Here is a 57,671-nt window from a genome sequence, read left to right as displayed (position 1 = left end):
GAAAGGATTGCGCCTAACGAAGTAAATGCTTGCTCTCTAGTTTCACCTTTTAATGTTGGTAAAAAGTTACCATCATTCATTAAGGCATTTAATGATTGTTGAACAATTGAACCAGTTTGACTTGCCATTTCTTTATCACCCTCCATATACCATTTATACCATTAATTGTAACACATCGTAAAATCTTACACATTTGATAAGACATCAAACAGTTTTGCAGTATAAAAAATTAAAATATAACGTATTTGAATAAGTTGGTTAAAGTCGAATGTAATTTGGAAATAATATTTTCTCTTATTAATTTGCCTTGTTATACCATGCAAGGAACGTAATAATCAACAGATAAATTACACCTTTAATCTTTAAAGCTTGTATACTATAAAAAGACATTACTTTATTAGGGGGATATGAAATGGATAAGCTTCTTTATTTATCACAAATTAACTTATTTGAAGAAATGCCTATGGATGAGTTAGAAGCAATCGATCATATAAGTGAAATGCAGCCGATGAAAAAAGGAAATTTAATTTTAGGACCAACTAAGCCAAATCGAGCGCTTTATCTACTAAAAAAAGGCAATGTTCGGTTGTATAGATCTAGTGAGGATGGCAAACAACTGACAGTGGATTTGCTAGGTGATGGTAATGTTTTCGGAGAGACATCTACTTTTTCACTTAATGATGATCAGACATATGCTGAAGCGCTTACTGATGTATACTTATGTGTTATTGGAAAAGATGAATTCACGGTACTAATGGAACAATATCCAAAGCTTGCAATAAAATTTATTGAAATTCTTTCTGCTAGATTAAAAGAAACATATGAAATGAGTGAATCACTAGCACTTAGAAATGTTCGTTATCGCATCTTATCTTTACTATTAAAATTAAGTGAAAAGTTTGGGCGCAGATCAAAAGAATGGCAAACGATTGATGTCAAAGTTACTCATCATGATATTGCTTCAATGATAGGTTCAACAAGAGAAACAGTAAGTGCAACGATGGCTCAACTTAAAAAAGATGGTTTTATTAAAAAATCACCTCTTACATTTAAAATAAATGCAGATAAAACGACAGAATTCTTGCAGCAGTACTAATACATTAGGAGGGCTTAATAAGTCCTCCTTTAGCAATTGTGTGGAATAAAAATTAGTTTACTAGGATTGTAACTCATTACAATCTCTTTATTTATTTCAAATGAATAATCTACATTGGCTTGAAAAGTAACTTCCATTGTTGCTTTCCCTACTAGAACTGCTGCGTAATAAAAGCCTTGGCGGAAAACTACCTCTTTTAAAAGCCCTCTCAGCAAAGCCTTATCTTTTGATTTTTCGTCAATAAAAGGTGTAAAGATTTCTGGTCGTATAATAAGCCAACCTGTAGTGTCGTCTATTATATTTTCAACCTTAAATGGGAAGTCCTCGCAATAGAAATAGCCATTATCTATTCTTCCATAATGAACATTTTTGGCACCTAAAAATATCGCAACTTCTGGAGAAACGGGACGTTCATAAAGCTGTTTTCCAGTTCCTACTTGTAGCAATTCTCCACTTTGCATAATACCTATTCGATCTGAAAGTTGAAATGCCTCGTCTTGGTCATGTGTTACAAATAAGCAAGTCACATTGAGTTTATGGTGTAAACCTCTCAACAATTCTCGCATTTCATCTCTTAAGTTTGGGTCTAAAGCACTAAATGGTTCATCTAGTAATAATAGTTTTGGTTCTACAACTAGGGCCCTCGCTATCGAAACACGTTGTTGCTCTCCACCACTTAACTGGGTTGCATATCTTTTTTCATACCCTTTTAATCCTACGGCGTGAAGCATTTGCTTTGCTTTGTCAATTCTCAGTTTCTTTGGAACCCCTTTTACCTTTAACCCAAATGCAACATTATCTTCAATTGTCATATGTGGGAATAATAAAGGCTCTTGAAAAACCATGCTAAAGGATCTTTTTTCGGCTGGAATAGTAGTAATATCCTTAAAATTAAAGTGACATTCACCACTTGTAGGAATGATTAATCCAGCAATTAATTTAAGAAGCGTCGTTTTCCCACAACCTGAAGGGCCTAATAAAGAAAAGAATTCGCCCGTTTTAATTGTTAAATGAATATCTTTCACTGAAAACTCATCTTTACAGCTATATTTTTTACTAATATTAAGAAGATTCAATCCCTCGATATTAAACACTTCCTCTTCGCACAAAACTAATTGGTACCGACTTTCCATAAAATTTCTTTAAGAAAAGATCCATCAAGAATAAAACGCCTATAGCTAATATGGAAAATAGTATCGTATAGACTGAAGCAATCGCTTGATCTCCACCATTAATGAACGGAAATAATAATAAAGGCAACGTAATAACCTGACCACCCGAGACTAAGAAGGTTATTAAATATTGACTTAGAGAAATTAAGATTGATAGACTTGCTCCTGTTATTACTCCAGGCAAGATCATTGGGAAAATAATATATCGCACCCTCATACTTCTGGTTGCACCTAACATTGTTGCTTGTTCTTCATATTTATTTCCTAATGTACTAAAACTAATGACTAGTGCCCTAACCATATACGGCAAGGTAGGAATTATGTGCGCAATAATTACTCCTATAATCGTCTCTGTTAAGCCTAATGAGATAAAGGTTGTGTGCATCCCCATAATTGATATAAATGGAGGTATTATAATCGGTGCATATATAAATCCTTGAAAAAGCACTTTTCCTTTCACTTTCATTCTTGCTAGTGCGTGTGCACAGGGTAAAGCTAAGGCAATGTTTATCACCGTTACAAAAATTGCAATAATAAAACTATTCCAGACAGCTACCCACGTATCGGGATTATTAAAAAAAACATATGTCCATGAACGCAAGGTTATATCCTCTGGAAAGATTTGTGGCCACTTTAACAGGGGTGTTATGCTCGCTAATACTAATGGAATAAATGGTGTTAGTATCAGTAATACGATAAAGCATAGTAATAATACTTGTAAACTACCTTTTCGTTTGAAATTTACCATCTCTCTCGTTCTCCAATATTCCATCTTTTACTAAGCTTATATGCAAGGAGCCCTAATAAAGCAGTAACAAGGACTAGGATGACATTTACTGCTAGAGCTTCGGGTCTACCTTCCAAGCCGCCGCTAGTAAAGACAGTAAATGCATAAACTGGTAACGTAACAGGGTAGGTTACTCCAAGTAAATACGGAATTTCAAAAGAAGAAAATGTAAAAGCAAATACAATAAATGTAGCTGCAATCCAAGTAGGTAACAAAAGCGGGATAACGATTTCCTTTAAATAGATATATGTAGTTGCTCCAAAAACCTTGGACACATCTCTCCATGATTGATGTAATCTAGCTAGGATAGGTACAAGCATTAACGATACAAATGGAGCCTCTTTCCATGCATACGTAATAATTATCCCCCAACCAAAAGTTTCATTAATTAAGATAGGGAATTCAGCTGCCTGGTCTATGATCCCTATTGCTGCAGCAATACTGGAAATCCAACCACTTTGCATGAATAATAAAACCATTAAGTAAGCTGCGACTATATGTGGAATTAATAATGGAAGCTTAAAAATACTTTCACTTAATGAGAGCAACTTTCCCTTTTTATTATTTTCCATTAATAAAAACAGACAAAGAGATATAAATAAACCTATGACTCCAGCAAGCAATGAAGATAAAAAAGCTATTTTAAATGTTAAAACAATAGATTGCCAAAAATCCGACGATTTAAATAAAGATTGGTACGTCTGTATGGATAACGTTTTCTGACCTAAAACCGGTAGATAACCAAAACTTTGTACCAACCCTTGCAAAAAACCTCCATAAAATAGGAGCGACAAAACTCCAATCGTTGGGGCTAAATAAAGATAAGCCTTACTCTTTTGCCACATTTTCTAACCAACCTTTTTCAATAACGGAAATATATTCTGCGGGAATCTCAGGTACTCGATGCTTCACTAATTGATCCATTGTTAAGGTAGCAATACCAGTATCCATCTTTTCTATTACCACTCTATCTTCTTTTGATAGTTTGTTAGGGTCAATCGCTAATAAGTCACCCCAGTTCATTGGATCAAGTTTTGCTATTTGCGCTTCAGGTGATAATAAATAATTGATTGCGACTAATGCACCTGCTTTATTAGGAGCATTAAATGGAATAGAAAGATAATGTGTATTAGATAATGTTCCGTTGTTTAAAACAAATGTTTTTGATGATTGTGGGAAAATTCCTTTTTGAATTTGTGCACTTGCTCGACCTGGATCATAGCCCATAGTCATCCAAACTTCTCCATTTGCGTATAACAAGTCTAATTTCGCACTACTCTCTGGATAAGTAGCGCCTTCTCGCCATAGATAAGGTTCTATTTCATTTAAGTAACTCCACATCGGTTCTAATGTCTGCTCTAAATTTTCCTGCTCACTTAATCGTTTTAAATATTGTTGATGTCCTCCTGTTGTTTCATAAAGAACGTGACGAACAAATGCGCTACCAGTAAAATCAGGAGGGGCCGGGTAAGTAAATTTACCTGGGTTATTAATTACCCATTGCTTCAATTCTTCCATAGATTTAGGAGGGTTTTTCACTTTGTTTTCATCATATACAAAGACAAATTGCGCTGTCCCCCAAGGTGCTTCTAGACCAGCGATATCTTCGCCGAAATCAAAACGGATATTGTCTGCATCTTTTTCTACAAATCTATTAAAATTAGGTAATTGTTCGTTAATGCTTCCCCATAAAAGGTTCTGTTCTTTTGCATCTTTGAAGTTTTCTCCATTAATCCAAATAATATCAATGCTTCCCTCTTTCTTTCCAAGCTGCTTTTCTGTTAATAGTTTTTGAATAATATCTTTCGTGTCATTTACCGGAATCCGTTTTAAGACAACACCAGTTTGCTTTTTGAGTCTTGGAGCTACCCAGTCATCAATGTACTTATTAATGGTGTCACTACCGCCCCACATATAGATATTAACTTCTTGTCCTTTAGCAATTGCTGTAACCTCATCCCAAGAAGCGGTTAACAATGAAGCATCGATTGCCTGATTGTTCTTTGTTGTACAACCAGTCAGAAAGAGTGAGATAAATAATATCATTGTTATCGTAGTTAACATATTCTTCTTCACTAATAATTTCCCTCCTTTAAGGGCCTATCTAAACCATTTAATATATTTCTTTGTTATCGTTGGAATAGAACCATTAAATAATTTCTCTCGCCAATAAAGGTCAGCGGTTTGTTGGACGATAGCCGCATGGGTCGGATATGGGTGGATGACATTTGAGATGCTACCAATTTTTAATCCGTTTGTTTTTGCCATTACAATTTCTTGCATCCAATCACTAGCATTCTTTCCAACAGCGTGCGCCCCTAGTATATGTCCATTTTTCTTTGTAATAACTTTTAAGAGTCCGACATTATTTCTATCAGCAATAAATCGATCAACGTCATTCATTGCAACTTTATATGTCCGGAATTCCTCTCCATATTTATCTTTTGCGTCTTGTTCTGTTAATCCTAAATGATAAACTTCAGGGTCAGTGTAAGTAACCCAAGGAGTATGATCGTAATTTACTTTTCCTTTTATCCCAAAGACTGCATTTCTAACGACGACTTTCCCTTCCATCCCAGCAGCATGTGTAAACGGAAAATTGCCATTTATATCACCAATTGCATATATGTTAGATATAGATGTTTGCAGGTAGTCATTAACTACAATTGCACCTTTATCTACATCAACGCCGATGTTTTCCAACCCTAATTTTTCAATATTGTTCTTTCTACCTGCTGAGACGATGATCTCGTCAAACGTGTATGTTTTTAACTCATTATTTTGCTTAATAGTTACAACTTTCTCACCTTTGGCATTTGCTTCTACTTTTTTAGTCATTGCATTGTATAAAATAGATATTTCTTTTTCTAATTCTTTCTTAATGATTGGTATCATATCTTCATCTTCTCTGCCAAATATCGTTGGACCCGCTTCTGCTACAGTAACTTCTGAGCCAAATCTTGCAAATGATTGGGCCATTTCTAGTCCTATAGGACCACCGCCGATAACAAGTAATCTATCTGGCTTGTTTTTCAGGTCAAAAATAGACTCATTTGTTAGAAATTTTACTTCTTTTAATCCTTCAATTGGTGGTACATTTGGTCTAGATCCCGTAGCGATTACAATCTTTTTTCCTTTAATGATCTCTCTATTATTAATCACTACATGGTGTTTATCCTTAAATGTTCCTTCTCCGTGATAAATAGAAACACCTAATTTTGTAAATCTTTCTTTGCTATCATGAACTTGAATATGCGCTATTGCATCTTTCACTCTTTTCATAGCTGTAGAAAAGTCTGGTTTACCATTCAACTCGAAACCGAATTGTTCAGCTGCCCTTTGAGCCTGGTGAACTTCTTTTGCTGCAGCAATAAATGCCTTTGAAGGGACACAGCCATAATGAAGACAATCGCCACCTAATTCTGAGTTCTTTTCTATTAATGCTACTGTTGCTCCCAAGCTAGCAGCACCTGAAGCTACAGTTAACCCACCAGCACCGCCACCTATTACTATTAAATCGTATGTTTTAATAATATATGTCCCCTTTCACCTTTTAATCTATCTCGTCTTTTTACTTCACTTTTTCAATCCGCTTCTTAATGAAAATAGGAATAATCATGATTAATATGAAAACTATACTAGCTGTTAAAATAACCTTTGGACTACCACTAATAAAGCTGTTGCCTAAAAAATTATAGGCAAAAGTTCCTGGGATAATACCAAGTAATGTTCCAAAGAAAAATGCTGAAAGCCTAACAGAAGAAACACCTGCTATATAGCTAATTAAATCAAAATTTAACACTGGGATGAACCGGAGAAATAGAACATAATAAAACCCATTCTTTTCGAGTTGGGTCTGGATTTTTTGGAAATTTCCCTTCCACTCTTTATTCGTAACATTTTTACCAAGTTTTCTAGCAATTATAAATGATAAAACTGCACCTAAAGTTGCTCCTATTATTGTATAAAGAGTCCCCATTAAAGCACCGAAAGCGAGCCCACCTGCAATGGAAAGAATAGAAGCTGGGAAGAAAAGCAAAGGTCTTATCGTATAGATAACTATATAAATCAATGGAGCAAAGAATCCAAATGATAGTATCCAAGTTCTTATTTCCTTTGGATCGAATTGTAAAGAGGTTCTACTTAACGAGATTATACTTATTACGATGATTGCCACAATAAAAGAATAAAGTATCGTTCGCTTTTTATTCATGCTTGTTTGATCACACCCCATTTTTAACTCTATATACATCAAAGTATATAGATTGATTAAAGTTATCGCTGTAATGTAGCTTACAAAAAATCATTTTAATCTAACTAGGTTGTAAGGATAATTACATTGTTTACTTCTTGAATATGATAAGATTAGAAATACTTATAAAAAAAAGATAAAGGTGATCCATGTATGTTAGACACTCACGCTAGAAAATATGTACAAAAGCCAATTGAAGTAACAGCTAATGCTCTATTGAAAGTAGGGTTTACAGCTAATGCTGTTACGAAACTAGCATTTATCATTGGAATCTCTTCTGGTATTCTTATTTATTTCAATGAGCCATATTGGGCAGTTTTTGTTCTTTGGTTGTCAGGTTTTCTTGATGCGGTGGATGGAACAATGGCAAGGAATACAAAAACTTCCTCATGGGGTACGCTACTTGATATTAGTTTTGATCGACTTGTTGAAATAAGTGTCATTCTTGGCTTAGCATTTAGATATCCAAATGCGATGTGGGCATTATTATTACTTAGTGTTTCCATTATTTATGCAATGACTATATTTTTAACTGTAGGTGCACTTTCTGATAAAAAGGGTGTAAAGTCATTTTATTATCAGGCAGGCGTAGCTGAGAGGACGGAAGGATTTATATTGTTTACTCTAATGATTATGTTGCCAAAGTACTTAGTAGTCATTACACTGTTATTTCTATTTTTAGAAGTATTTACAACAATGCAACGATTGTTAGAAGCTCGAAAATTATTAAAATAAAATTGGCAAGGATGATAGTTTACCTTGCCAATTTTAATGTAAGTATGAATTTTAAAATAAGAGAATAGTTTCTTAATATCTACCACTTGCCACTTGTTAATTCTATTAAAGTTGTAGTGTTGTCCAGTGGATAAATATAAATCAGTGCTGAATAAGTTTTTTCCTCGGTAAAAACGTCTTGTTTAATTCTTTCATAGTGATTATTCAAACCTTCACCTAAATAGCCTTCTAAAATATCTAATTGCTTAAGTTGTTCTTTAGTCACTTTGTAAAGTTCTCCATAAACTTTTCTCATACCATCTATACAAATGCAAGGATAACCATTGCCTGTATCGAAAAGCCTACCATTAGTCCAACAGTTCACTTCAAGACAAGTAGCACCTTCTAGGAGATAATGATTGCGTTCACCATTTTTTAAAGTTCCATATACAAACACAGTATACGTCTCAGACATTTATTATCCCCCGCCTTTTAATCTTTTTTATATCTATTTATAAAATCTCTATCTATTTTATTTTTTAAGACCCATGTCGCTTTTCCTTTTAATGCAAAATTTTTATACAAAAGAAAGCCAGTTTTATTACCAATCGATAAGATAGATAAATAATTTTTTTGAGGTATATACCTCTCTCCATCTGTGGCATATAAAAATGCTTTTAAGTTACGATAAAGTGTTTTTCCTTGTTTTACAGCGTATACACCAGCCTTATCAATGTCTGGAAAATCTCTTAATGAAATACAGTCTCCAGCTCCAAAGATGAACGGATATTTTTTTACTTGTAAAGTATCTTCAACTAATAAGTAGCCTAGTTTATCTATAGGTAAATTCGAAGACTTGAAAATCCCAGGAGCTTTAGGACCTGTTAACCAAATCATGTGATCATAAGTTTCTTTTCTACCTGTCGATGTTATGTAGGAGTTAAGACTTACTGATGTAACACCTTCGTTTTTTAATAAATGTATTCCATTTGAAATGACAACTTCTTCAATTTTTTCAGATACAGAATCATTTTTTTGCTGAAGAAGTCTAGTTTTACTTATTAATGTCACCGGTGTTTCTATCTTATGATTTCTTCGCCAAGCTGTTAGCGACAAACTAATCTCTATTCCAGCTGAGCCGCCACCAACGACAACAATTTTTTCGGACTTACGAACATGATCAATTACATCAACAAAATGATAATTTGGTTTTATACGCATTGCATTTTCTGTAACACCTTGCGTCTCCATTCCTGCTGTTAAAGATCCAATATCAAACGAAATCACATCGAAACGTATGACTTCTCCTGAAGCTGTTAGTACCATTTTCTGCTCTGCATCAATTGCGGTTATTATACCTTCAAACCATTTCACATTCGCTTTTGTTGATAGTTCTTCTAAATTTATTCTAATGTCTTCTTTCGAGTACAGACCTTCTGTATAGCCAGAAAACATTCCTGAATAATATTGATATTTTGAAGCGGATATTAATGTGACCTCAACATCTTTATATGGATGTAGTTGCAATTGTTTTACGACATGTAGATGAGCGTGTCCCCCACCTATTAGTAATAGTTTTCTCATAAAAATCCTTTCTTGAGATCTTTATTTTTTATAGAAAAAGCTGCTAGAAATTATCTTAGCAGCCTTCATATTTATTATTAAATTATAATTAATTACTAGTTAATACAGGGAATATATATGGTTCTTCAGGCTCAGTTATTTCCTTCCATGAATCAACGACAATTGCAGGTAACTTCATATCATTATATTTAGTTAATTTTATTACTCCCTCAATCTCTAGCCAAGTATCTTGTTCAAGTTTCGCTGCATCATCTAATAATGCTAGGAAACCAACAATACTTGCATCGGCTACACAGTGAGAAATCATAAAACGAGCAACTACTAATTCATTTTCGGAAAAACCTTCTTCTTTATATACAAACCCGATAACCTTAATCCTTTTTCCTTCATACAATTCAGGAGCCATGTGCATTGTTTCGTAATAGACAGAATAAACATCATCTTTCATATGGATAAATTCGAGGCCTTTTAATTCCTCCATTTTCCTATTGTACTCGTCAGAAGACATAAAGTTGTTATTTTCAAGAGCTTGTTCTTGGTTTGAGGTATCCTCTTCCTCATTTGAATAAGGGTCTATTTCTTCATTTGACAAATCATCTTCATTTTGACTTTCTGGATTATCGGTAGTATTTGGTATTTCATTGTCCAAATCATCTAATGGTTCATTTTTTTGTTCATCAACATTCTTTTTTGTAAACATCGTCCCTTTTTTGGCAGCAATTGATGAATCTAAAATTACAGGTGAGAAAAAGAAAGCTGTAATCAATGGGAAAATAATAATTGAATAATTGATTAATTTTTTATTGAATGAAGTATGTTCGTGATCATGTGTACAATCACAATTCTCATGTTCATGAGTATGGTCATGCCTTTCAAATGATCGTACTAATTGAATGATAGTTAAAAACAAAAATATTACTGCAGCTATTTGACTTAACATACTATATTTTGGATTAATAAACTTCGTAATATCACCAGAAACATGCAGTTTTACAATAACTAAGGCAAAAGCAGCAAGAATAATTGCTTTAAATAACTGTTGAAAGTTTACTTTCATAGAATAACCACCTATCTAAAATAGATTGCTTGATAGTAGTGAAAAAATAAATACGACGACACTTATCACGATAAACAGTGCTAAGACAAATCTTGCTTTAAAAGCACTTAAAAGCATAATTGTATTTTTTAAATCAATCATTGGTCCGTAAATTAAAAATGATAGGATTGCAGGTTTTGGTACTAGGTTACGGAACGAAGCACCGATAAATGCATCTGCTTCAGAACAAAGTGACAAGAAGTAGGCTAGTCCCATCATGATGATAGTTGTACTTATTAAACCTTCTCCAAAAATGAAGAGAGATTTCATCGTTACAAATGTTTGTAATGCTGCTGCAATAAATGCCCCAATAATTAAGTATTTACTCATATCGAAAAACTCATCGATCGAGTGTTTAATCATATTGTGTATTTTTTTCATTAAAGAATTGTCTTGCTTAGTAATTTCAATTGTACTTGCTTGTTGCGCTAGAGCAGTTTTTAATTGGTTTGATTTAAAAAGAAAACTGATGCTAAAAGCAATAACTAAAGCTGCAAAAAATCCAATACCCATACGGAGACTGGCTATTTTTATATCGTTACCAAAAGCCATATACGTAGATAATATAACGATAGGATTAATTAACGGTCCTGTTAAAAGAAAACCAACGGCGGCATAAAGTGGAACACCTTTAGAAACTAATCTGCGGACGATTGGTACAATTCCACATTCACAAGCTGGAAATAAAGCACCCACAACACAACTCATAACAATAGCTAGATACTTGTTCTTCGGAATCCAGCGCTTTATATGTTCTTCAGTAATGAATATTTGAATAAATCCAGCGATAATAACCCCTATTAGAATAAAGGGTATTGCTTCGATCAGAATACTAATAAAGATTGTATTAAGCTGAAGGAAAGATTTAGGGATTGTTAATGACCACGTATCTTGTAGAAGTTGACCAAAAAATAGAATATAGATAATTAAGCCAACTGCTATGATGCCAGTAATGTTAATGAAGTATGAATTAATTGAGCGCAACATTGTATGTTTCCTCCACTATAAATTATGATTGCTTTTTTTCGTAGTGATTACGATTTAATTTTATACCATTGATATTATTGCGACAAGCCATAGTCCTTTAAATTTTCAATAAAGAACAAAAAAAGTCCTTATTGGACTTTTTAGTTTAACTAATATTTACTATTAAAATATATCTGCGCGTCAGATATCTAGATTAGTAGTAATCTCTAAGACTTATTTATGCTTTCTTTTTAAAGAGACTTCTTCACAAACTTTATTGTACATCATTTCTAAACCTTCATTAGATGCTTCAAAATGATAAGCATTATTTGCATCTATACCTATACTTCCTGCTTCTTTAACTACGTCAATGTTAGCACCAAGAAAAATGAATTCCCATTTATTCACTTCCTGCTTTTCCTTAATTAATTTTTCGACTTTTTTATAGGTGAATTCTCGGCTAGCATTTTCTTCTCCATCTGTTGTGATTACAAAAATAACTTTATCTGGCTTCGTATTTTCATCTAATGTAGCAATTCTTTGATTAACATCTAATATTGTCTTACCTATAGCATCAAGTAGAGCTGTGGATCCTCTGACGTAGTAGTCATCTTTTGTTAATTTCACCTCTTTTGCATCTACACCATTCCATAAAACTTCATACTCATTATCAAAAAGTACAGTAGTTACTTTTGTTTCTCCATCTAGTTTACTTTGTTTCGATATAAAGGAATTAAAACCTCCAATTGTATCGCTTTCAAGGCCAGACATCGAGCCACTTCTGTCCAAAAGGAAAATGATTTCTGTAACAGTTTTTTTCATAATATTACCATCCTTTCAATATAGATCATGCTATAATAATATCTGATATTCTATGTACTTAGGTCGCCTCACAAGCGACAAATAAGGAGCAGAAACAATGTTAAAAAATGAAATATTAGTAGCGTTACAGAAGTTCTTAGAGGAACATAGTGTTGAACAAGTCTATGAATTACAAGAATGCAAATACATAAATATTGATCATGATTTATCGATGGATGACCTAGAAGGTTTCTTAGAAGAAAACAAATCGCCTTCATTTGCGATGAACTTGTTTAGCTTCATTGATTCAAGCGGTAGAAGTGACGTAGAGATTTATAAAAAAGCTGGGATCGACAGAAAACTTTTTTCAAAGATACGATCAAATCCTAGCTATAAAATCAGCAAAAAGACCGCAATAGCACTAGCGTTAGCACTAGAATTAAATAAGAACGAAGCGGAAAAACTATTATATTCAGCTGGTTTTTCACTTTCAAAAAGTAATACATTTGATTTAGTCATATTATTTTGTATTGAAAATGAAATCTATAACTTGGATGACGTGAATTACGCTCTACATCAATTAGGTTTAAATACAATTAGCAAATACGAATAAAAGAAGCACTAACTAAAAAGGGAACTTTGTCATGAGACGAAGTTCCCTTTTTGATCTAGTTATTTATATAACTTATCCATATCTATTTTTGGAACTAATCCTTCTTTTGCAGCACGATTTAATAAAGTAGTAATTGCTGCAAAACCTGCATCTCCGAGTTCTTCTGAAAAGTCATTTACATAAAGATCGATGTGCGCTTGAGCAACATCAGGTGATAATTCTTGCGCATGACACATGACATAGTCTTTTGAAGCATCAGGGTGTTTCCATGCATACTGAACGGATTGTTTAATCCAATTCGTAATACTTTCGAGGTCTAAGTTGCGTTTTGCAATAATTGCCCCAAGTGGGATAGGTAAGTTTGTATCTTCCTCCCACCAACTTCCTAAGTCAGTTAGTAGGTTTAGATTGTAGTTTTGATATGTAAAACGAGCTTCATGAATGACTAATCCTGCATCGACTTTACCATCACGTACTGCTGGCATAATTTCATGAAATGGCATTACAATAATTTCACCAACACCACCAGGAACATGGTTAGCTGCCCATAGTCTAAATAGTAAATAAGCTGTAGACAGTTCACTTGGAACGGCTACTTTTTTTCCAGCTAACATGGAAGGGTCTTTATGTTCTGAGTTAGTAAGAACTAAAGGGCCACACCCGCGTCCAAGTGCACCACCACATGGTATTAATGCATAGTCGTCTAATACATATGGTAATGCTGCAAAAGATATCTTTACAATGTCAGGAGCATTTCCATCAATAGCTAATTTGTTCGTTATATCGATATCTGCAAAAGTGACATCTAACTTTGGTGCACCAGCAATTAAACCATGTGCTAAAGCATGAAAGATAAAAGTGTCATTTGGGCATGGAGAGTACATGATTTTCATTATAAAACCTCCGATAATATCTGAAATGTTGCTTCAAGTGATTGCAAGGCGTCTTTAATTTTCCATTCGCTTTTGTTTCTTGGTCCTACCTTATTTGAGATGGCGCGAACCTCTATTGCCGGAATATTAAACTGCTTAGCTGCCATCGCAACACCGTATCCTTCCATCGCTTCAGCTGTTGCATTTGGTACACGATTAGCAAGTTCAGTAGTGGTTTCTTTACTTCCAGTAACAGTAGATATTGTTAAAATGGAACCTTTATTAACAGGTATTTGACTATTTTTCAATGCTCTGTACACTTTACTAACAAGATGTTGATCAACATCGATTATAGATGAACCAAAGCCTAATTCATTTAAAGAAGAAAAGCCGTGTTCCGTTTCTGCGCCGAGGTCGGCAGCGATAAACGAATCACCGACTACAATGGAACTGATATCAGCCTTCCCGGTAAAACCCCCAGCTATCCCAGCATTAATGACTAAACTGTAATTTTCTTTTGTTAAAGCTATGGCAGTTCTTGCTGCAGCTTCAATAGGCCCGACTCCAACTTCAATGACATGAAAGTTTTCATTACCATTAAGCCCGCGAAGAACGGCATCTTTTTCTGCATCTACAGCAGTAACTATTAGTATTCGTTGTTTAATGCTCATTACTAAACCCCTTGTTTATCTATTTGTATTTTAATTTTAAACGAAAGAGCTTCATACGACAATTTTCTGATATGAATTTCCGCATAAATAAAAAAGACCTTCATTAATGAAGATCTCCATTTCTTTACTTAAACCAGCCTTTTTCTTTCGACTGTGTGATTGCTTCTATTCTATTTTTTACTTCAAGTTTGTCTAGAATCGTTGAGATATAGTTTCGGACAGTACCAGTTTTCAATGAAAGTTCGTCTGCAATTTCCTTTGTGTTTTTCCCATCTGCAACAAGTTCAAGAACTTCTTTTTCCCTGCCAGTTAAAGGGTTTTCCTCACTATACAGGTCATCCATTAGTTCTGGTGCATAAACGCGATTTCCAGCCATTATTCTGCGAATAGAATCTGCTAATTCTTCACTAGGACCATCCTTCAATAAGTAACCACTTACCCCAGCTTTAATTGCCCGTTTGAAGTACCCAGTACGAGCAAAAGTCGTTAAAATGATTACTTTACATGGTTGCTCTTTAAGTGCTTCAGCAGCTTCAAGCCCTGTTTTTTCCGGCATTTCAATGTCCATGATACATACGTCAGGGTTATACTTTTCAACTAACGTTAGTGCTTCTTGACCATTATTAGCCATTGCAACAACTTCCATATCATCCTCAAGGCTAAGTAAAGAGCCTAAAGCACCTAATACCATTCGTTGGTCTTCGGCTATGACGATTCTTATCATTACTGGTCCTCCTTATGAAACTGCTTCAAAGCGTGGGGAATCTTCATGGAGATGGTAGTTCCATTATTATTGGTAATCTCTAATGTTCCATTTACAAACTCTAATCTTTCATTTATGCCTAAAAGACCATTCCCTTTGCCATAATCTTTCTCAATATTTAAACCGATTCCATCATCTTGAACAGTAATAACAATCTCACTTGGTGATTGTTTTATCGAAAGTATACAATTTTTTGCTTTACTATGCTTTACTATATTCGTCACAACTTCTTTTAAACACATACTTAAAATATTTTCTAAAAATAGAGAGACATTTGAAAGTGGTCCCTCTTCCTTATACACAAATTTAATTTCTGCTGCTTTTAAAATTTGATTCACATGTACAAGTTCATCTTTTAAACGAATGCCTCGCATTTGTGATACAAGTTTTCTTACTTCATTTAAGGCAGTCCTTGCAGTTTGTTGAACGTCTTTTAGCTCAACTTTTACTTGCTCAGGATCTTTATAAATAAGTTTACGTGCTAAATCACTTTTAAGCCCAATTAATGATAGCTTCTGACCGAGTACATCGTGAAGATCTCTTGCGATACGTTGACGTTCTTCTTGCTTAACTAAATCTGCAATTCGATCATTTGCAACAGCTAATTGTTGCTCAAGGCGGTCTTGTTTTTTCTTATTATAGATATTAAAAGGAAGTAGAATTACACTTATCCAAATGATGACAACAAATGGTAGCTGTTTTACGTATTCTTCCGCTTGAAAGATGAAGTTAATATTAATAGAAATCGTCGTTAGCGTAAGATGTACAATATATAAAGATAAAAAGCCAGCTCTATTTTTTATGTTCCCAATATAATAAGCGATATAAAAAGCAAAATATACGTATTGGAAAACTATTGTCATTGTGATTGAAATGACAATTAATAATGATGTCCAAACATAAACTGGCCATCTTTTTGAAACAAACGCAAAACGAAACAAAAGGAAAAACATGATAGTTAGCGTAATTCCGATAATTACTTCAATTTTTGAAGATGATTCAAAGATGAAGTAAAACGGAAGTATGCTAAACAAAATCCATATATAAGGAGCAATTCCAGAACCTTTTTGAAAGAACACTAATTTTTTTGACATGTAAAGTACCTCATTACTTAATAAAACTTACCTTATATATTATTTTATCATATTTTTCCATTATTGTAGCTTAAGAAGTTTGCTCTTTATTTGGTGTACTGTAAGCATTTTTTATTTTTTCTTTAACTTGCTTAACTCTTTTGAAGCTAACAAACTTTTTGTTTTCTTCATCCCAAAGCTTAAACTTTAACGACTCTAAGCTCTTCGGAAGGTTAATTGTTGGGACATCTTGAAGAACTTCGTTTTTGTTATGAACTTCTTCTAAATAATAGTTTGGAATTCTTGAACTTAAATGATGAATATGGTGGTATCCAATGTTACCAGTAATCCATTGTAATACTTTTGGTAATTTATAATAAGAACTACCTTGTAATGCTGCTTTTACATAATCCCAGTTTTCTTCTGTTTCAAAATAAGAATCTTCAAATTGATGTTGTACATAGAATAACCATACTCCTAAAATTCCTGAGATTAAGAAAATAGGTCCTTGAATCATTAAGAAAGTTTTAAATCCGATTGTTAAGCTGAAAAGTGTGATAATCGCTACTAAAGCAATATTAGTAATATAAGTGTTAACACGTTCTTTTTTACGTGCATCTTTTCTATTAAAACGATATTGAATTAAAAATACATAGATAGGACCAATGATAAACATTGTAATCGGGTTACGGTATAAGCGGTACCCTAAACGAGTCCAAAATGATGAAGACATATACTCATCGACTGTAAGTACCCAAACATCTCCTGTACCACGTTTGTTTAAGTTACTGTTCGTTGCATGGTGAACATTGTGACTATGTTTCCATTGTTCATAAGGACAAAATGTCATGATTCCTGTTATTGTTCCGATTATATTGTTTGCACGTTTGTTTTTAAAGAATGATCCATGACAGCAATCATGGAAAATGATGAATGCTCGAACTAAAAAGCCTGCTGCTACTGCAGTTATTGCAAGTGTAATTAGATAAGAATACGAAATGCTAACATAAGCTAAAATCCATAGTGCAAAGAATGGTACTAATGTGTTAATCATTTGTCTTACGCTGTTTTTTGTACTTGATTTTTCATATGGAGCGATTTGTTTTCTTAATTCTTTTTGGTTTTGTTTATCCATTTTTAGTGGCTTCCCTTCATCACTAATTTATTTCTTGTTGTATCTAATGATAAAGGAGTTTTTTCCTCCTTTGTAGACATGAGTGTCATGCGAATTATATGACAGTTGTCATATTGAACTACCTCCAATTGGTAATTACCCTGTAAATAACAACTATTTTGGATTTTTTCATGTATAGTATGAAGCACTAAAAATAGGATTATGCTAATATGGTAGTACTCTCTCGCATATTGTAGAGTAGTATTGGGGGGATATAATTGTCTTGGAAAATTAAGCTTATTGGAAAAACAATAGTTGGTATTTCGAAATGGATGCCTAGCGTATATAAAAGATTTAGTTTAGATCATACGAAACCTAAACATGAACAAGTAGAAACTCTTCTTACTAAACCTTTAAAGGATTGCCGAGTAGCCCTTATATCAAGTGCTGGAGTACATTTGAAAATAGATAAACCTTTTCATGTAATGGGAAGTGGTGATTATACATACCGGAAGATACCTTCTAATACAAAAGTAGATGATTTAGAAGTTACGCACTTATATTACGATACTAAACATGCTAAAGTTGATAAAACAATTGTTTTTCCTCTTCCTCAATTGCAACAGCTTGTTGAAGAAAAAGCGATTGGATCATTATCCGACGTTAATATTGGACTTAATGGAGGGACATTAAAGAAAGAACCCCATGAAAAGGAAACCGCTCCTTTAGTTGTAAAAGAACTAGTAAAGGACAATGTTGATATTGCTTTGTTAGTACCTGGCTGAGGATCTTGTCATAATATTATCGGGCTGTATGCCCGAGCATTAGAACGAGCCGGTATTACGACTGTTATGATTAGCTTAATTGATGGAATGTCTGAAAAAGTAAAAGCACCGAGAACTTTAATGACTGGCTATAAATTAGGAAGGCCTTGCGGAGAACCTTTTGATTTGGAAACGAGAAAAAAAGTTGTTAAGGAAATGCTTGATGTTTCAAAGGAGAAATCAGGAGCTATTATTAATTTATCATAAATAATTAAAAGGAGGGTTAGATTGCTAGGCAATGTAACTCTCCTTTTTTGCGTGAATGGGATTACTTGTTGTTTTTAACTTCATCTAATATATTTTCTAACAAAGAAGTGACCAGTTTTAATGCACCTTCAATCGTTACATCCTCTTTATATCCAGGAATATAATTAACAGCTACATTTATGTCCCATAATCCATCGTCATGGTTAAACATCATGCCGCATTTTGCAGGATCATCTGCTTCAAGGGTTTTCTCAAAGTAACTTCTAATTACTTCCTCATGCTTCTTTTGTACTTTAAAGCCAAGCAAGGCATTGTAAACTCCAAATACATCATCTAGTTCTAATGAAATCGCATCGACCTTAATATCTTCTAAGGAAGGTGATTCAATGTAAATAAATTCATTGGATTTACTTTTTAAATATGTAATTGGCTTTTCTAAAAATGTAACCAGCTCTTCTTCTATCAATTCTTCTGTTTCTTTATTGCAACGCTCTATATAGATATCTTCTAAAACTAACTCTTTGTTTTCCATTATTATCATGCTCCTTTAATTGTATTACTTTAATTATTTATAACTCTATTCAACAGTAATTTTGCCTTCGTCAATATCTAATGAAACCGGGCAATGGTCACTACCTAAAATAGAATGATGTATTTCTGCATCAATAATTGCGTCTTTTATATTCTCTGAAACAATAACGTAATCTATTCTCCATCCAATATTACGTTCTCTTACTTTACTCATGTATGACCACCAAGAATATGCACCTTCTTTAGAAGGGTATAAATAGCGATAGGAATCAATAAAACCTGCATTTAATAAATCAGTCATTTTACCGCGTTCTTCTTCAGTAAATCCAGAGTTTCCTTTGTTTGTTTTCGCATTTTTTAAATCAATTTCTTGATGAGCAACATTAAGGTCGCCACAATAAATAACCGGTTTTTGTTTGTTTAGCTGAGTTAAGTAATCTCTAATTTCATCTTCCCAAAGAAGCCTTTCTTCTAGACGTTCCAATGTTCTTTTAGCATTTGGCGTGTATACATTGACAACATAATATTTTTCAAATTCCAATGAAATGATTCTACCTTCATCTTCGCTATCATTATCGCCAACTCCATAAGAAACAAATAATGGCTCTCTTTTGGTAAATATTGCTGTACCAGAATAGCCCTTTTTCAGAGCGTAATTCCAATATTGATAATACCCTTCTAGAGGAAGTTCTATTTGTCCTTCTTGGCATTTTGACTCTTGTATACAGAAAATATCCGCGTCGATGTCATTGAAGAAGTCTAAAAACCCTTTGTTCACACATGCTCTAATGCCGTTTACATTCCAGGATACTACTTTCATTACTAAAAACTCCTTGTATATGTTGTTTCTATAATTGAAACGTATTTTTAATTCTTGTTGCAACTTCAAGTGCTGAAAGGTTAGTATTGTTAATTCTTACATAGTTTTCTCTATCTAGTTCTCCTTCAAGAGAGTTTAACCTTAACTGCTCATGTGATTGTAGTAGATTTTCTTCTGATTCTCTTAGGTTACGCTTCGTTGGTTTATGTTTTAGCCGGTGAGGTGTATTATTTCGCTTTAACCTTTCTTCAACATCTGCCTCAAGTTCAACAATGTAAATTTCACCGCCAGTTTCTTCAAATATACTACAAATCTTATCAATAGCGTCGGTTCCAGCATTAAAGTCGCATACATATGTAAAAATTAATCCGTACATATCACTTTGTGCAGCAGTTTTGAAGATTTCTTCGCGAAACATGGAGGAAAGTTTCCACATTTCCGGTGTGAAACCAAATAAAGGTTGCAATAAATCAATTGTTTGATGGTTATGTAATAGCTTTAAATCTGTCATTTTCTCTAATTCTTGGCCAATAGTCATTTTACCGACAGCTTGTGGACCGACAATTAATATGAATTTCATCTCTTACTTTCCCTTCTCTCAGAACTCACACAAATCTAGTTTACATAATATAATTACTGTAAATTAAATGTTGATTGTAAATTATATACTTATTAATGACTAACTAAATACTCATCGACGTTAATATCCATCGCCAGTTCCTTCTGTTTATCAGAAACATGCGTATACCGTTGCGTTGTGTTTAAGTTTGTATGACCGAGTAATTCTTGGACCGTTCGAATATCTTTTCCATCTTGCACAAGATGTGTGGCAAATGAGTGGCGTAGTTTATGACTAGAAATTTTCTTTGAAAATGACTGATTACTTAGCAATTTCTTTCCTATAAGTTCAGTGATTTCTTGTATTCGACGCCTTGAAATTCTTGTGCCATTTCTCGTTAAGAAGAGGGCTTGCTCATGTCCTTCTATAGGTACTTCTCTATCCTTTTCAAGATAAATAATTAACTCTGTGAAAAGCGTACTAGGAAGCGGGATATACCTTGTTTTGTTTCCTTTTCCTTCTACTAAAATTCCACGTTTAGCTCTATTAATAGAAGCGATATTCAGCCTGTGTACTTCGGTAACACGTAACCCTGCAAATGCCATTAACCCTAGTAACACTCGGTTTCTTCTTACAAAATGCACTTGTGAAGACTCGGTTATCTGTCTGAAAAAATGCTTTAATTCTTCTTTTTCCAAATAAATCGGTAGTTTCCCAGATTGTTCTTTAGCAACTTGAAGTTTTGCAGCTGGGTTTTGGGTTATTAGTTCATATTCGATAAGACAATTGTAAAATGAACGAATTGCTGAAAGTCTTCTATTCCTTGTTGGTGCTGAATTTCCACGTATTGTCTTACATTCACTTAGAAATAACGTAATATGTATCTTTTTAATGGTACTTAAGTCAACTTTTTGCTGTTTATTCTTATTAATATAGCTAAGAAATAGTAGGATGTCACGTTTGTAATTATCTATCGTAAAACTAGAGAATTCCTTATTATCCATATGTGTTTCGAATAAAGACAACTCTTCATTATATAAGTCTAGCATTCTCGTACTATCATTTTCCATCCTAACAACCCCTATTAAATAGATTTGTTTCTTTATTATACAATTAATTCAAACTTACCGCACATAATATACATTATACGCGGTAAATTTACTAAAATTGTCTAAGGATAGAGAAATATGTTGCAGTTATGGATTGCCCTGTTATTTGCATCGACATGGGTAATAATCCACAAAAGCTTATTTCGTTGCAAATGAGAGGGTGATACAGAATAGTATTTTTTGTATAAAAAAAGTATGCTGAGTGAGAAACAGCATACTTAATATTAATTATTTATCATTAATACTTCCGCGACTAATATTTCGTCCATAATAAATTTCATCCATTTCTAATTTCAGACGTTCAGTAATCTCTTCTTCTTCTTGATCAGTTAATTTTTCTTTCGTATAACCAAAAAGGTAATTATTAATGTCAAATTCCTTTAATTTACATCTTGTGTGGAAAATGTGTTCTTGATAAATATTTACATCAATCATATCAAATTCACTTTTTACTTCATCTGGAATGTAATTTTGAATAGAACTAATATTGTGATCAATAAACAACTTTGACCCATTTATATCTCGAGTAAATCCTCTCACTCTATAATCCATCGTCATTATATCTGTATCAAATGAATGGATTAAATAATTCAATGCTTTTAAAGGTGAAATCTCACCACAAGTAGATACATCAATATCCGCTCTAAACGTACTGATTCCTTCATGAGGGTGGTATTCCGGATACGTATGTACTGTTATATGACTTTTATCTAATTGCACAACAACAGAATCGGGTAGTGGTCCGGGTGATTCTTTCAATGATTCATTTGGAACTTCGACTATCGGCCCTTCTGAGACTAATACAGTAACACTTGCACCTTGAGGAACATAATCTTGTTTGGCGATGTTAAGTACGTGTGCGCCAATTATATCTGATACGTCAGTAAGTATTTTTGTTAATCGGTCCGCGTTGTATTGTTCATCAATATACTCTATATAAGCCTCTCGTTCTTCTTTTGTTTTCGTATAACAAATATCATACATATTAAAACTTAAAGATTTTGTTAAGTTGTTAAAACCATGTAATTGAATACGTTGTTGTTCTGTTAGCTTCATGAGTTCTTCCCCCTTACTCATCTTATTAAAAAGAGTGTCTTTTATTTACTTATTCTTATGTTACCCGAACATACCAATAAAAAAACAATCTCCTATTTTTTTTGATTATTCATTACTAAGACGTGAGCAAAGCTATCTTAAAAAACACCCCATAAAGGGATGTTTTTACATTAAAAGCTATTAAAAATAGTTACTTCATCAAATGTAAATCTTGAACTAGGATAAGCTGGTTCACTTGCCTTACCTACAGAAATGAGCATTGTTGGAATATATCTTGAAGGTATATTAAATTCTTCAATCATTTTTTGGCGGTCAAATCCACCCATTGGACAAGTATCATAGTCCATCGCTTTGGCAACTAACATTAGTTGCATTGCTGCCAAAGAAGAGTTCATGATTCCTTGGTCCTTACCCATATCTGGAATTGTGTAAGCTCCTTCAATTTGTCCAATTAGGCTGTCTTTTATTTCCTTTGTCATATAACCTTTATCAACAGCGTCAGAAAAAATTGGCTCGGCATTTTTATTTGCTTCAATATCAGCTAAAATACAGACAACGATTGAAGCGGTAATCACTTGTTCTTGTCCATATGCAATCGGCAATACTTTTTCCTTCATTTCTTTTTTATCAATTATTAAAAACTTCCAATGCTGTAAGTTCCAAGCTGAAGGAGCTTTTTGTGTATTAACAATTAGTTCCTTCACTTCATCTTCTGTCATCGTATGGGTCGGGTCATATTTTTTAACAGAATGTCGATCATTGACTACGGTATAAAAGTCTCTTTTTTCTAGTGTTGATGATGACATTAAAAAACCTCCTTGATGTACGAACTCTTTATTATTGTGTCCATTTACATCGTATTTTGAGGTATTAAATAGCTATTTTCATTTGTAAGTTCATCTATAAATTCCTAAATATTCTATCCACGGACCAACATCATCTCGATATCGGTTGGCCATGGTTCGATTGATTTGTACAATATGGTTTAAGTCATGAGACACCCAAGTTGCGAGCAACTCTTTAACAGTTACAGTTCCAAAATCAGGATGTCTTCCTTTTAATTCAAGAGTTTTCGGTGATGTAATTAGTTGGTTGAGCCTTAGTATGTTGTTATATCTAAGTTCAGAAAAAGTATTAAGTAATTCTTCCATTGTTTTTTTATTTACATATTGCAAGTGGCTAAATCGATCAAATGGTTTAAATGGCTTGTTCACGCCATGTTCGATGCATAGCTCTAACCGTTTAATCCAGTCTTCATTCTCCCCTTCAATAAGATGTGCTAAAACTTCTTTTGGAGACCATGTGCCATCTCCTTCATGACAATCAATCCAATTTAATGAAAGACCACCTAATAAAGCATGCAAAACTTTAGGAGTCCGTTCTAAAATTTCTATTGCCTCTTCTATTTTAAAATTCATCATTCGCTCTCCTTGTATTATTGCTAGTTATTTATAATTACTAACTTATACATTTATATATAAAATTCCTTCTAAAAAAAAGAAACCGGCAGTTAAATGCCGATTTCATCTTAATCATTTTTATTTACCAATAAACATTTGTGTCCAATACTTACCACTGTCATTAAATCCAACACCGATATGTGTAAAGTCTTTACTTAAAATATTCTTACGGTGTCCTTCACTGTTCATCCAACCATTCACTACACTTTGAGGAGAAGTTTGACCTTTGGCGATGTTTTCCCCTGCAGTTTTATACGATATACCAAAGTCACGAATCATATCGAAGGGTGATCCGTACGTTGGACTAGTGTGTGAAAAATAGTTTTTAGCTTGCATATCATCTGACTTTTTTCTTGCAACAGAACTTAATGAAGTATCGACTTTTAATGGTGGTAAACCATTTTTTTGTCTTTCAACATTTGTAAGTTCTACTACCTTGGATTCGAATTCACTTAATCCATTAGTAGCTTCTGTCTTTTGTTCTCCTCGATCAGGAGCAACCTCTGTAGTTGGTGCCTTCTCTGTCGGTGCTTCCTTAGCTGGCACTTGTTGCGCCGGAGTTTTCGCAGTTGGCGTTTTTCCATCAGGTGTTTGTTTATTCATGCCTGGAATTTGTCCAGCATTTAATTTATAAATTCTCACATCTTTTTTAATAATTGTACTATGCGGGAATTTATGACTTGGAATTTTAGTATCCAGTGACTTCATTTCCCCAATTGGTCCATTATCATAATTTACTTCTGTCATCTCATAGTTACGTTCATTTGGGTTAACGTAACTATCCATTGCATCTTCGCTTGTTTCATTACATGCAACTGAGAACATTAATGCAAAAGTGGTAATAGCTATTGCGAAATACTTTTTCAATCGAAAGACCTCCCTTTACAATAGTTATTACACGATTAGTTTACATTAAAAAGCACAAATTATATGTGGGAATAAATGTGTAATTCGTCCATTGAATCATCTTATTTAGAAACGTTATACTTCTATTTTGCACCATAGGATTTTATTTTTAATTTGTATTTCTGTTATTTTTCCATATTTTATTTCTTTTACTTTTTTAATACCATTCAAATTTATAAAAATATATCCTTTATTTAGCGTTATAAACTTGTGTTTATTAAAAGAAAAAAGCTTTATTAAAGTTAATAATTTTGGCTTTATGTTTATTATTTTAAACTTGACGCTTCGACTACCTTTAGTAGTGTATGGAATAATCATAATTTCCGCTTTAAATTCAAACTTCAATAAGAGAAAAGTAACTTCTATCTTAATAAAAGGCTCATCTATATTAACCTTAAGACTTTTTATGTACTTAAACTTCTTTCCGTTTAACATGTGAGACAACATCTTAGCTGTTACTGGAAGTTGTATTTTCATTCCTTTTAGTACATTCAAGGAAATCCCCACTTTCCATTAGATAATTGTATTAATATGTATATGTGACCAGAAATCTCTTGTTAAAGGAACTAATAATTTTAGTATGAAATACCTAAAATAATTGAAAATAATACATAAGGAAAGGAGTTTTAAAATGAATGACCCAAATAACCTAAAAGCTGGAGAAGATGTGTATGTTATATATCGAAATCCGCACATTCCTTCTGTTGCAAATGTAGCCCAAGCGGAGATTGTTGAACACCCAAAAGATCCAAATCAAGTTGCCTTGTTTTTACATGAAACTTTTCATACTATTGAGGATGATGATGCAATTTATACTTCTGAAGAAGAAGCAAATACAGCATATGAAGAAATGGTTAAGCAACAGAATCAATATGAAATATGAGCCTTTTGGCTCTTTTTTTTCGACATATTTTATGTACTACTTTTATTTTTACCATAGTCCTAAACATATACAAGAAATAGGAAATAAGCTAATTTCAATTATTACTTTTGCATAATTGTAAGCCCCCCTTAGACAAGAGATAATTGTTTTGTAATAAAAAATGAAAATTCTGAATTAAGGGGGAGAATGATTGAATGAAAGTTAAATCAATATTATTTACTTTTGTATTAATGTTGAGCGTTATTATTGCTCCATTTAGCAGCAATGCTACGATGGTAAATATGGACTCAACGTCTGCTGTTGCTGTAATAGGTCCGCATTTACAAAAAGCTTTAGATGAGGATTCTAATGAAGTATTAGAGGTAATTGTAACTTTTAATGGTTCTGGTGCACCTAGTTTGGCAGATGTAAATTTATTATCAAACCTTGGTATTACCAATGGAATAACACTACAAAGCCTTCCTATGGCTGGAGTTATTGCTACACCAGAGCAAATTAATCAGTTGCAAAATAGTGATCAAGTCCGTTCGATTTATTTAAATCGAGAACTACAATATGATTTAGAAAGATCCACGAAATTAATTGGCGCACAAAAAGTTCATGAAGACGCTGATTTTCAAAGTAGAAACGGTGGATTACCTGTAAGTGGAAATGGTATTGGTGTAATCGTCAACGACAGTGGAATTGACGGAACGCATAAAGATTTAGAATATGGTAAGAATCTTGTTCAAAATGTATATGGCGGCACTAATTTAAACGCATTAAGTAGTATCCTTCCTGTTACATACACAGAAGATGTGCCAACAACTGACCATACTGGTGGTCACGGAACACACGTTGCTGGAATTGTCGGTGGAACTGGTGCAATGTCGGCAGGTAAATATGAAGGTGTTGCTCCTGGGGCAGATTTAATTGGATATGGCTCGGGTGCTGGTCTTTTCATTTTAGATACTTTAACTGGCTTTGATTATGCTATTACAAATCAGTTCAAATATAACATTCGTGTCGTAACAAATTCTTGGGGCAGCACAGGTGATATCGGTACAGATTTTGATCCTGAACACCCTACAAATTTAGCTACAAAAAAGTGTTATGATCGTGGTATTGTAGTTGTTTTCTCAGCTGGAAACTCAGGAAGAGACGGTGAGCATACAATTACCGGAAACTTCAAAAAAGCACCATGGGTAATTACAGTAGCTAATGGTGATAAGTATGGAAAACTTTCAGATTCATCATCTCGTGGATTAGAAAATAACGGTGGTACTGTTACTGTTGATGGGAAAGAGTTTACTTGGGTAGACGCACCTTCGATTACTGCACCAGGTACTGATATTATATCAACACGTGTTATTTCACCTATCGGGGCACTTGGGACTACGAAAGATATATCAAATCAAGATCCAGGCACAATGCCTTTCTATACTACTCTAAGTGGTACTTCAATGGCAGCACCACATATCGCAGGTGTTGTAGCATTAATGTTAGACGCAGATCCAACATTGTCACCAGATGAAGTAAAAACAATTATTCAAAATACAGCTACAAATATGCCTGGCTATGAACCTTGGGAAGTTGGAGCTGGTTACGTAAATGCATATGCTGCTGTAGATGAAGTTTATAATAAGAAAGGCTACGGTAAAACATTAAATACACTTCAACATTTTGCGAATGCCGCTGCTGACACAGACGCAGAAGATGTAACCTTCGCATTAAATGAAAGGTTAATTAATGTTGACACAAATGGTAACTATTACCCAAATGAAAAGTTAACTCGTATCGAGCTAGCTAAGTATCTAGTTATGGGAGCGGGAATTCGTCAATCTTTAGATAATACTTCTTATACAGATGTTTCAGCAGAAGAAATGCCATTTGTTGCAGCTGTTACGGCACGTGGAGGAGTATTTAACGATGCTTCACATCTATCGGATCAAGTTATGCTCTCTAATGGAAACAAATTTAACCCGAATGGAGCGGTTTCTAAAGTAGATTTATCTTACGCGATGATCCAGTCACTAAATTTACAGAATGAGGCTCATGCTTTAGCCGGTCAGACAATAACTGCTGTTTGGACTTATCAAGGAGTAAATTTTAACGTTGTAGTAAAAGATCAAACAGATATCCCTTCAGAATTAAAAGGTTATGTACAACTAGCAATTGATCGTGGCTATTTCCCTGTTGAATATGTATTTGAAAATGGAGAAATTCTTGCAGTATTAAATCCGTTTGAGGCAGTAACTAAGGGTGAGTATGCATCAATTGCTAAGAAATTCTTTAATGAATATTATTAAGTTTAAAAAATAAAACCGGGCCGTTAAGCCTGGTTTTATTCTATTTTAATGTTACTTGTAAATTGTACGTAAATTTTACTGCACCTTCTAAAGTTTGGGCTACAGGACAATATTTTGGAAAAACTGGAAATATTCTTTCAACAACTTGCTTTTGCTCTTCATTTTCTACTTTAATCATAAAATCTGAGATAATCTCAGTAATTTTTAGGACTCCATCGGGAGCATCAATAATTCCTTTAATATTGGCAGTAAGGTTATTTGGCTTAGTCTTAATATTACGCGCCTCCAGCGCGCCTGAAAAAGTACCAGTAAGTCAGCCTCCAGCAGCTGCGATAATATGGTCAAGTGTTGACGGATATTCAATATCAGTTTCTATTTTATAGAAAGCTTTCACACCACTATGTACTCCAAAATGTATAGGATCTTTAAAATCACCAATAAAAGCTCTCCGATTTGGACCATCATCTTGTACGATCTTAATGTTAGCTATCTCAATTGGGTCTTTCTTTTTCATACTTTTTCACCTAGCCTTTCCTGATTATTTTCTAAATAATATAACACATACAAAGATATTTCAAAAAAAGCGCCCGAGACGGACGCTTAATGAAGAATTAACTTTATTTAACAACTTTAACGTTAAACATTGAAAATGGAGTGAAAATTTCCGTGTTATTTTTTAAATCTTCAACAATCTTTCTGTACCCTCTTCCATACTCATCATCTCGATATTCCATTTCTTCTCTTAGACGATAAGCAAAATCCTTTTCACCTAGCATTTCACAAAGGTAGACCTCTACCCATGTTGCATGGCCTTCAATATCTTCAATACCCATAAAATCTATTTCTAAATTATCAAATTGCCAAATATGAGTTAATTCATGAGCTATTGTCGCCATCGTTTGGATTTTAGTTGCTCCGTTTTCCAGCATAATCTTTGCTTGACCACTTGCAGTCATTATTGCTTTACCAGTAATACGAGGGTCAAAGTTTTCAGTAGTTGTAAATGTTCTTCCGCTTTCTTCATTTATTTCTTTACTACTTTTAACCTCAATAGTTATATCTTCACGAAGGGTTATACCGAATTGATCAACCATGAATTGGCGGACTTCCTTATACAATTCAACTACTTCAGAAACATTATCAACTGCACTGTTGTGACAATGGATGCACCTTTCCCTTCCATCATCAAGTTCAATGATTTGCGCTGCAGCAAAACCTTCATTACAAAAATCGCAAACTCTTGTCTCAATCGATTGGTTTTCTGGATCAGACATAGTAATGTCATCAAAAATATCGTCTAAAGAATCGTAATCCGATTGTTGATTTTCCAACGATTTCTGCTCAAAAAAGGCAATACGGTTTTCCTTAATATTTTCGTTTGAACTCCAAAGTGATAATAATTCCGAAGTGGCTTGTAAATCAAAGTTTTTATATACTTCAAGTCCCCCAAGTTTAATATACGTATGGGAAGATTCTTCACTATTTTTTAATAACCAATACAAATAATCATCTAATAAATCAACAATTTGTTGCCAATTATGTTTAATACTTTCTATCATACCAACGTGAATAGGGGAATCTTCAAAAATGTAAAGCTTTATTGTCTTATCATCATTCAACTCTACCTCATTATGATAAGGAGTCATTTTCGGTATATATTGCTTTATTCTCCTATCATACTGTTTTTCTTCTATGGTGCTCTCTTTTTCTCTATGATCGTTTTCACCTTGTTCCATTTCAAATATATTATATGGTGAACATACTGAAATGTATTGATAAGTGTGAGGATAAAGGCTGCGAAATACCTCATTCAACAAGAATGATAATGTATAAGCTACTTTATTTCTATTTTTTATTTTATCGCCGTAAGATTTTACTTGAATCTCCAAAATGTTGCCATTATCATATTCACGTTTTGTTTGTACTCTTCGATGCGCATTAAGAGGCACATAAGTCGTACTATTTCCTACTAGATTAATTTCATCGTGGAAGGAAAAATAACCATGTGTTTCAACTTCAAAAGATATTTCAATAGAAGAAAAATTAAAATGAAAATATTTTGTTATTACTTCATCACAGGATACATGGCTTGCTTCCCCAGTAATGATAAAAGTCTGATCATGTTTGTAAAAAGCTTCGTCCTTTGATTCTTCAAAGAAAACATCAATTTGCTGTGCCTCTTCATCGATCTTTTCAATTTGAAATCGTTTACCTTGCCAACATTTAATTTGTCCTGGTAGATAGTTTTGAAAGATGTGACCTCCTAAAATATCACCCAGCAACTGTCCTTCTTGTGAGACGATTTTGTAAAAGCTAAACATTTTCCTCGTCGTATCCTGATTAGGACTTAACAATAAACTATAGTACTTCTCTGTACTATATTGCATCTTTTTCTGGTTAAAGACATTTTTATAGGTAACATCTATTGAGTTAAGAAGTCGACGATCGACCCTAAGTGTCTGCTTAAACAATTCCTTAATGCCTTCCATGACAGAAAGTTTCTTAATATTAGCTTGCTTTAAATATATCTCCACTTTTTCTTCCGGAAGGTAGGACAGGCTTAGCCTTTGTATTAGTGTCCAGGCTAAACGTGCTTTTGTATATGCTAACCTTACTGAAAAAGGTGCAACAGCTTTACGGTTTTCTAAAAAATAATCAAAATTAGCTGTTAGATAGTCTCGGAGCAAATATGGTGGAGAGATAATATGAATAAAACTATTATTTTTCCCTAAAGACCAATTATTCACTAAGCTATTTACGATGTTATTCTCTTGATCATTAATTATTAAGAAATTTTCATTCTCAACAGGCAAATTCCACTGTTCATATGATCGGATTATATCTTCCAATATTGTAGTCCGACTCTTTAGATCTATCCCGAAATTACTTAATTGATTTTTGTAATTGTTAAAAATTTCATTGAGATTTTCCTTTGTAGTAATTGCCTTATCTTCTAATAAAGTAATCTTTTTCACTCCATGTTTCATTGCTGGCAAAGCTAATGTAGATTCGAACTCTGAATTTCTATGAATGGTAGGAATCAATTGCTTACTACATTTTGAATTAAGTTCTTTTTTCCAGCCAATAAAATAAATGCTGTTTTCTCTTGGAATACTCGCATGAGTAATAGCAGGAGTTGTATTAAATACGGTTCGAACGTGATGTTCAACTTCATAATACATGTCAGTAAATATTCCGATTTGTGGATCCTTCTCAGTTATATCACGTAAACAATTCATAAAGATGTGAAGTGGTGATGAGTACTCAGCTAATAATTTTTCCCCTTCTAAAACAAACACCGCTTCTACATTAGTGGTTGCACTATGTTTCTTTATAAATGCTAATCCGGCATCACTCAATAAATCGAGAGGTTTTGTTACCATCAAATCATAATCGATATTTTGTTCCATTACATCCTCAATAGCAGCAATGTTCCAAAAATAGTCGAGACCGTTTAAGTCATTGATACTTTTTCTTAACCAATTTGTTACGGATTTTTTGTCACTAGGTGTAATAACTATGATTTTCTTATTAGTTAACAGCATCGTTTCAATTGCTGCAAATAAATAGGGCGAAATGTCATTATAATTTACATCCCCTACTAGTACATCTTTATCTTCTAATAAGTCACGTAAGACTTCGCAATAGGACTCATTAATTTTCACATTCTTCATTTTCAATTTTGTACAAACTTGATTTATTTTCGCTTGTGTACTTTGATTATTGCTTAATTTTTCATAAGAAAATGAAATGTTGTTTCCTCCAGGTTTACTAAATTCTCTATCTAGCAAAATCCCTTGATTTAGTGTTGTCTTATAATCATCATATAAGCTTTTATAGTTTGTTTTATATTGGAAAGAGGCATCTTTACCTTTGTATATTTCTTTTTGTTGTTTTGGATTATTTCCACTCAAATACCAATAAAACTCTAAAAATAATAACAAACTCAATATAGGAAACCTTGGTAATATTGTGACTAGAAAACTCAACTCGCCCATTTGCGAAGCTAGGATTGCAACTACATTTATTCCGATACAAACGTAAGTACCGTATAAAAATGCTTTTCTAGGGAATGTAAATGCGGGATTGATTATCCAATCGTAGTTTATTTTTTTATACCCAATATATTTTTCTTGTTGAATTGCCTTTAAAATATTGGATGGAATTCTCTTTTTTATTGATGTGAAAAAAGAAGTAGTTGCGAACTTTTTAAATGCAAAATGACCACTTCTCCCGATACTCTTTAAAGCAACGAATAAAGTTAATAATAAAATATTTGCAAGTAAATATCCTTTTAACAATAAATTAGGGAACATACCTTCTACTATTTGCACTAATTTAAAAGGAATGTAGTAGTCTATGCTTAAAATGGTCGTAGCAAATAAAAATAGTAATACGGGAACCCACAATTGCAAATTTCTTTCTTTCTTTTTGTAGTTAAGGCTTCCTAATAAAAGAATTAATAGACCATATGCAAAAAACGTTATTATGATAGTTTTTATCATAAGCGGTACACCTTATCTACAGAAAATTGCAATTCTGACAATGGATTTAACCCTCTAACGATAATGGTGTCAACTGAATTTCCAATATTCATTTTCAACTTATGAGCCTCCCGTTGTGCATTGAATTGGTACTCTAAAGGTGAATAAATCGGATTATCCAATACTGATTTTGTAACTTTAAATTTATGTTCTAAAAGAGCTTCACAATGTCGTCGGTCTGGTGCTAGATTCCTATCACTTACAAGTGTCAGTAATCTGTTTATAATCTTTTTATGTTCTTCAATTTTTGTTTGGTGATAGCGATATGAGACGTTTTTTTGTTTAAATTGTGTAAATTGGTCGTTTAAATACTTATATTGCCTTCTCAGTCGGTATAATTGAAACACCTTGTTTAAATACTTATTGTAGTTTGCAAGAGCAGTTTCTTGCTTGCTATAACAATTGTTCTTTTTATACCTAGTATCAGTAATAAACGTCTTTAAAGAGATAGAAATTGCTTTTCCAGATATAAAAACAGTACTAAGTACTAATAAAGTAAGCAGTAGTAATATAAATATTGGAGATGTATATAAGCCTTCAGATACTCTTCCGTAATGTGTTGTAATAAATGGAGCACACATAAATATTGTTACTATTAAAAGGGTTAACCACCACGTTTTTTTACTTGGAAGTTGTTTAATTAAATACCTTACATGATCATTTTTGTCAGAGATGAATTTCTTCCATTTGTCTTGCGCAGACTCTTTTGATGTTGAAATTTTGTCAATTTCAGTAACAGTCTTTTTTATATCATCATGTATCGTTGAAAGATACTCGCTTAATTCAACTTTATTTTCTGTAATTGTAATGACATTTTCACGTTTATAAATGGATAAGTCCCTTATCCCTTCTTTTACTTTCTGATTTATTTCTTCCTCTCTTTCCTGCAACTGGGTCTCTACATCATTGATATATGTTTCCCAATCATAAATAAAGTTTAAAGCTGAATAACTAATACTACTCAAAGCAGGTTCTGGTATATCTACCTTCGTTAGTGAAGAGATGGAGTGAGGAAAAGAATCAGGTCTATTAAACTTATTAATGAACATGTTCTGTCGATCTAGTAACTTGTCTTTTATGTTTTGTTCCGCAATTTCTAAACAAGTATTGTAATTCACAATTAAGTTTTGCATTCGTTCTTTATCAATTGTTACTTGTATATCATGAACTGAACCTCTACTAAATCTACTTAATATGTTTGAATTAATTGTTAATAAGTTTATTAACATGGATAACTTTAATAAGTCAGTAAGTCTAAGTCTTAACGACATGTTTGAAATTTCAATTCGGAAAATTTGAAAACTACTTTTATACCAGTTTAAACTTAATGTGTTTCGTAAAATATCAAGTAATAAGTTCGAGGGTTTAAAAGTTGCCAAACTATCATTTAAAGGTGGTAATATAACTTTTTTTATTTGTGTGAAGAAACTACTTTTAATGAGTTTCAATTGTTTTTCCGTTATTAAATCATAATGAAATTCCTTTGTCTTCTTTGAAGAATGTTTTATCTTTTCAGCTAAAATAGAGTCAAAATGTGTAAAAGTATGATCAACACGTCGGTTTAATTCAGCCATAAATTCTTTGTTAGGTGAATTTATGATTCCAGCATCATGTAAATTTAACGGCTTTCCCCAAGCTTCATCTATCGTTTCTAACTCTCTTTGTGTAAACAAGTGACTAACTGGCATTTTATCAATGTTTTTTATAGGTTGCTTTAAATATCCGTGAATATCTAATTGCCACCATATGTTGGAAATCGAATCATCTTTAGGAGAGTAATCAGCTTGTTTATTAATAGAATCTAGTACAAGCACAATTTCATTTTGCGGTTCATGACCAGTTTCTTTCAATGGGTTAATTAATTGTTCTTTAAATTCATGTAAATAGGAACTTAATCTTCCAAAGGATTTTTTATACTCAGGTATGTGTGTAATAATGAGCAATTGCCATTGATCAATATCCTTATATTGAAGATATTCTGATACTTGGACAAGTAACTTTTCACATGATAGAAATTCTCCTTTATTTTCCCCGTAAAAAAAGGAAAGTTCCATGTTGGATTGCACATTATAGAACATAGGTTCTATAATGTGCCAATCATCCATGTTTTCATAGAGATGGATAACAATCGTGTGCATTGGCTTTCATCCTTTTATGAAGTGATTTTTTTATTTCCTTTAAGTGCATTCGTATAGTTTTTAATTAATGTTTCCCACTCATTATAAATACTAGTAGAGGCATCTTCTTTTTGTCGAATAGATGACTCATCCCATAATTTCAGGATAAACTCTGCAGCCTTTTGATTACTAGTGTTTGACTGATGATTACCATATACACCATTAAAGTAAGCTGTAATTAAATCTAGTAACACTTGACGAATTCTCTTTCCTTTTTCAATTAAAGAAGGATTATTTCGATCCTCAAGCTCATAAGAAAGAGCTAAATCTAAAACATTATTCAAATGCCCTTTACTAGAAAGTTTTAAATGCGAACAACCTTTAATAAAGTCATGTTCTAGGATGGAATTCTTGTTACTGCTATCATGTTTCCTCATTTCAGCAGCTCGATTAATAATTTCTTCACAGATTGTTGGATTAAATCCTAAAGCTTCGTGTAATTTATAAGTCTCTTTTGTTACTTTCTCTCCAAGTTTTAAAATCAATCTATTACTTGTTTCACCATAATACTGGTAAATATCTTGACCATCTTCACCTACTAATTTAGTCCATTCGTAAATGATTCCAAGCAATAGTGCATTATCTTTGTTATCGTTATCAATCTGTGTTTGATTAGGATTAATATCTGGCATGTATATTGGCAAGTGCCAATTCCGATCCAAGTGTGGTGTAACAGTGGATTCTCCATGATTTAATTTGTTAATTCTCTTTTGATACGCTTCATAATAAGCACCAGCTAATCGCTTTAGCTTTTTCCCGTCTGAAAACTTATCTAAATCTTGAAGTTTTAATCCATAATGTGCACGATAACAAATTAACTCGTATTTTGAATACGCACCATCACTAATTTGCTTCTCGTTAAATAGTTCTTGTTTTAAAGAATTTGTAACAATCTTTTCACTCTCAGGGTGAATACCCCATAATTTAATTTCGCGATGATCCTTGTTAAATGGAATAAAAGGACTTGCAAGCTGATCAAGTTCTTTTATTCTTTTCTCAATGTGCAATTCTGGTTGAATCCCCAAAAAGTTTGCTTCAATATGGAGAGCTCGTATAACATTAAAGTCGAGTTTTTCATGGAAGGTATTCTTAAGCTCTTCGCGACAATAATTTAATACATGATCACGATACATTTCTTCAATTCGAATAGTTTTTTCATACCCAAAGAAACCTTTTTTCCGTTCACAGTGTTGCTCATAAAGTGCTAAATATATCTTTTCAGAAATTTCAGAGGGCATTGAACTAATATCTAAAGAATTTGCAACATTTTCCCATAGTTTTTCTTGGTGTGCTTTTGCACCTAAAATATATGATTTAGTCGGATCAGTATTTTCCTCAAACTTTGTGGAACGCTGATCAATTTCCGCAGCGATTGTTTCTCCAGTGTCCTTTAAGTTTGCAAATAATCTCTCCCACTCTTTAATCATTGCTTTTATTTCTTCCTCAACAGCAATGTATACCAATTCAAGCAAGTATGATTTACGATATTGTTTTAAATTATTTAGATGTCTAGTAGATAAATTCATATATTCTTCGCGAAACTCTTTTAACTTTCTACCACGTGTAAAAATATTACTATATAAAGCATCATCCACACGACTTAAAGAGGTTTGGAAGTTATCTTTGTTTCCACGATTATAGGAACGCTCATATCGATCGATTTCTTTCTTTAACTTACTATTTTTAATTCGTAATTCTGTAATTGCTTTCTTTAATTCAATTTGTGTTTGATAAAGTACGTATCGAGTAGCTACTGGATGTAATGGTTCTGGTTTCTTTAACATCCATGTATTTAAGCGATACTTATGACCTTCAGTGCCGCTGGCAGACTCGTAATCTTGCATAATAATTTGATGTGTAATAAACGTTTTATTTTCAAAGATTTTTTTCTGTATTTGCTCTTGATAATATTTTAATGCACTCTCTACTTGAGTTACTTCATTTTTAATATGATTTCTCATTCTTAGCTTTCCATCATCATAATGACAGTTAGCCTCAGCATTTTTAAGGTCTATATCATTTTGAATAACCTCTTCTACTCTTTCTTCAATCGCATTAATAAACGAAATTGCTTTGTCTGGACCAAAGTTACCTTTTCCTAAATCTTCTTTCGTTTGTCTATAAATGTTTGTAAAGAAAATATTAGTCTTTTCATCTTTTACAATGTTATTTAACTGTGAAATAAAGATTTGACCACGATCAGGCTTATCTCGAACAATCCCCATTCTTAAGTCCTGTTCGTAACGTTTTTTCTCTTCGTCATAGAGTTTATCTAATGTTAACCAGGAATCATTCAACCCTTGTAAAGACCATTTTAAAGCGCAATATTCTACGATGTCTTCATGAGGATAAGTTAAAGTAGCTACACCAGACCCGCAATATCTACCAAGTCCCTTTGAACCAATAATATCTAGAATTTGATTGTCTTCAAGTGAGAAGTGACGTTCTGATATTGGACTAAATAGTTGTAAAAATATCGAACGTGTTACTTGGTCTAAATAATCTGAGACTGAATGTAAATGTTGGCCTTTTAAATTTTCATAATCGTAAATAAAACAAAAATCATATGGAAGTTGTTTTTCAGTTATTGCGTGTGTTGTTCGGCCTTGTATATCGACTTGATCAGGACGATATTCTAAGTCGATTGTTACGCCTTCAGATTGTCCCCAATGTCCTAAAGAACTTAACGTAATAGCATTCAATTCTTTTAAACTAGCATAGCCGTTCGCTTGCACATTTTCCCATTCCCTTTTATCAAGCGTATTACTACGCACTAATATGTCAGGAAGGAGAAATGCACCTCGAACTAATACACTTGAAACACCAAATTTTTTCTCTAGCATTTCTCTTAAGTACATTGCAACTTGTAAAAAGATACCTGACCCAGTTCCACCAACTAAGGAAGTTATAATAATTACGCGAATTCCATAGTCATTTTTATCACTTTGAACAGGAAATATAGAATTAATATTTTCCCAAAATTTGTTCAGTTTTCCTTCTTCCATCGCTGAGTGAAATGCTAGTCGAGAAATAGAGCGAATTTGTCCAGCACCTTCTGTCAACGTTTTACGTCTTAAATACTGATTATCTGGAAACCATGATAAAACTGAATTATTTTCATTGATGTATTCGTCAACTGATCTTTTTGAACTAGTTTGAGTAACACTTTCTTTTAAGTGTTCTAATTGTTTTATACTATTTACGTCAGTATCAAAGGCATGGATTGCCACGCGGTCTCGTCTGTCTTCGGGTATGTTGTTGTAAATATTGTTGGCAATCTGTCCTCCTATGCCACCTAAACCAATTAAAATCGTTGGTACATTGTAACTCATATTATTTCCCCCTCTATTTATCTTGCTTAATTCTTCATATATTGATAGGTATGCCTACATTGAGCATCGCTAATCTTCACTTCATCGTTTGGATACAGATGTATATCGTTATCACCGGCTGTTTCATCTAAACATTCACCAAACACTTCCATGTCACTTCTTTGTTGTTCCTTTGGCAATATGACTCCACGTTTTGCTGCTTTGAAAGTTACGTTATTAATATGGCATTTTTCTGCAAAATAAGGGACTAACCACCGTGAGAAAAAATTACTTTCTAAGCGCTGAGTAGATGTATGCTTATGACTTTCAGAACCAATATACGAATATGTGTATTCTATATACTCAGAATTACTTTTAAATCTAGTTTTTATTATTAGCCCTACAATATAAATACCAGCTAGGATAATTAAAAAACTATAGAAAATAAAAGGACCCCATTTTTTGAAAAATGGTATATCTTGAATTCTGATTGTAAACTGTAATTCAGCTCTTTCATCAGGATACTTTCCTTGCATACTGAGAGTCATCACGACATCCCCTGCAGTTGTTAACTTCTCATAACGATATGGCAACGGTTTTACGACAATAACGTTACCTTCTCTTTCGAGGATTGCATTTATTTTGTTCTTCCCAGTAAAGATTGATAAATGATTTTCTTCAAATAATTGTGCAAGTTCTTCCGCGGTCATCTCTTTTCCATTAATAAGTGGTACAACTTTAAATGGGGGGGCTTTATCTAATTCATCTACTTTTCCAAGCCAATTATCCGTTAACTTTTTAAGGGAAAGTTGACGTGATTGTTTTCTAGGAAGTTGCATTTCTTTTTCTTTGTAATAAAACCCCTTTATATTTACTAGGGTTTTAGTACCATGATCCTCACTGTTCTTAAGTGTAAAAGAGCCGATAAATTTACTTTGAATTTCATCCCATTCAAGTGCTATAACATTTTCTCCCACTGTAGTTGTTACGTTAACAAGATTTTTTATGTTCCCTAATTGCGATATATCTAGAACATCCTTTTTACTTCCACTTTTATACAAAGTTACTTCTACATTCATTTCATCTCCAATAAAAAATTGATTAAAGTCCTCAGTAAATGAACCGTCAGCATTTTTCTTTTTATAGACAACTGTAAAATCTATAGCGGGTTCAGCTAAAATAACAAGGCTATCCTTGAAGCTGTTTGTATGGTTTTGAAAAGAAAATAAATAGTTACCTGCTGGAATAACAGAGTATGGTTGTTTATGTTTGATATGGGTTATTTGTGAAAATAAGTCTGTACTTAACTTTTCTGGATCTTCTAACGTCTTTAAATAAATAGGTCCATCAATGGAGTGAATGTTATTTTCCCCATTTATATCTACTTCTTTAATATTTATTGGTGTAAATTCGGTAGTTCCTTGCTGAAGCAATGTAATCCTTCGCAATGGAAACGGGGATTGTAACAACAATTGCTTGTTTTCAAAAGTAGCAGGTAGCTCATAACCATTGGAACTGTTAGGATCACGATTAGTTATTAAAGCTGCAACTTGCTGCATTTTATTTAAAATATCTTCGCCATCTTGCCCTTCGATAAATTCACCACCAAGTGAATTCTTCCAGATTGATTTAAATTCTTCCATTTGAATTTTTTCAGGGATTGATAAATATGACTCAATTGTAACTAGGACGCTGCGAAATAAAATTTTCTCATTTACTATATTTTTTCTAAATGATTCTAAAATGCTAACGGTGTGATTTTCTTGTTCTTTATAATCTGCTTCTGAAATTCTTTCTTTGTCTAACTCATTGAAAATTCCATCTGTCAATACAATCATCCAAAACTCTGCATTTTTATCTGCTATCATTTCATCTTCTAAAATAGTAATTGCAGTATCGATTGTAGATATAGGCGTATTTCCTTGTCCTTGAATTTCTTTTGTGTTTTCAATATACATTGCTCTTTTAGAAGTTTTAATGTCTATGTCATATCTTTTATTTGGTTCACTCATTGGAACGATAATGAGCTGATCTCCTTCATCAAGTAAACCAACAAAACTTTGGAGAGAAAAATTTGCATATTTCCAATTATCAATTAAGATTTTATTCTCATTTTCATCATTCTTCTCCCACATACTTCCCGAATCATCATATACCATTACGACTACCCTTTTCTTCGGTATATAAGAGTTTGCACTTAATTGTGTTGGTAATACCAAAGAAAAGATCATTATAAATACAATGAAATAGAGGCATTTTTTTACCATGATTTCCTCCCCACTGATGTACCTTTTTACTCTGTACTCATCCATAATTAACCTTATGAGAAATCTATAAAAAAAATGACAAGCATATTAAAATAATGAAAGAATTAACAAAAAAATCATGGAAGAGAAATCTTCTTCCATGATCTACTTATACTTTCAATGTATTCAATGCTTTTCTATTAGAATTCATCACAAACTATCGGAATATGATATAATTACCAAAAAACGAGGGAGGGTTAAAAATGAAATATTTTTCATTAATTCTACTAATACTTATTCTTGTTGGTTGTAATCTTAATAGCAACACTTCGCAATACTTTTATTTAAAAGGGAAAGCGGAAGAGTTTCATAACGAAAATGAAATTCTAGTTAACTGTACTTCACAATTAAACAATTCATTATTGGATTATGGTGTTTCCTGTTTAGTAATTTTAGATGAAGACACAGTAATTGTTGATGAAGCTGGAGAAACATATTCAAAAGAAGCTTTAAAAAATCTGTTAACAGAAGAAGATGTACATGTTAAAGTATATATTTCTGAAGAATTAGAGTTAAAAAAGAATAATCCAAAACAAGTAGCAACAAAAATACTAATCATGAACTAGCACAATGGGAGCCTCCATTATTATAATGAAGAGGTTTCCATTTTTTTCTTACTTAAAAAGCTGTTAAACAAATTTGTCGTTGCTCACTTGAAAAAATTCTATTTATTTTATTAATATAGTGAGTAGAAGATATATTTGCTAGATTAGCTTCACAATGAGTTCGGAATGATACCACCCCCATTACTAATGAAGAAAATTAGGCATATCCAGTGATATTTCAACCTCTTAGACAGAAATTACTAAAATGATAATTTTCCTGTATAAAATGATTTTTTTCTTTAACTTTAGCTAACTTTTCTTCAAAGTATAACTTCCAGCCTGGATATGCTTTAATAACTATTTTTTGAAAATGAAGCATGTCTTCCTTAGGGATTAACTTTATTTTTGTAATACTCATATCTTCTCCTCCCTTAGCTTTTATTTTTATTTTACTACGTCTTTCTAATTACGGTAAAAATAAAAAAGACCCCGCTTATTTTGCGGAGTCTAAAAGAAGGTTTTTTAACAAATCGATTTTATCATGAGTATACTTTTCAAAACTGTCATTGTAAGCTTTTGGCTCTTTTGGATTTGCAAAATGTGTTATCTTCCCAGTGATAGGATCAATAAACTTACTTGCTGCTCCGCATCCTAATCCAATAATCGTTTGTTGCTCTTCCATGATCATAATATTGTATATACTTTCTTGACCTGGAAGTGCATAACCTACATTTTCCAAATTCCCTAATATATTTTTCTGACGATAAAGGTAATACGGGACGTAGCCATTATTTTTTGTCCACTTTGTTGCCATTTCCATCATCTCTGTAACTTCTTCTCTTTCAGCTACTTTATATTTTTCTTTATTTTTAGTCATTTCAGAAGCTCTTTTAAATGATAACGTGTGTACTGTTAAAGATTCTGGCATTAGTTTTTCTGTTTCATCTAATGTATATTGGAATTCTTCCTTACCTTCACCAGGTAAACCGATAATTAAATCCATATTTATATTATTCATATCCATTTGCCGTGCTAAATGGAATTTTTCAATGGTTTCTTCTACCGTGTGATGGCGCCCAATTGCCTTAAGTGTCTCTTGAATGTATGACTGTGGATTTATACTTATCCGGTCAATCTTCCATTTATTTAAGACACTTAATTTTTCAGGTGTAATTGTATCCGGGCGACCAGCTTCAACCGTTATTTCTCTAATATTAGCTATATTTGGAAACGACTCGTACATCTCTTCATACAACATGTCCATTTCTTCTGCAGTAATACTTGTTGGTGTACCACCACCATAATACACCGTTGTTATATTGATGTTATTTTCTTTTAGAAAGCGCCCAATTTCCCTTATTTCATAATGCAATCCACCTAAAAATGAATTAACGGAACCTTGACGGCCATTTATTGCATAAGCAGGAAAAGTACAATATGCACATTTTGTAGGGCAAAATGGAATTCCAATGTAAATACTTACTTCTTTTCCTAAAGTATATAAATCCGGAATCATCGCTAATTGACGATCAACTATTTGTTGCATTAGTTGAATCTTTTCATCAGAGATTAAATATTGTTTTCGCAATTCATTATGAGCTTGTTCAACACTTATTCCTGATTGTAATTTTTTGTGAAGTAATTTAGTTGGACGTATACCAGTTAAAATACCCCATGGTTGGATGACATTTGTTAATTGCTGTAACACACTTAAATAAACAAAGTTTACAACGTGCTTTTCAAGTTTAATAATATCTTTTTCTGATAAATCGCTTGAAAATTCTCTAGATTCACTTTTAAGATATTTTTTTTGATTTTTAATGTCAGTTAGCTCTGCATTAGCATGAATACTATCGTCAATTCTTTTTATTGAAAACTTTACTTCTATTTTTTTATCTTCAAATACGGTAAATGAAATTTTATAATCTTCAAAAAATAAACCAGTAATATTATGGATTGGTCTACTAAAAATTTGTTCGTCTAATCCATGAATGAAAATTTGCATAAAAACACCTTTCCTTATGCCAGTTACTTAAAATTCTTTTTTTAGTTTACGTTAGAAGTAAATCATCGGTCAAGGTACTCGTCTTCCAAAACCCCTTTAATAATCTTCAGAACCTCTTTTTTTGAAGATTCATTTTCAATTGCAATATGATGCTCCCCATTTTCGAGATAATGGATGTTTGAGCCGACAAAAGTACGTAATAAAAATTTGCAATTAAATCTCCAGCTAACAACTTTATCTTTTTTGCCCTGAATGATCGTGATCGGCGTTCGAATTGGATCGAAGGATTCGATATCTCGATGCCATTTGTGCATAGCACTTACCCATTGTATTGGAATAGCACTAGTTTGAAGTGGATCTTTTTTTCTAAAAATAGCAAAAGCATTATTATTTTTAAATTTTCGTGGAACATTTTTAAGAAATGGTTTCATAATTGCACTCGAAAGCATTGTTAACGGCCATTTGTTTGGCCTTACTAATGGTGCTAAAAGAATAATCTTATCAAAGCCGTGACTATCATTATTTTTAATAACATAATCAGTTATTGTAGCTGCTCCAGTACTATGACCAATAATGCTGTATGGTCCTTTTAGCGACTTCTTTGTCTCATTTACTACCGCTTTTAACGTATCTGTATATTCATTAAAATCCTCTATATATGCTCTTTTCCCAGTTGATAAGCCGTGACCTATTTTATCATAGCCTACAACGGTAAACTTCATTTTTAATAATTCTTTAACGATTGGACTTAAATAACCAAGATGGTCAAAATATCCATGAAGTAAAAAAACTGTACCTCTACTATCACTAGGCTTATATAGTTGTACAAACACATTTTCGTCATGTACATTTAGAAAACCATTATAGTAAGAGCAATTAGGGTGAAATAATTGATAGTATTGCAAGTAGTTCTCCATATGATTACTTATTTCTGTTCTTGTATCTAAATCTAACATATTTATTGATTCACGCAATTTTTTTTGAAAAAATTTCATCCCTATCCCCCTTCCCTACAATTAAAAACAATTACACCATCGTTTTGGATGGCCACATATATGACAGCAGCTACAAGGGTATGTGAAACAACTTTGACAACATTTACAAGGGTACTTGTTACATTGAGAGCAGGCATTTTCAGGTAGCTTCTCATTTTTATTCACTGATGTTATCTCTGCTTTAACGCCTTTAGCATCATTTTCAACATAATTAATTTCAATATCACTAGCAAAATCTTGGTCCGTTTCAAATGAGATTCCTTCGTTCACTTTTTTATTAGGTGAGTATTTACTTATATCATCAGAATTTATTAAGTTATTCTCACTTAATTGCTTGATTAATTGACTACCTTTTAAATTAGCGTAATATTTTAATTTGTTTTTTGAAATGACACCTCTGTCAAATAAATCTTGAACAAGAACATGTGCTGTATAGTACTCTTCAGGTACTTCCTCTTCTTCAGATATCGAAATCTTCTTAATATGTGCCAGCTTAAGCCGATGGTTATAAGGGTTTGTTTCAATTTTATCATTAGTTATTGTAGAAACATATATTGGTTTCAATGTGAGATGAACGAGAAATTTATAAATGATTGCCAAACCTATAATAAGTAAATATTGATCGAACGCATAACTATATTGCCTTTCACCTAAATAATTTATAAAATCTTTATTTAATATCCCGAGATTGTACAAGTCATAAAAGACAAAACCCCACCACGACAACACTAAACCTTTTAGGAAATGTCCTTTCGATTCAATAATTCCTGCAAGAAAAAAAATTGAAATAGGGCAAAATATTACTATCATCATCAGTGCGATACTAGACATTCCAATTAAGTATGACAAAATAAACCAGGTACAGATTGCGTAAGCAAGTGCATTTATTCTAATTAAACGAAACAAAGGAAATATTATAGCTACAACAGTTGGAATAAAAATTTGAAATTGAACAGAGTCTGTTGAAAAGTTGCCTTTATTAATATAGGAAAGAAATGCAACTAAAATTATTACTAAACCAAAGAGTGTAGCAACTTCATCAAATTTGCTTTTCTTAATCATAAAAAATCAACTCCTTCTTATAGCATATGTCGTAACGGCTTATCCTTTTGCAATTTTTTGAAAAATAACACTTGTTTAAATTTCATATTAAATATTGAGCCTTTTATATATATGGTTTATAATTCTTACTAACTATTCGACAAAAGACAACATTCCATGTAGATAATTCTGATTGATTGTGAGTGATATGATGAGTAAGGTCTTAATAATTGGTAAAGTTTTCGTTGATATAAAAGGAAGTTCATTTGCTCCACCACATAAAGATGCTAAAAATGTAGGAAACGTAATCTTTTCAAATGGTGGAACTGGAAGAAATGTCGCACAAAATATGGCTGTTTTAGGAACGGAAGCGACATTTGTTACGAGTATAACAGATGATGCGACAGGTAGAGGCGTCATTACAGAATTAGAAAAGCATAATGTTGATACATCAAGTGTTCATTTAGTTGATGAAAACGGAATGGGAATGTGGCTAGCCGTACTTGATAATGACGGAGATTTAGTAACATCGATTTCCCATCAACCGGATGAAAGGCATTTAATTGATGCTGTATACTTACAATTTGAAAAAGACCTTTCGGAGTATGATGCAATAATAATGGATTTGGATATGCCCCTTGAAATTATCGATGATGTTACTAGTATATCTAATAAAAAGCAAATTCCAATTTACGGTTTAGCTGCTCACCTTAGTGAAATCCAAAAAAACATTAAGTTATTATCACGTTTAACAAGTTTCATTTGTAACAAAGAAGAAGCTGAGATTCTTTTACACAGAACAATTTCTAATCAAGAAGAGGCAATAACTGCTGCAAAAGACTTAGCGAAGCTTGGTGCTCCTTTAACTATTGTTACGTTAAGTGAGCAAGGATGTGTTTATGCAGATCTAAACAATGATGAAGTAGGTCATATCCCAACAGAATGTATAACTGTGATTGATTCAACTGGTGCTGGTGATGCATTTTTCTCGGGAACTGTTTCACAATTAATTGAAGGAAAGAACTTAAAAGAAGCAATAAATATCGGAATGAAATCAGCCAAAAGAGTAATCTCATGTGTAGATAATGCTTTAAATGAACCAATTTTTGTAAATAAATAAACATGAAAAAACAAGGAAGATTCACATCCTTGTTTTTTTCATGTTAAATATTTTTCAACCTTATTAATAAGTGATATAAGTTTCTTTGCATTCTTTTTATATAATTGGATAGCTTCTTTGTTTTCAGTTGATAAACTGTATAACTCGAGATCTGCTTGACTTTTCTTTAAAGTCGCCAGTAATAACGGCCTCTCTACTGATGGCTGAACTGAAATCTTATCATCATATAAATCTACAAAAAGTTCTCCATATTCATTTAATTGGCCGATAAATATGTTTTCAATGGCAACACCTTGTTTGTCCACTTCATTTTGCAACCAGTTCCGATTATATCCACGAGTAGCCAATGGCTCATCTAAAATGACACCATCCATTATTACCGTTTCGGGCTGTTTGATTGGCGCAACATCTAGGTTCAAGTCTTTCGCTGTGACTGGTTGATTTTCTTTCTTTAATAAAACTGTTACATCTCCCCCAGGTTCGAGTAATGCATATTCCACATCTTCTATAGAAAATATATTTGATTTTCTTAACTGCTCAAGCAATTCATCAATTGTATACTTTTCCTTTTTTAAATTGTCTTCTAACACTTTTCCATCTTTAATTAAAATTGTTGCTTTGCCTTCTAAAAAGTTCCTTGCACGTTTACTTTTCATTGCTGTTACACCGACTAAAAACGGTATTAACGCCCAAATAAACATTGCAACAAGACCATGATATAAGTTCAAGGTTTCATCAAAAGATGCCTCAGCTGCAATGCTACCAATTGTAATTCCCGTAATATATTCAAAGAACGTTAATTGAGATATTTGTTTTTTCCCGAGCCATTTCGTTAAAATAAATAAAAAAATAATGACAGAAGTAGAGCGTAATGTAATTTCAATCCAACCAGGCATTTAGACACCCCACTTTTATTAATCTCCTTTGTACTGTGGTTCTTCAAATTCTATTTGTTCTACTCTCATCTTTATATCTTCAATTATTACTTTTAACTCTTTACTTGCCTCCTCAAATGCATTCGATGCTTTTCCAATATGTGTCCGGCTTTGCAAACTTTCAAATGAAGCTTTTGCCGATTGTAAATTTACTAGTGTCTGTTTTAGTTGTGATGCTACAGTCATCTTAATTCTCCTATCCTTTAGGTTTAAAAATTAGAGCTGCAATAAAAGCGAAAATAATTGCTGCTGATATCCCAGCTGAAGTAACTTCAAATATACCTGTAATAACGCCAACAAGACCGTGTTCATTCGCTTCTTCCATTGCACCATGCACTAATGCATTACCGAAACTTGTAATTGGAACGGTAGCACCAGCACCTGCAAAGTCAATTAAAGGTTCGTATAATCCTAAACCGTCTAAAATTGCACCTGAGACGACTAACGTTGTCATCGTATGTGCAGGAGTAAGTTTAAATACATCAAACATAATTTGACCTATTACACATATTAAGCCTCCAACAACAAAAGCCCAAAAGAAAATGGCCATTATTATTCACCTCCAGATTCAATCGAGACAGCATGTGCGATGCAAGGAATAGATTCATTTTGTTGAAAGGATAAAGGTGATAAAAGTGCACCCGTTGCTACTATTAATATTTTTTTAAGTTCTCCTTTTTTCATACGGTTTAGTAAGTGGCCATATGTAACAACTGCAGAACAACCAGAGCCGCTTCCACCAGACATAACAGGTTGATCTTCGTTATATATGAGCAACCCACAATCTTGAAAGTTATCACTCGTAACAGGTACACCATGTTTTTGTAGTAGGTCCAATGCAATTTCTCTACCAACGTGACCCAAGTCTCCCGTGACAATAAGGTCATAATAAGAAGGGCTTACATTTCTTTCTTGTAAATGTGCTTCTATTGTATCAACTGCTGCTGGTGCCATAGCACCACCCATATTAAAAGGATCAGCTAGTCCCATATCTACAACTTTACCTATCGTGGCAGAAGTTATGTAAGGTCCTTGTCCATCTTTGGTTACTAAAGCTGCACCAGCCCCTGTTACCGTCCATTGCGCTGTAGGAGGTTTTTGACCACCATATTCCGTTGGATAGCGAAACTGCTTTTCAACAGCAGAATTGTGGCTAACAGATCCAGTTAAAATTGTGTCTGCCCCATGCCCATTAACAATAAATGCTCCTAACGCTAACCCTTCCATGGATGTTGAACAAGCACCAAATAAACCAAAATAAGGTGCACCAATAGTCCGGCTCGCAAAACTAGAAGGAGTAATTTGATTTATTAAGTCACCAGCTAGAATAAATTGCACTTGCTCCTTTTGTATATTGCCTTTTTCCATTGCTTTTTGGCAAGCTTCTTCAAAAAGCACTCTCGTAGCTTTTTCATATGAGTCTTGTCCCAACCAAAGATCTTCATGGATTAGATCAAAATCTTTTGCAATTCTTCCCTTTGCCTCAAATGGACCAACAACTGTTCCAGTGGCAGAGATAGTTGGCTTATTTTCAAATATCCACGTTCGACTACCTTGAAGCATTTACAAAACACCTACTTTAAGAAGAATTGTTTTAATTAGTGCAATAATAAAAGCTGAGAATACTCCAAACAGAATAACTGGGCCAGCCAACTTGAATATATTTCCACCTACACCTAACACAAATCCTTCTGTCTTATGTTCGATCGCTGCTGATATGACGGAATTTCCGAATCCAGTTACAGGGACAGCTGTTCCTGCTCCACCGAATTGAGCAATATGATCATATACTCCGAATCCAGTCAGTAGCATTGAAATAAATATCATCGTAGCTACAGTTGGATTGCCAGCAGTTTGTTCTGTAAAAGGACCATAATAAACGAATAACGTTTGTATAATTTGTCCAATAAAACATATAAACCCACCAACTAAAAAAGCTCGAAAGCAATTTTTTATGACAGGCCTCTTTGGTTCTCGTTCCTTTTGAAATTGCTGATACTCTTGTTGTGTTGGTGTAAGCTTTTTATTCTGTTTATCAGCCACTAGATTCACCCTTTTACGTTTTATCTTTACTTAGTTTTATTAAATGATTAAAATCCTCATCTAAATTTGTTTTATCTTTCTTTTTATTTAACTTTTCAATTTCCCAAAAGATTTTCTTATCGGTAGTGACGTGAATGGCATATGGAGCAAAAGTTGTAGTTAAATTTTGATTAATTTCCTTTTCTATTTTTTTCTTTTGCAGTTTTGCCATTTGCTTTATTTTAAGTGCTACCAATATTCGATTATTGCTTTTAACAGAAATAGCATCATATACACCTTTATTTTTCAAAACTAAGGCATTGATTTTCTTTGTAACTTCACTCGCATCTGCAACATTGGAATAACCCACTTGCTTAGCTTGGAGTTTATTGTTCTCATTAAGTTCGTTCTCTTTAGAATTACAGCCTATCAAGCTAATTGCAGAAAAGATAATGATTATGAATTTATGCATATAGTTTCACCTACAGATTAAGAAATTATGACACGTTAAACCTTAAACAGGTCGGACATATTCATAACATGTCCAACCTATCATTCACATTATTGATATTGTGGTTCCTCTTTTTCTATTTCTTGTACACGTTGCGAAAGAGTATCAACTAAATTCTGTGCTTGTTTTGAACAATTTTCATACACTTGTTTTGCACTCTCGTTGTCTGTTTGTAAAGCAAAGCCCTCTAAACTGGCTTGAGCACTTTTTAGTCCTGCTAACGTTTGCTTTAATTGTGTAGCTACTGTCATCTTATTTCCCCTTTCAAAATATACTCATTTCTTCTTAGCATTGCTAATTACTTTTCTTTTATTACTTCCATTTTATTGAATTCATAACTGAAAGCGTTTTGCAAAAAATAGAAAAGGAAGAAAGGATGATTAAGGTGGGGGCAATTGAGCGTGAAGGGTACATTTTTGAAATGGAATACAGTGAAATATCTAAAAAAGGAGCACTACATGTTTACTTAAATGGAGAGTGTATTGAAGAGATGCCATTTCATTATACAGATGACGTTCCAAGTCATAGTAAAGTTGAAATGTTAATCGATCAATTTCTTGAAAGTAAACAAAATTAAAAGAGCTGTGTTTTCAGCTCTTTTACCATTTGGAGGTTTTGAGGATTATGCATAAATATATTGCTGACGAATATGATGTTCCTTTCGTTTTGTTTTCAAGTGTGCACATCATAACACTGCTAATTATTTTTTTTACAATATTATTTATATTTTACTTTAGAGTTTCTCTGCGAAAAAGTCAGGTCAATACCATTGTTCGATACTTATTAGCTAGCATATTAATTATCTCCGAAATTTCCCTTGCATGGTGGCTCTTTTATATCGAGGCATGGGATATATCTACTTCGTTACCGCTTCATATAAGCAGTATTTCTCTACTTCTTTCAGCAATTCTTTTGATGACAAAAAGCTATCGAGTATTTGAAATTACCTATTTTATCGGAGTCGGCAGTGCTTTACATGCAATTTTCACACCAGACATAAGTGGCTTTTCGTTTCCCCATTTTAGATATGTCCATTTCTTTATTTCTCATGGTGGAATCGTCATTGCAAATATGTTCATTTTAATAGTACACATGTATAAACCAACAATTCGTTCGCTATTCCGAGCATTCGCAATTTTAAATATATATATGATTTTCATCTTAATATTCAATAAATTAGTAAACGGTAATTATTTATACATTTCTAAAAAACCAGTTAATCCATCAATTATTGATTATTTAGGTCCGTGGCCATGGTACATTATTTCTTTGGAAGTCCTTGCTATTGTTACATTTTTCCTTTTATATACACCTTTTTATTTTATTAATCGAAAAGGAAATACTTAAATTTTAAATACTCATTCAGAAAATAAACCATTAACAAATCAGTAAGATTTAATAACGAAAAATAAAAAACATTCCACCAATTTGCTAATTCAAGCATGCCATTCCATACCATTAGGTGATCAATGATGTTATAGCCTATTAAAACAATAAAGTACACATACCACCTTACTTTTTTTAAGATAAGAATGGAAAATATCGCTGATAAAATTATAATATAGATTGAATTTGCAGCGATATGGTCGCGATAAGGATTATCATACCACCCTACTTGAAGTTCGTGTGTCTTTAAAAGCAATACTAAAAAAAACAAAATTACTGAATTAAGGGTTAACGTCATAAAGTATAAAGTTGTATAGTGTACAATTGTATGTTTGACGTTTTGGAGTAACAATAACCAAAACTTCCCGAATAAAAAGTAAATTGGAAGCAATACAGCAGTAAAATAAGTTTCCCACCAAAATTGTTCATAAATCTCTATATGTATAAAGTACGTTTCGATTGCGATGAAGCCAGCAGTAATTGCTAACATATGTAAAAAATTAAGTCTAAAAGCAGCAATGACTGTTGCTGCGATTGGTATAGCAACTGCTTGTGACACAAGTGAGCCAAGTAAGCTATCATAAAAAGCGTTTTCTATAAAATTTGGATAATACTTATAACCATTACCTATAATTAAGACAAAGTATTCTAGAACAAAAGCAAGTCCAGACATAACTAAGAAGTGAGCAATGATGTATTTTTCCTTTGTTTTATAAATTGTATAGACGAATAATAATGATGAAACAATAATTAATAGTATAAAGAAGAAGTAATTTGGCACTATATTAGCTCCAATCTCTTTTCAAATTCAAGAACTTTAGTGACTATAATATATGTAGTAAGCATTCTTTTAAAAATTAGTAATCTTTCCTTTAGTTTTCATTTGGAAATAATTTTTATTCAAAATATAATAGCTAACATATAAATCTCAGTCACTTGCACACTAATTCTTACATACGATATGAAAAAAGCGAGGCGAAATAATGGCTAAAAACGAAATTGGGACTGCATGGTACGGGAGACATGTTGTTGTTGTTGTGACGTGTAACCCATTGAAAGACACAGTAGTGAAGCTTGATCATAGTGTTGCTGCCCCAATTGAACCAATACAGTCCACATGTTCAAGCACATTAGGCATGTATTTTAGCATTGGCTATTCTCTCTTACAAGCAACTGCATTAACACCATATTTAATTCAATATGTTTTTGTGAAATAGACTATCTAATTGTATATTTATGCCCCCTCCGTACAAAATAAGGATGATTAGGTTCATTAGGAGGAATTTTATGGAGCGGAAAACATTTTACATTACTGTTGGATCAGGAGAAATACATGAAGATCAAGGGGCGTCTTCGTACGAGTTTGAAATTCAAGCCACTGAAGAAGAAGCTGAACAATTGAGTGAATTGTTTGAGACTGCAAATTCAGCTTCTCATCACAGCTTTTGGCGTGCTCATACTCCTTATATTCAATATCACCATGATGTTGAGAATGATGAATATGACAATTCATTAAAAGCCATCTATAAAAAAATCTATGAACTTGGGAATAACGAAGCAAAAAAACATATAGAAACGATGGGAATGTTAGATTAATGACGTGGCATAGCGCGTCATTTTTTTATTTGCTAATAAATCATTTACATATGTTAAACTACTCCTGTAGTTAAAAGATAAAGGAGAATTTCTAGATCTATGGATATCATTGAACAAAATAAAACAGCATGGAATAATAAAGTAATCGAAAATGTCTCCTATACAAGGGCGGTAAGTAAAGAAACAATCAAACGCTGTAAGCAGGGCGATTGGGAGATCACAGTAACAACAGAAAAATCTGTTCCGCGAAAGTGGTTCCCGGTAAATTTAAATGGAGTTAAAATTCTTTGTTTAGCTTCAGGTGGTGGGCAACAAGGGCCTATATTAGCTGCTGCTGGTGCAGATGTTACTGTTGTAGACATTTCCGATAAACAGCTAGAGCAAGATCAATTTGTAGCAACTAGAGATAAATTAACTATTGAAACAATACAAGGAAGTATGACAAATTTGCATTTTTTTGAGGATGAATCTTTTGACATCATTGTCCACCCAGTCTCTAACTTATTTGTTGCTGAATTAATGCCTGTTTGGAAAGAAGCATACAGAGTATTAAAAAGAAATGGTACACTCATATCTGGGTTCACAAATCCTCTTCTATTTATTTTTAATGATGACGAGGAAATGAAAGGAAATTTAAAAGTAGAACATTCAATACCAACAAACTCTATTGCTAATTTAAATGAATCGCAAAAAAAAGAGCATATAAAAGCAAAACGAACGGTTGAGCATGCGCACACATTAGAAGACCAAATTCAGGGTCAAATAGATGCAGGGTTTATGATTACAGGTTTTTATGAAGATGACTTTGGTGGGAGAAGAATGATTGATAATTTTATAAAAACATTCATTGCAACGAAGGCAACCAAATGTTAGTAATAAAAGAAGGAACTTCACTTTGAAGTTCCTTCTTACTTTAATAGAAATATGCAATAATCATGCCCATTACCGTTAGTGAAAAAATGTGGTAACTGATACTAATTAGGTATAACGTAATGTTTCGTCCTTCAAAGAACGTTGGTGATAATTCTCTCATCGCAGCAATGCCTAAACCTGCTAAGAAACCAATTAACGCTCCTCCACCAATGGTAACAACTTCCATCATGTTTATGAAGAAAGTTAAAGTAAGTGCAGTAATAATTGCTGCAATCATCGTCAACATATAACCGATATTTGCACCACTTTTATCAAAATCTTCTTTCTTCTTCCCCATCGCACTAATCCAGCGATTCCCAAACAATAATGGCGAATACCAAAGCGCACCAATTACCCCATTAGATATTACTGCTAAAATAATTGCTAAAATACTAATTTCAAAATCTAACATAACTATCGCCCCAGTATCCTTTTTATACGTATAGTATATAGTATACCACTAAAAAGGCAGCCAATCTTTGAATGACAGGCAATATATTTATTTAGTTGAAATAGGATGCAACAATAAAAATGAACACTAAAGATAATACGGCAAACAATGCATATGTAAAGAAGACAGGATTCCTAAATACAGGGTGTTTTACAACATCATCACTCACTTCATTCTTTCCTTTTCTTTGTTGTGTTCCAAGCCACCACGTATAAGCTAGAAGAACAACGATTAAGAGAACGATCAAAGCTTTTAACACGTCCATTAACAATTCCACTTCTTAATCACCCATTTCTAAGTCTATTTCTTACTATATTTTTCTCACGAAATGGGTTAAATTATGCAAAAGCTCTTCCTAAGTTAAAAAGAAGTTTGTAGAACATGACTAAATGTTCCACAAACTCCTCACTTTCCTAACTTATCACGAAGTTGTGTCAATATTCGCTTTAACTTCTTTTTATAATCTGTATCACCGAAATGTTCAAATAGCCATTTATAGTCGTTGTACATATCTAATAACTCATCTATTTCATTAATTTTTTCTTCTTTTGTCGTCTTCATTACACCATGTGGCAATTCTTTTTGATCCGTCCGTTTTTTCGTTTGATTTTTTTTTACATTTGTTAAGTTTGAATAATTTTTTAACAATTGCAGATCTCCGATATTTTTTTGACTGGATATAAATGTCATTTCTTCTTCTTCTGCTTCAAGCCATTCTCCGTCCGTTATTCGAGATAATTCATAAATTACGACTTCCCATGAATCATTTGGATAGCGCCACATTTCTGTACGATAACCAACAACTTTAAAAAGGTCGTCTTCATACCCATCGACAAGTACGATGTCGCCGAAATTAAACTTATACTCAATGTTGATGACGTCATCTTCTTTATAAATACTTGTATCCGATTCATCAGCTAATTTTAGTTCACTACTAGTAAAGAGAACTTCACTGCTATTCACTTTATAAAAATAAATGCCATTATAATGTTCAACATGAGTTATCGTACCTATTGTACCGTATGAAGTTATGACGACTTTATCACCGACCTTAAACTTCGGTTTCATTTTCACCACCGCCATTCCTTGATGTAATTTCACTTACTACAACATACGCAGGTCGGTAGTGATTGGGGACTGAATAGATAGTAAATCGTGATAAAAACCTATGAACTATTTTAATTAGCACAATAGATAACTACTTTTATCTAAAAAAAATAAAATGCATCACATATTCTTTCGTCTTACGAAGTAAATGATATAATAAAATAACTAATACCTTCAAAAAGATTAAAATGGTTATTTATTACTAGGGGTGTGATTGTGATGGAAAGAGAAAATATGGAACTTTTAGATCAAAAGAAGAAAATAACCATTATGGTAGCAATAATGGCAGCCATGTTATTTGCTGCTTTAAACCAAACGATTGTTGGAACTGCTCTACCACGAATCATATCAGACTTAGGTGGGCTGGAATATTTCAGTTGGGTATTCACAATTTACATGCTAACTTCTAGTGTAACTGCAATATTAGTTGGAAAATTATCGGATATTTATGGAAGAAAGCCATTTTTAATCATTGGCTTACTAATCTTTATTTTAGGTTCATTTTTAACTGGTCTTTCGACTACTATAGCTCATTTAATTATTTTCCGTGGGATTCAAGGTTTTGGTGGTGGAATGATCATGTCAACAGCATTTACTGCTATAGGAGACCTATTTTCACCAAGGGAACGAGGGAAATGGCAAGGTATGATGAGTGGTGTATTCGGCTTAGCAAGTGTATTTGGACCTACTTTAGGAGGCTGGATTGTCGACCACCTTCATTGGCATTGGGTATTTTGGGTATTTTTACCTTTAGGTCTAATCGTACTACCTTTAATTTATTTTTTATTTCCGACTACAAAGCAACAAGAAAAAGAAAGTATCGATTATTATGGCTCCCTATTTATCACAGCAACGATGGTCCCATTATTACTTGCCTTTTCTTGGGCTGGTACAAAATATGAATGGAATTCTGTTGAAATATTAGGCTTATTAACGGTATCAATTATAGCTTTCATTATTTTCGTACGTATCGAAAATAAAGTAGCGAGCCCTCTATTACCACTTTTCCTTTTTAAAAATAAAATTTTCACACTATCTAACTTAGTTGGATTTACACTTGGAGCAGGTATGTTCGGAGCAATTATGTATATGCCATTCTTCGTTCAAGGGGTAATAGGTACATCAGCTGCTGTTTCTGGATTAGTTTTAATGCCAATGACTTTAAGTATGGTCTTTGCAAGTGCGATAAGTGGGCAACTTATATCTAAAACAGGAAAGTATAAAATATTAGCATTAATCGGATTATTAATCATGAGTACAGGTTTGTTCTCCCTTTCACTAATGGACAAGGATACGACAAACATAACGGCAATTATTAATATGATAATAGTTGGTTTAGGCTTAGGAATCAGCTTCCCTATTTTTACATTAACGATCCAAAATAGTGTGGAGCACCGCTATTTAGGAGTTGCGACTGCTTCATCTCAATTATTTAGGCAGCTTGGCGGAACTGTCGGTGTATCAATTATGGGAGCCATTATGAGTTTTCGAATGAATGATAAATTACAAAGTTCATTTGCCTCAATGCCTCGTGAAGTTGAACATTTAAGTGAAAGAATAGAAAATATACAAAGTCCTCAGCTACTAATTAATCCTGAACAACTTCAAAAAGTGCAAGAAAGTTTACCGGAAGCATTGTTGAGTACTTTTAACAATTTACTTTTAGTGCTTACTGAAGCGCTAAGTTACTCGTTAACAGGTGTTTTTTTCGCTGGAGGAATTGTAATTTTTACTGCTTTTGTTATGACAATATTTTTAGATGAAATACCGCTTCGAACATTTAACAAGAATAGAAAAAATAATGAGATAACGGAAAATCATTAAATAAAAAGTAGAAAAAAAGGCTCATTCTGAGCCTTTTTCCTTTGTAATTAATTATGATAAACGATAAACGTCACGGTACTTATTATTTAAGTAAGAAATTAAATGTTCTGCATTTAGCTCTTCGCCTGTGACATCTTTTAATATTTCTAATGGTTTTTTTAATTTTCCATATTTATGAATGTTTTCTGTTAACCATTGCTTAATCTCAATTAACTTACCTTCTGCTATCATTTCATCGTAGTTAGGAAAGTCTTGCATCATTGCTTGTTTTATTTGCGCAGCATACATATAACCTAATGCATAGGATGGGAAATAACCAAACGAACCACCAGCCCAATGCACATCTTGTAGTACACCCTCACCATCATTAGCAGGGACTACTCCTAAATACTCTTGCATCTTTTCATTCCAAACAGTAGGTAAGTCCTTTACCTCTATTTCATCATTAAATAATCCTTTTTCAATTTCATAACGAATCATAATGTGAAGGGGATATGTTAATTCATCAGCTTCAATACGAATTAATGAAGGTTTTGACTCATTAATTGCTCGGTAATATTCATCTAACGTTAGTCCATCAAATTGACCAGGATTACTACTTTTCAGTTTTTCGAAATTTTTCATCCAGAATCCTTTATGACGACCAACAAAGTTTTCCCAGAATAA

62 protein-coding genes and 1 pseudogene (2 of these 63 running past the window's edge) are annotated in these 57,671 nt (G+C 33.0%); 15 read left to right on the top strand and 48 right to left on the bottom strand.

Annotated elements, in window-relative coordinates; genetic code table 11:
* Positions 1-128: the start of a Glu/Leu/Phe/Val family dehydrogenase gene (locus tag CIB95_RS07985; protein ID WP_094924009.1), read on the bottom strand. 1,252 nt of this gene lie to the left of the window's left edge; only the first 128 of its 1,380 coding nucleotides appear in the window; the start codon lies at positions 126-128; its stop codon lies off the left edge, out of view.
* A gap of 284 nt (positions 129-412) precedes the next feature.
* On the opposite strand from CIB95_RS07985, the gene CIB95_RS07980 reads away from it, so the two are divergent.
* The gene (locus CIB95_RS07980; RefSeq protein ID WP_094924007.1) at positions 413-1,096 is read left to right on the top strand and encodes a Crp/Fnr family transcriptional regulator; all 684 of its coding nucleotides are present in this window, start codon (positions 413-415) and stop codon (positions 1,094-1,096) included.
* A gap of 29 nt (positions 1,097-1,125) precedes the next feature.
* On the opposite strand, the gene CIB95_RS07975 is transcribed toward CIB95_RS07980, so the two are convergent.
* From CIB95_RS07975 to CIB95_RS07950, 6 genes are all read right to left on the bottom strand, one after another.
* Positions 1,126-2,121, bottom strand: coding sequence for an ABC transporter ATP-binding protein (locus tag CIB95_RS07975; RefSeq protein ID WP_233143974.1), 996 nt, complete (start codon positions 2,119-2,121; stop codon positions 1,126-1,128).
* Between the two features lie 61 nt (positions 2,122-2,182).
* On the bottom strand, positions 2,183-3,016 hold the full coding sequence (locus tag CIB95_RS07970) for an ABC transporter permease (protein WP_094924004.1): 834 nt from the start codon (positions 3,014-3,016) through the stop codon (positions 2,183-2,185).
* Positions 3,010-3,822 carry an ABC transporter permease gene (locus CIB95_RS07965; RefSeq protein WP_233143973.1) on the bottom strand — a complete coding sequence of 271 codons (813 nt, stop codon included), beginning with the start codon at positions 3,820-3,822 and terminating at the stop codon, positions 3,010-3,012. Before CIB95_RS07965 ends, CIB95_RS07970 begins: the two co-directional genes overlap by 7 nt.
* A 61-nt stretch (positions 3,823-3,883) precedes the next feature.
* Positions 3,884-5,131 (bottom strand): ABC transporter substrate-binding protein, encoded by a 1,248-nt coding sequence (locus tag CIB95_RS07960; RefSeq protein WP_233143971.1) that lies wholly within the window; start codon positions 5,129-5,131, stop codon positions 3,884-3,886.
* Between the two features lie 24 nt (positions 5,132-5,155).
* On the bottom strand, positions 5,156-6,568 hold the full coding sequence (locus tag CIB95_RS07955) for a dihydrolipoyl dehydrogenase family protein (RefSeq protein WP_332893192.1): 1,413 nt from the start codon (positions 6,566-6,568) through the stop codon (positions 5,156-5,158).
* Positions 6,569-6,626: 58 nt separating this feature from the next.
* The gene (locus tag CIB95_RS07950) at positions 6,627-7,268 is read right to left on the bottom strand and encodes a TVP38/TMEM64 family protein (RefSeq protein ID WP_094923999.1); all 642 of its coding nucleotides are present in this window, start codon (positions 7,266-7,268) and stop codon (positions 6,627-6,629) included.
* 192 nt (positions 7,269-7,460) lie between these two features.
* On the opposite strand from CIB95_RS07950, the gene CIB95_RS07945 reads away from it, so the two are divergent.
* Positions 7,461-8,042 carry a CDP-alcohol phosphatidyltransferase family protein gene (locus CIB95_RS07945; RefSeq protein WP_094923998.1) on the top strand — a complete coding sequence of 194 codons (582 nt, stop codon included), beginning with the start codon at positions 7,461-7,463 and terminating at the stop codon, positions 8,040-8,042.
* 79 nt (positions 8,043-8,121) lie between these two features.
* On the opposite strand, the gene CIB95_RS07940 is transcribed toward CIB95_RS07945, so the two are convergent.
* From CIB95_RS07940 to CIB95_RS07920, 5 genes are all read right to left on the bottom strand, one after another.
* Positions 8,122-8,496, bottom strand: a complete 375-nt coding sequence (locus tag CIB95_RS07940) for a gamma-glutamylcyclotransferase family protein (RefSeq protein WP_094923996.1) — start codon at positions 8,494-8,496, stop codon at positions 8,122-8,124.
* 17 nt (positions 8,497-8,513) lie between these two features.
* A complete protein-coding gene (locus CIB95_RS07935; protein WP_094923995.1) occupies positions 8,514-9,605 on the bottom strand; it encodes an NAD(P)/FAD-dependent oxidoreductase in 1,092 nt (363 codons plus the stop codon).
* Positions 9,606-9,693: 88 nt separating this feature from the next.
* On the bottom strand, positions 9,694-10,662 hold the full coding sequence (locus tag CIB95_RS07930) for a TIGR03943 family putative permease subunit (RefSeq protein WP_094923993.1): 969 nt from the start codon (positions 10,660-10,662) through the stop codon (positions 9,694-9,696).
* Between the two features lie 15 nt (positions 10,663-10,677).
* Positions 10,678-11,688, bottom strand: a complete 1,011-nt coding sequence (locus CIB95_RS07925) for a permease (protein WP_094923992.1) — start codon at positions 11,686-11,688, stop codon at positions 10,678-10,680.
* 213 nt (positions 11,689-11,901) lie between these two features.
* Positions 11,902-12,489, bottom strand: coding sequence for a vWA domain-containing protein (locus CIB95_RS07920; RefSeq protein WP_094923990.1), 588 nt, complete (start codon positions 12,487-12,489; stop codon positions 11,902-11,904).
* Between the two features lie 97 nt (positions 12,490-12,586).
* Here CIB95_RS07920 and CIB95_RS07915 point away from each other — a divergent pair, with 97 nt between their 5' ends.
* A complete protein-coding gene (locus CIB95_RS07915) occupies positions 12,587-13,081 on the top strand; it encodes a hypothetical protein (protein ID WP_094923989.1) in 495 nt (164 codons plus the stop codon).
* A gap of 59 nt (positions 13,082-13,140) precedes the next feature.
* Here CIB95_RS07915 and CIB95_RS07910 read toward each other — a convergent pair whose 3' ends face one another.
* The 5 genes from CIB95_RS07910 to CIB95_RS07890 all read right to left on the bottom strand — a co-directional run bounded on the left by CIB95_RS07910 (position 13,141) and on the right by CIB95_RS07890 (position 17,595).
* On the bottom strand, positions 13,141-13,974 hold the full coding sequence (locus CIB95_RS07910) for a 1,4-dihydroxy-6-naphthoate synthase (RefSeq protein WP_094923987.1): 834 nt from the start codon (positions 13,972-13,974) through the stop codon (positions 13,141-13,143).
* Positions 13,974-14,624 (bottom strand): futalosine hydrolase, encoded by a 651-nt coding sequence (locus CIB95_RS07905; RefSeq protein ID WP_094923986.1) that lies wholly within the window; start codon positions 14,622-14,624, stop codon positions 13,974-13,976. Before CIB95_RS07905 ends, CIB95_RS07910 begins: the two co-directional genes overlap by 1 nt.
* Before the next feature lie 124 nt (positions 14,625-14,748).
* On the bottom strand, positions 14,749-15,348 hold the full coding sequence (locus CIB95_RS07900) for a response regulator transcription factor (RefSeq protein WP_094923984.1): 600 nt from the start codon (positions 15,346-15,348) through the stop codon (positions 14,749-14,751).
* Entirely contained in the window at positions 15,348-16,481 is a 1,134-nt protein-coding gene (locus CIB95_RS07895; RefSeq protein ID WP_094923983.1) for a sensor histidine kinase, read from the bottom strand. The genes CIB95_RS07900 and CIB95_RS07895 overlap by 1 nt, the downstream gene beginning before the upstream one ends.
* A 70-nt stretch (positions 16,482-16,551) precedes the next feature.
* Positions 16,552-17,595 (bottom strand): fatty acid desaturase, encoded by a 1,044-nt coding sequence (locus CIB95_RS07890; protein ID WP_094923981.1) that lies wholly within the window; start codon positions 17,593-17,595, stop codon positions 16,552-16,554.
* Between the two features lie 257 nt (positions 17,596-17,852).
* Between CIB95_RS07890 and CIB95_RS07885 the strand changes: the two genes are divergently transcribed.
* The gene (locus CIB95_RS07885) at positions 17,853-18,359 is read left to right on the top strand and encodes a glycine/sarcosine/betaine reductase selenoprotein B family protein (protein WP_094923980.1); all 507 of its coding nucleotides are present in this window, start codon (positions 17,853-17,855) and stop codon (positions 18,357-18,359) included.
* A gap of 66 nt (positions 18,360-18,425) precedes the next feature.
* Positions 18,426-18,605, top strand: a complete 180-nt coding sequence (locus CIB95_RS07880; RefSeq protein ID WP_094923978.1) for a hypothetical protein — start codon at positions 18,426-18,428, stop codon at positions 18,603-18,605.
* Between the two features lie 61 nt (positions 18,606-18,666).
* On the opposite strand, the gene CIB95_RS07875 is transcribed toward CIB95_RS07880, so the two are convergent.
* From CIB95_RS07875 to CIB95_RS07835, 9 genes are all read right to left on the bottom strand, one after another.
* Positions 18,667-19,137 carry a hypothetical protein gene (locus CIB95_RS07875; RefSeq protein ID WP_094923977.1) on the bottom strand — a complete coding sequence of 157 codons (471 nt, stop codon included), beginning with the start codon at positions 19,135-19,137 and terminating at the stop codon, positions 18,667-18,669.
* A gap of 45 nt (positions 19,138-19,182) precedes the next feature.
* Entirely contained in the window at positions 19,183-19,956 is a 774-nt protein-coding gene (locus CIB95_RS07870) for an exodeoxyribonuclease III (RefSeq protein ID WP_094923975.1), read from the bottom strand.
* A gap of 28 nt (positions 19,957-19,984) precedes the next feature.
* Positions 19,985-20,536, bottom strand: coding sequence for a DEAD/DEAH box helicase family protein (locus tag CIB95_RS07865; RefSeq protein WP_094923974.1), 552 nt, complete (start codon positions 20,534-20,536; stop codon positions 19,985-19,987).
* A gap of 92 nt (positions 20,537-20,628) precedes the next feature.
* Complete coding sequence (locus CIB95_RS07860) at positions 20,629-21,585, bottom strand: tyrosine-type recombinase/integrase (RefSeq protein ID WP_094923972.1); 957 nt, start codon at positions 21,583-21,585, stop codon at positions 20,629-20,631.
* Between the two features lie 267 nt (positions 21,586-21,852).
* Positions 21,853-22,680 (bottom strand): adenosylmethionine decarboxylase, encoded by an 828-nt coding sequence (gene speD, locus CIB95_RS07855; protein ID WP_094923971.1) that lies wholly within the window; start codon positions 22,678-22,680, stop codon positions 21,853-21,855.
* Positions 22,681-22,850: 170 nt separating this feature from the next.
* A complete protein-coding gene (locus tag CIB95_RS07850) occupies positions 22,851-23,486 on the bottom strand; it encodes a nitroreductase family protein (RefSeq protein WP_094923969.1) in 636 nt (211 codons plus the stop codon).
* A 90-nt stretch (positions 23,487-23,576) separates the two neighbouring features.
* Positions 23,577-24,101: a DinB family protein gene (locus CIB95_RS07845; protein ID WP_332893190.1), complete on the bottom strand. Its 525-nt coding sequence runs from the start codon at positions 24,099-24,101 to the stop codon at positions 23,577-23,579.
* A 117-nt stretch (positions 24,102-24,218) separates the two neighbouring features.
* On the bottom strand, positions 24,219-25,007 hold the full coding sequence (locus CIB95_RS07840) for a CAP domain-containing protein (protein ID WP_233143970.1): 789 nt from the start codon (positions 25,005-25,007) through the stop codon (positions 24,219-24,221).
* Positions 25,008-25,121: 114 nt separating this feature from the next.
* Positions 25,122-25,541, bottom strand: a complete 420-nt coding sequence (locus tag CIB95_RS07835; protein WP_094923967.1) for a hypothetical protein — start codon at positions 25,539-25,541, stop codon at positions 25,122-25,124.
* A gap of 136 nt (positions 25,542-25,677) precedes the next feature.
* Between CIB95_RS07835 and CIB95_RS07830 the strand changes: the two genes are divergently transcribed.
* Positions 25,678-25,929, top strand: a complete 252-nt coding sequence (locus CIB95_RS07830) for a transcriptional regulator SplA domain-containing protein (protein WP_094923966.1) — start codon at positions 25,678-25,680, stop codon at positions 25,927-25,929.
* Between the two features lie 194 nt (positions 25,930-26,123).
* Positions 26,124-28,217, top strand: coding sequence for a S8 family serine peptidase (locus CIB95_RS07825; protein WP_094923965.1), 2,094 nt, complete (start codon positions 26,124-26,126; stop codon positions 28,215-28,217).
* A 40-nt stretch (positions 28,218-28,257) separates the two neighbouring features.
* Here CIB95_RS07825 and CIB95_RS16560 read toward each other — a convergent pair.
* From CIB95_RS16560 to CIB95_RS07795, 6 genes and pseudogenes are all read right to left on the bottom strand, one after another.
* Positions 28,258-28,509, bottom strand: a pseudogene (locus CIB95_RS16560) (OsmC family protein); the annotation flags it as partial.
* A 21-nt stretch (positions 28,510-28,530) separates the two neighbouring features.
* Positions 28,531-28,731: a hypothetical protein gene (locus CIB95_RS07815; RefSeq protein ID WP_094923963.1), complete on the bottom strand. Its 201-nt coding sequence runs from the start codon at positions 28,729-28,731 to the stop codon at positions 28,531-28,533.
* A gap of 103 nt (positions 28,732-28,834) precedes the next feature.
* The gene (locus CIB95_RS07810) at positions 28,835-32,722 is read right to left on the bottom strand and encodes a hypothetical protein (protein WP_094923962.1); all 3,888 of its coding nucleotides are present in this window, start codon (positions 32,720-32,722) and stop codon (positions 28,835-28,837) included.
* Positions 32,719-34,899 (bottom strand): hypothetical protein, encoded by a 2,181-nt coding sequence (locus CIB95_RS07805; protein ID WP_094923961.1) that lies wholly within the window; start codon positions 34,897-34,899, stop codon positions 32,719-32,721. Before CIB95_RS07805 ends, CIB95_RS07810 begins: the two co-directional genes overlap by 4 nt.
* Before the next feature lie 14 nt (positions 34,900-34,913).
* On the bottom strand, positions 34,914-38,270 hold the full coding sequence (locus CIB95_RS07800) for a tubulin-like doman-containing protein (RefSeq protein WP_094923959.1): 3,357 nt from the start codon (positions 38,268-38,270) through the stop codon (positions 34,914-34,916).
* Positions 38,271-38,296: 26 nt separating this feature from the next.
* Positions 38,297-40,516, bottom strand: a complete 2,220-nt coding sequence (locus tag CIB95_RS07795) for a vWA domain-containing protein (RefSeq protein WP_094923957.1) — start codon at positions 40,514-40,516, stop codon at positions 38,297-38,299.
* A 242-nt stretch (positions 40,517-40,758) separates the two neighbouring features.
* Here CIB95_RS07795 and CIB95_RS07790 point away from each other — a divergent pair, with 242 nt between their 5' ends.
* Positions 40,759-41,121 (top strand): hypothetical protein, encoded by a 363-nt coding sequence (locus CIB95_RS07790; RefSeq protein ID WP_094923956.1) that lies wholly within the window; start codon positions 40,759-40,761, stop codon positions 41,119-41,121.
* Between the two features lie 217 nt (positions 41,122-41,338).
* Here the strand turns inward: CIB95_RS07790 and CIB95_RS07785 are convergent, their stop codons facing one another.
* The 4 genes from CIB95_RS07785 to CIB95_RS07770 form a co-directional block, all read right to left on the bottom strand.
* On the bottom strand, positions 41,339-41,518 hold the full coding sequence (locus tag CIB95_RS07785; protein ID WP_094923954.1) for a hypothetical protein: 180 nt from the start codon (positions 41,516-41,518) through the stop codon (positions 41,339-41,341).
* Positions 41,519-41,593: 75 nt separating this feature from the next.
* Positions 41,594-43,105 carry a coproporphyrinogen III oxidase gene (locus CIB95_RS07780; protein WP_094923953.1) on the bottom strand — a complete coding sequence of 504 codons (1,512 nt, stop codon included), beginning with the start codon at positions 43,103-43,105 and terminating at the stop codon, positions 41,594-41,596.
* A 62-nt stretch (positions 43,106-43,167) separates the two neighbouring features.
* A complete protein-coding gene (locus CIB95_RS07775; protein WP_094923951.1) occupies positions 43,168-44,100 on the bottom strand; it encodes an alpha/beta hydrolase in 933 nt (310 codons plus the stop codon).
* Between the two features lie 21 nt (positions 44,101-44,121).
* Positions 44,122-45,162: a hypothetical protein gene (locus CIB95_RS07770; RefSeq protein ID WP_094923950.1), complete on the bottom strand. Its 1,041-nt coding sequence runs from the start codon at positions 45,160-45,162 to the stop codon at positions 44,122-44,124.
* A 187-nt stretch (positions 45,163-45,349) separates the two neighbouring features.
* On the opposite strand from CIB95_RS07770, the gene CIB95_RS07765 reads away from it, so the two are divergent.
* The gene (locus CIB95_RS07765) at positions 45,350-46,261 is read left to right on the top strand and encodes a carbohydrate kinase family protein (RefSeq protein WP_233143966.1); all 912 of its coding nucleotides are present in this window, start codon (positions 45,350-45,352) and stop codon (positions 46,259-46,261) included.
* A gap of 38 nt (positions 46,262-46,299) precedes the next feature.
* Here the strand turns inward: CIB95_RS07765 and CIB95_RS07760 are convergent, their stop codons facing one another.
* From CIB95_RS07760 to CIB95_RS07730, 7 genes are all read right to left on the bottom strand, one after another.
* A complete protein-coding gene (locus CIB95_RS07760; protein ID WP_094923947.1) occupies positions 46,300-47,157 on the bottom strand; it encodes a DUF421 domain-containing protein in 858 nt (285 codons plus the stop codon).
* Between the two features lie 18 nt (positions 47,158-47,175).
* Positions 47,176-47,382, bottom strand: a complete 207-nt coding sequence (locus CIB95_RS07755) for a DUF1657 domain-containing protein (protein WP_094923945.1) — start codon at positions 47,380-47,382, stop codon at positions 47,176-47,178.
* 10 nt (positions 47,383-47,392) lie between these two features.
* Positions 47,393-47,749 carry a stage V sporulation protein AE gene (gene spoVAE / locus CIB95_RS07750; RefSeq protein WP_198949178.1) on the bottom strand — a complete coding sequence of 119 codons (357 nt, stop codon included), beginning with the start codon at positions 47,747-47,749 and terminating at the stop codon, positions 47,393-47,395.
* Positions 47,749-48,759 carry a stage V sporulation protein AD gene (spoVAD, locus tag CIB95_RS07745; protein ID WP_094923942.1) on the bottom strand — a complete coding sequence of 337 codons (1,011 nt, stop codon included), beginning with the start codon at positions 48,757-48,759 and terminating at the stop codon, positions 47,749-47,751. Before spoVAD ends, spoVAE begins: the two co-directional genes overlap by 1 nt.
* A complete protein-coding gene (spoVAC, locus tag CIB95_RS07740) occupies positions 48,760-49,239 on the bottom strand; it encodes a stage V sporulation protein AC (RefSeq protein ID WP_094923941.1) in 480 nt (159 codons plus the stop codon).
* A gap of 13 nt (positions 49,240-49,252) precedes the next feature.
* On the bottom strand, positions 49,253-49,690 hold the full coding sequence (locus tag CIB95_RS07735; protein WP_094923939.1) for a YhcN/YlaJ family sporulation lipoprotein: 438 nt from the start codon (positions 49,688-49,690) through the stop codon (positions 49,253-49,255).
* Between the two features lie 89 nt (positions 49,691-49,779).
* Positions 49,780-49,980 carry a DUF1657 domain-containing protein gene (locus tag CIB95_RS07730; protein ID WP_094923938.1) on the bottom strand — a complete coding sequence of 67 codons (201 nt, stop codon included), beginning with the start codon at positions 49,978-49,980 and terminating at the stop codon, positions 49,780-49,782.
* Positions 49,981-50,114: 134 nt separating this feature from the next.
* On the opposite strand from CIB95_RS07730, the gene CIB95_RS07725 reads away from it, so the two are divergent.
* Complete coding sequence (locus CIB95_RS07725; RefSeq protein ID WP_094924221.1) at positions 50,115-50,306, top strand: DUF5370 family protein; 192 nt, start codon at positions 50,115-50,117, stop codon at positions 50,304-50,306.
* A gap of 47 nt (positions 50,307-50,353) precedes the next feature.
* On the top strand, positions 50,354-51,076 hold the full coding sequence (locus CIB95_RS07720; RefSeq protein WP_094923936.1) for a YwaF family protein: 723 nt from the start codon (positions 50,354-50,356) through the stop codon (positions 51,074-51,076).
* Here the strand turns inward: CIB95_RS07720 and CIB95_RS07715 are convergent.
* Entirely contained in the window at positions 51,054-51,896 is an 843-nt protein-coding gene (locus CIB95_RS07715; protein WP_094923935.1) for a hypothetical protein, read from the bottom strand. The two genes, CIB95_RS07720 and CIB95_RS07715, sit on opposite strands and share 23 nt — an antisense overlap.
* A gap of 202 nt (positions 51,897-52,098) precedes the next feature.
* On the opposite strand from CIB95_RS07715, the gene CIB95_RS07710 reads away from it, so the two are divergent.
* The 3 genes from CIB95_RS07710 (at position 52,099) to CIB95_RS07700 (ending at position 53,584) form a co-directional block, all read left to right on the top strand.
* Positions 52,099-52,332 (top strand): hypothetical protein, encoded by a 234-nt coding sequence (locus CIB95_RS07710; protein WP_094923933.1) that lies wholly within the window; start codon positions 52,099-52,101, stop codon positions 52,330-52,332.
* Positions 52,333-52,402: 70 nt separating this feature from the next.
* Positions 52,403-52,711 carry a hydrolase gene (locus tag CIB95_RS07705; protein ID WP_094923932.1) on the top strand — a complete coding sequence of 103 codons (309 nt, stop codon included), beginning with the start codon at positions 52,403-52,405 and terminating at the stop codon, positions 52,709-52,711.
* Between the two features lie 99 nt (positions 52,712-52,810).
* The gene (locus CIB95_RS07700) at positions 52,811-53,584 is read left to right on the top strand and encodes a class I SAM-dependent methyltransferase (RefSeq protein WP_094923930.1); all 774 of its coding nucleotides are present in this window, start codon (positions 52,811-52,813) and stop codon (positions 53,582-53,584) included.
* Positions 53,585-53,624: 40 nt separating this feature from the next.
* Here CIB95_RS07700 and CIB95_RS07695 read toward each other — a convergent pair whose 3' ends face one another.
* The 3 genes from CIB95_RS07695 to CIB95_RS07685 form a co-directional block, all read right to left on the bottom strand.
* Entirely contained in the window at positions 53,625-54,035 is a 411-nt protein-coding gene (locus CIB95_RS07695) for a DUF1761 domain-containing protein (protein WP_094923929.1), read from the bottom strand.
* A gap of 91 nt (positions 54,036-54,126) precedes the next feature.
* Positions 54,127-54,351 (bottom strand): hypothetical protein, encoded by a 225-nt coding sequence (locus CIB95_RS07690; RefSeq protein ID WP_142296479.1) that lies wholly within the window; start codon positions 54,349-54,351, stop codon positions 54,127-54,129.
* A 128-nt stretch (positions 54,352-54,479) separates the two neighbouring features.
* The gene (locus CIB95_RS07685; RefSeq protein ID WP_233143965.1) at positions 54,480-55,142 is read right to left on the bottom strand and encodes a hypothetical protein; all 663 of its coding nucleotides are present in this window, start codon (positions 55,140-55,142) and stop codon (positions 54,480-54,482) included.
* A 258-nt stretch (positions 55,143-55,400) separates the two neighbouring features.
* Here CIB95_RS07685 and CIB95_RS07680 point away from each other — a divergent pair, with 258 nt between their 5' ends.
* Positions 55,401-57,005, top strand: a complete 1,605-nt coding sequence (locus tag CIB95_RS07680) for an MDR family MFS transporter (protein WP_233143963.1) — start codon at positions 55,401-55,403, stop codon at positions 57,003-57,005.
* A 51-nt stretch (positions 57,006-57,056) separates the two neighbouring features.
* On the opposite strand, the gene CIB95_RS07675 is transcribed toward CIB95_RS07680, so the two are convergent.
* Positions 57,057-57,671, bottom strand: the 3' portion of a protein-coding gene (locus CIB95_RS07675) for a carboxypeptidase M32 (RefSeq protein ID WP_094923926.1). The gene runs 906 nt beyond the window's last position; only the last 615 of its 1,521 coding nucleotides appear in the window; its start codon lies beyond the right edge, outside the window — the gene reads right to left on this strand; it ends in the stop codon at positions 57,057-57,059.

The organism is Lottiidibacillus patelloidae (assembly GCF_002262935.1).
GTDB classification, from domain to species: domain Bacteria; phylum Bacillota; class Bacilli; order Bacillales; family SA5d-4; genus Lottiidibacillus; species Lottiidibacillus patelloidae.
Note: the sequence above shows the minus strand (reverse complement) of the source record. Positions and strands in the feature narration are given on the sequence as shown.

Coding starts and splice junctions, on each gene's coding strand:
- CIB95_RS07980 (WP_094924007.1), top strand. CDS start 413: ATGGATAAGCTTCTTTATTTATCACAAATTAACTTATTTGAAGAAATG.
- CIB95_RS07970 (WP_094924004.1), bottom strand. CDS start 3,016: ATGGTAAATTTCAAACGAAAAGGTAGTTTACAAGTATTATTACTATGC.
- CIB95_RS07950 (WP_094923999.1), bottom strand. CDS start 7,268: ATGAATAAAAAGCGAACGATACTTTATTCTTTTATTGTGGCAATCATC.
- CIB95_RS07945 (WP_094923998.1), top strand. CDS start 7,461: ATGTTAGACACTCACGCTAGAAAATATGTACAAAAGCCAATTGAAGTA.
- CIB95_RS07940 (WP_094923996.1), bottom strand. CDS start 8,496: ATGTCTGAGACGTATACTGTGTTTGTATATGGAACTTTAAAAAATGGT.
- CIB95_RS07935 (WP_094923995.1), bottom strand. CDS start 9,605: ATGAGAAAACTATTACTAATAGGTGGGGGACACGCTCATCTACATGTC.
- CIB95_RS07930 (WP_094923993.1), bottom strand. CDS start 10,662: ATGAAAGTAAACTTTCAACAGTTATTTAAAGCAATTATTCTTGCTGCT.
- CIB95_RS07925 (WP_094923992.1), bottom strand. CDS start 11,688: ATGTTGCGCTCAATTAATTCATACTTCATTAACATTACTGGCATCATA.
- CIB95_RS07920 (WP_094923990.1), bottom strand. CDS start 12,489: ATGAAAAAAACTGTTACAGAAATCATTTTCCTTTTGGACAGAAGTGGC.
- CIB95_RS07915 (WP_094923989.1), top strand. CDS start 12,587: ATGTTAAAAAATGAAATATTAGTAGCGTTACAGAAGTTCTTAGAGGAA.
- CIB95_RS07910 (WP_094923987.1), bottom strand. CDS start 13,974: ATGAAAATCATGTACTCTCCATGCCCAAATGACACTTTTATCTTTCAT.
- CIB95_RS07905 (WP_094923986.1), bottom strand. CDS start 14,624: ATGAGCATTAAACAACGAATACTAATAGTTACTGCTGTAGATGCAGAA.
- CIB95_RS07900 (WP_094923984.1), bottom strand. CDS start 15,348: ATGATAAGAATCGTCATAGCCGAAGACCAACGAATGGTATTAGGTGCT.
- CIB95_RS07895 (WP_094923983.1), bottom strand. CDS start 16,481: ATGTCAAAAAAATTAGTGTTCTTTCAAAAAGGTTCTGGAATTGCTCCT.
- CIB95_RS07890 (WP_094923981.1), bottom strand. CDS start 17,595: ATGGATAAACAAAACCAAAAAGAATTAAGAAAACAAATCGCTCCATAT.
- CIB95_RS07880 (WP_094923978.1), top strand. CDS start 18,426: ATGATTAGCTTAATTGATGGAATGTCTGAAAAAGTAAAAGCACCGAGA.
- CIB95_RS07875 (WP_094923977.1), bottom strand. CDS start 19,137: ATGGAAAACAAAGAGTTAGTTTTAGAAGATATCTATATAGAGCGTTGC.
- CIB95_RS07870 (WP_094923975.1), bottom strand. CDS start 19,956: ATGAAAGTAGTATCCTGGAATGTAAACGGCATTAGAGCATGTGTGAAC.
- CIB95_RS07865 (WP_094923974.1), bottom strand. CDS start 20,536: ATGAAATTCATATTAATTGTCGGTCCACAAGCTGTCGGTAAAATGACT.
- CIB95_RS07860 (WP_094923972.1), bottom strand. CDS start 21,585: ATGGAAAATGATAGTACGAGAATGCTAGACTTATATAATGAAGAGTTG.
- speD (WP_094923971.1), bottom strand. CDS start 22,680: ATGAAGCTAACAGAACAACAACGTATTCAATTACATGGTTTTAACAAC.
- CIB95_RS07850 (WP_094923969.1), bottom strand. CDS start 23,486: ATGTCATCATCAACACTAGAAAAAAGAGACTTTTATACCGTAGTCAAT.
- CIB95_RS07845 (WP_332893190.1), bottom strand. CDS start 24,101: ATGATGAATTTTAAAATAGAAGAGGCAATAGAAATTTTAGAACGGACT.
- CIB95_RS07830 (WP_094923966.1), top strand. CDS start 25,678: ATGAATGACCCAAATAACCTAAAAGCTGGAGAAGATGTGTATGTTATA.
- CIB95_RS07825 (WP_094923965.1), top strand. CDS start 26,124: ATGAAAGTTAAATCAATATTATTTACTTTTGTATTAATGTTGAGCGTT.
- CIB95_RS07815 (WP_094923963.1), bottom strand. CDS start 28,731: ATGAAAAAGAAAGACCCAATTGAGATAGCTAACATTAAGATCGTACAA.
- CIB95_RS07810 (WP_094923962.1), bottom strand. CDS start 32,722: ATGATAAAAACTATCATAATAACGTTTTTTGCATATGGTCTATTAATT.
- CIB95_RS07805 (WP_094923961.1), bottom strand. CDS start 34,899: ATGCACACGATTGTTATCCATCTCTATGAAAACATGGATGATTGGCAC.
- CIB95_RS07800 (WP_094923959.1), bottom strand. CDS start 38,270: ATGAGTTACAATGTACCAACGATTTTAATTGGTTTAGGTGGCATAGGA.
- CIB95_RS07795 (WP_094923957.1), bottom strand. CDS start 40,516: ATGGTAAAAAAATGCCTCTATTTCATTGTATTTATAATGATCTTTTCT.
- CIB95_RS07790 (WP_094923956.1), top strand. CDS start 40,759: ATGAAATATTTTTCATTAATTCTACTAATACTTATTCTTGTTGGTTGT.
- CIB95_RS07785 (WP_094923954.1), bottom strand. CDS start 41,518: ATGAGTATTACAAAAATAAAGTTAATCCCTAAGGAAGACATGCTTCAT.
- CIB95_RS07780 (WP_094923953.1), bottom strand. CDS start 43,105: ATGCAAATTTTCATTCATGGATTAGACGAACAAATTTTTAGTAGACCA.
- CIB95_RS07775 (WP_094923951.1), bottom strand. CDS start 44,100: ATGAAATTTTTTCAAAAAAAATTGCGTGAATCAATAAATATGTTAGAT.
- CIB95_RS07770 (WP_094923950.1), bottom strand. CDS start 45,162: ATGATTAAGAAAAGCAAATTTGATGAAGTTGCTACACTCTTTGGTTTA.
- CIB95_RS07765 (WP_233143966.1), top strand. CDS start 45,350: ATGATGAGTAAGGTCTTAATAATTGGTAAAGTTTTCGTTGATATAAAA.
- CIB95_RS07760 (WP_094923947.1), bottom strand. CDS start 47,157: ATGCCTGGTTGGATTGAAATTACATTACGCTCTACTTCTGTCATTATT.
- CIB95_RS07755 (WP_094923945.1), bottom strand. CDS start 47,382: ATGACTGTAGCATCACAACTAAAACAGACACTAGTAAATTTACAATCG.
- spoVAD (WP_094923942.1), bottom strand. CDS start 48,759: ATGCTTCAAGGTAGTCGAACGTGGATATTTGAAAATAAGCCAACTATC.
- CIB95_RS07735 (WP_094923939.1), bottom strand. CDS start 49,690: ATGCATAAATTCATAATCATTATCTTTTCTGCAATTAGCTTGATAGGC.
- CIB95_RS07730 (WP_094923938.1), bottom strand. CDS start 49,980: ATGACAGTAGCTACACAATTAAAGCAAACGTTAGCAGGACTAAAAAGT.
- CIB95_RS07720 (WP_094923936.1), top strand. CDS start 50,354: ATGCATAAATATATTGCTGACGAATATGATGTTCCTTTCGTTTTGTTT.
- CIB95_RS07710 (WP_094923933.1), top strand. CDS start 52,099: ATGGCTAAAAACGAAATTGGGACTGCATGGTACGGGAGACATGTTGTT.
- CIB95_RS07705 (WP_094923932.1), top strand. CDS start 52,403: ATGGAGCGGAAAACATTTTACATTACTGTTGGATCAGGAGAAATACAT.
- CIB95_RS07700 (WP_094923930.1), top strand. CDS start 52,811: ATGGATATCATTGAACAAAATAAAACAGCATGGAATAATAAAGTAATC.
- CIB95_RS07695 (WP_094923929.1), bottom strand. CDS start 54,035: ATGTTAGATTTTGAAATTAGTATTTTAGCAATTATTTTAGCAGTAATA.
- CIB95_RS07685 (WP_233143965.1), bottom strand. CDS start 55,142: ATGAAACCGAAGTTTAAGGTCGGTGATAAAGTCGTCATAACTTCATAC.
- CIB95_RS07680 (WP_233143963.1), top strand. CDS start 55,401: ATGGAAAGAGAAAATATGGAACTTTTAGATCAAAAGAAGAAAATAACC.